Below are 57,671 nucleotides of genomic sequence, written 5' to 3'. Positions count from 1 at the left end.
TAAGATTAAATTTTGATGATATATTAAATGATGACGATATATTAACATTAATAGGTACCCTGGCAGATATTATAAAAAATGAAAGGGAAAGGTACAGCGTTGAAAAAATAATATTAAATGCATCAGGAGGTAGAAAAATAGAGACGATAATTTTATCAATATACTCATCAATATTTATGATTGATGAGGTTTATAACATAATAAATAAGAATGTTGCTAATATAAACGAAAAATTTGAAATTATAAGGGATAAGATAAATCTTTTTAATGATGATAAAAATAAAAATTCAATTATATATGAAAATAATAAAACAGAAATAGAAAAAATTTTTTATCCTGATTTAAACGACGTTTATTTTTTAAAGGTTCCAATAGTCAGAATACCTCCAGATGAAATAAATAAATTAAAAATGGCATTAAACTCAAAATTTATAGAGGATTCAACATTAGAGGATTTTAGATTAAAGGCCTATAGGGATTCAGGATTTTTAACATATGATAAAACCAGAATATATAACACAAGGCTGGGTGATATAATAAAAGAATTTTTGCAGTAAACCTTAAATAATGTAATAATTTTTTTAACAAAATATTTAAATAACGGTGTACCTTTAAATACTCCAGGCAAAAAAACGGTTGACCGGAAATTTAAAACATATACAGTAATTTATTGAATTTTAATACAATTTTTACAGTTTTTAAGTAATTTATAAAAATTGGGAGAAGAACTTTTATATATCCATCTTACATTATTTTTTTAGTAACGGGTTTAAGAATTACTAGATAGTATGGAAGCCACACCAGCAATTCCAAGACCGATAATCCCCAGAAATAAGAGGAATAGTTTAAGAATTACTAGATAGTATGGAAGTTTAAAATGTACTTGCTCATTTTTTCTCACTCCTTAAGTTTAAGAATTACTAGATAGTATGGAAGTCATTTATCATTTTTGAAATAGATTTTCTATAGTCTAATAAAGTTTAAGAATTACTAGATAGTATGGAAGCCATGATATATACTGTAACTCTATGATTACATACTGGCTACCTATTGTTTAAGAATTACTAGATAGTATGGAAGCCATCGTTATTCCCATTACATCTATTACGATATCGCCGACAAATTCTTGTTTAAGAATTACTAGATAGTATGGAAGTTTGAAAAGATATAAGATTGAAATAGGAAGTCAGTATATAAGTTTAAGAATTACTAGATAGTATGGAAGCTCTATTATTTCTAATATTTTCTCTTTTTCCATTTTACCAGTTTAAGAATTACTAGATAGTATGGAAGTTTTTTTATTTCCATTTCCATTTTTTACCACCTAACCAACTAGTTTAAGAATTACTAGATAGTATGGAAGTCATGCATCCTCCAGCCCCTGAAAACTGGTAGTATCTCAATTTTAAGTTTAAGAATTACTAGATAGTATGGAAGTAGAAACCCCTCTATACTCCTGAAAATAAGGTACAGTTTAAGAATTACTAGATAGTATGGAAGTGGGAGATCATCTTTAAGCCATTTTAAATCATTCCTTTCTTTTTCGGTTGGTTTAAGAATTACTAGATAGTATGGAAGAGGAGGATACCACTCATCATCCCACGCAACAACGTCAAGTTTAAGAATTACTAGATAGTATGGAAGCTTAAAGAAAGGGTCAGAAACGACGTCTATTTTTAAGAGTTTAAGAATTACTAGATAGTATGGAAGCTGTTCCTCAAAAATTTATTTTGCCTGCTACTGTAGTTTACTCGTTTAAGAATTACTAGATATTATGGAAGGAATATAATTTGTATATACCGGATATTTTCACTTTTTTGTTTAAGAATTACTAGATAGTATGGAGTGTTTTTCCCTCCCTGATAGCTTTAATTTTCAATTCTGTTTAAGAATTCAAATAAACGTTAGAATTGTTTTTATGCCTTGCCATAAATTGATGGATTGATTTCCTTGGATATAGTTCCATCATCACTGAATTATCAAAGGCAATGTTCTCTAATTTTATCATAAATCTGGATTGCAATGTTTATCATACCATCGAAGTTCAATTTTTGATGCTATGCATTATTTTACTGCAGCAGCCATGGCAATGATAATTAAAGAATGACCAGTATAAAGTATTATATAAAATGCTATGTTTTCTACTTATGTCCAAAATTGATAATATTGAAAATGAAATAGAGCAATGCAGAAGAACTTCAATGGATAATAAAACTGTTACATATGATCTAAGCAACATAAATTTTTCTGACATAAAGAAAACAACCAAAGCACTTGCCAGGGTTTTATTTGATAATGATATAAATAAATGGATATCAAAAAGTGGCAAAAATTTAACTGTAACACCAGGTTATAAAATAGAAATCATAATAAACGATGAAAATAAAAGGGCAATTGCAAAAATAGAGAAGGATTTTAAAAAATATCTTGGATTTGATGATATAGAATCAAAATACATTGATGATATACAGAATGCCGTTCATAAGGATGCTGACACAGCTTCTGTTCTGATTCTTGGAATATGGGCATTCGTTTTTCAGCATGAGGAGAATAAGACAGCAGACCGGGCATATATAACAAATATGATGGATACAATAATGAAAAACATAGAAATTATTTAAAAATAATAATAGAATATCTATTGTAATCCAAGAAGTTTTTCAGGATTCCATTATAAATCATTCAATGATATTAATAATTTTTATGTTATAATAAAATATCCCTGTAAATAAATATTAACAAGAGTTTGGTAGGTTAAAGTCCATATCACTGAAACCAGTTCATGTATAATTTTTTAATTATGTTATCCCGTAAATATTTCCTGTATATGCCCGGCAAAAATATAATAAGAGAATATAGTCCCAGAATGAAATTAACTGAAAAGAAAATAAAATATATAATAAGGGAAAAGAATAAAAGAAGATCATAAATAAAAATAGCCAAAGAAATTAAATAATTACAAGGTTTAATTTTACAAATAATATTCATGTAATAAAAAGTCATTGAATAATTATTTTTATTAAATTTAATATTAATTCTAATATCACTTATTAATAGAATATTCTATAAAAATATATAAATTAATTATTGCAGTTTGTTTTCAATGCCTTCATGGTCTATTATATAATTATATGAATTTAGAAGCCAGTCGTGTAATTTTATAAATCTAATTTTAATACCATCATAATATTTATCACCGCTGATATTAGAATTTATAACAATCCCAGATTTAATTTTGAACTTCTCTGAAAAATCTATTATACCCTTTACTTCCCTTTTAATATTATTTTCATTAATTATGTAACTTGACTGAACCGGAATTATGAAATTTTTTATTTTTACTATAAAATCTATTTCATAGGTATTTCCCCTGTAATAATATAATTCCAGCAATGGAATGATGTTTTTTAATCTTATAAATTCCTGTGCAATGGTATTTTCTATGAATTTGCCCTTATTTTCCATGAAATTATACCCAAAATAATATGAAAATGCATTGTCGATGGAATAAACCTTTTTTGGGCTGTTTTCCTGTTCATTTAATGAATATGAAAATTTCCTTGTGAAAAATATCAGGCCAGAGGATTCTATATACTCAGTATATCTCTGAATTGATTTTACGGGCAGTAACATTGTATTTTTTACTGATTTATATATTATTATAAGTTATTAGCGATGAAATATTTGTTAAATAATATTTAATTAAAAATTTTAATTTATCCCCTTCCCTTATTTTATATCTATCCATTATATCCTTTAAAATAATGGTATCAAAATAGCTTTTTATTAATTCCTCATGTATATCTGGATGCAGTGTTTGAGCGGGCATGCCGCCGTATTTAATATATAATTCGAGGTATTTTAAGATATTTTCCAGATTTATACCTATATCCCTAACATCATTTATTATTATATTATTGAATGCAAGATATTCCTTAAAAGATAGAGGAGTTACAGTGATAGTTCATATTCCATTTCAACCGGATTCTCAGGATAATATTTATGGTTAATTTCTATTTTTACATTTACACTGTTTTCAGATATATTGGAAAAAATATATTTCCTGTATCCTTTAATTTTAATAATTTAAGTCCATGTGATTGAACTTCATTTTTAAAATTATTTACATAATCAGGAAATCAAGAGAATATAAATAAATGTCCTCTGAAAAGCGATATCCGGAATAACATCTCCATAAAGAGGCGCCCCCGTGTATAATCATTGAATTATCCATACCGTATAATAAAATGATTAACTCATCCTGTAATTTGGCTGTTTCTATCTGAATTCTATTTTTTAACTGTTTAATTATTGGAAGTTTAACAACATAATATACAAAAGTTATATAGAAATATAACTTTAGTTATTTTCAATTTAACTTATTAACAGATATTTTTTATATAGACTTGCTTAATAGTGCATGGCATATGGATTTAGACAGAAATTTCACACACATACGAATATAAATCCCGTATACTTTAAAATGCCAAGTATGATAATATTATATCTGGCAAAATAAGGTAATTATGTAATATATCATTTAGAATTATGGAAGATTAAGAACAATTATAATTTAAGATGGAATGTGGAAATATATTTCTCCGGAATAAAGTGGTTATTTGGTGAAGTTATAAGAGCTGTGAAACCAGAAGTTATAATACAGGAAATGATGTTAAAGGTTTATTTTTATAATGAATTTAATAAATTAAAGGATGGATATTAATTATGCAACTGACTTATAATCAGTGAAAATAATAAGAAAAGATTATCAACAGAAATAATAAGGTATGTAAATTATATCTATAAAAAATATAAGGACAATGGTGAATATATTATAGGAAAAATAATAAAAATCAGGATATTAATGATAATGATTTATGTTGTATATTGATCATTAAACAGGACTAAAAGGGTATATTCACATTTTAGTATAATTATTATATAAATTAAAAGCTGCATTTTAATATTTTTATGGCATGTATACTTTTCCATATTTTTATATAAACTCTTATTTTTACCTAAATTTAGATTTAAGAGATAAAAAAATATTTAGAAGATGAATTTTGAAATTTTATATTAAATTAAATATTTAATTTAAAATAACCTTAAATAAATACTGGATTAAATACAGTAATTCCTCATATTTATATTTTATATGCATTATTTATATCGCTTTAAGTTTGTTTAACATAAAATGACCATAACTAACATTCACAATAAATTTTATTTGCAATTTGGATATCCAAAGATATGCTTGTTTTTAGATATTGTGGAAGGCACCATTTATAATTTTTGCAACCTCGTTACTGTCAGGAAGAGAACTAATTAAGAAAGAGAGTTCTGATTTCCATTTTGCTGAATTTAAGGCATTTTCTATAGTATTCAAAAAATCTGTGCTGTTAAATTTGTTTCCTCTCATGTCAAATTTTTTATTTATTAATTTTCGGTCGGGTTGTAAATTATGGAATTTAATAAGAAAATATAAATCATATATATCACGCATCTTATTACGTTCAATGATTGAGGCTACCTTTTCAGAAATAATCTCGTTTAAATTCATTACAGGTACAGGAAACATTGGAATATCAGGATAGGTTGGTACCAGATACTTTATATCCGGAGGTAATATGACGTCATTTCTCAAGCTTAAGTCTATATCTATGTTTTCCATATAATTTAATTTATTATATAACGGCCCCTTTATTCTAAGCTCAAAATTTATCCCAACAACAGTATCTCCTACTTTATGCCCTCTATGTTCTGTGTTTATTATATCATATTGCAAATTTACATGCTTAAATGCTCTGTTCATTTTAGCATAAATTGATTTTAAAGAATGCTTTTTGGATAAATATGAAAAGTCAAGGTCTTCCGAAAACCGGTTTAAATTATAAAAGTATTTAAGGGAAGTACCTCCCTTGAATATTAATTCATCATTGAATTCATTGTATATTTCATATAATAAAAGTGTTAGCAAATAATCCTTTTCAAGCTGCCTTATATCCTGGAATCTATATGAGTACTGCATTAAAGTTTTTTCATCAATCATTTCTTCCACTCCTGTAATTTTTAATCAGTAATACGACTTTATTTTTTAAAGCCGGTAAATCCATTCTTTCTGAATATTCTATTAATTTTTTAACATCAATTAATTTAGACCTCATGGCCCTATTGAAAGATTCCTCCACATAAGAAAATTCGGGGTTCTTATAATATATTGAATCTATAAAGGCTTTTTCAGGAGTTGCAATGTATATATTATTTATTTTTTTATATCCAAAAAATCTTTCCTTTTTTATAAAATTAAATTCTATTAAATTTTTTTCCAGTTCTATATTTCTGTGCCTCTTAATAGATATTACGCTATATTTTTTTATAATCTGGTCGGTAATTGAGTAATACTCAAATGCAGAAAAAAGGCTAATGTATGATGGATAAACTATGTTGGAAGCGATTTCATAAAAATCTATCTGGTTGCCAATATTAATATAATATTTCCCCCGCTCTATTCTTTTAACATATTTATTTGATGATAATAATTTTGAGACATATTTACTGGATTTGTTCATTATTTTTGCTACATCTTTTATCGTGAATATTTTTTTATGGCTCGAAAGCTCAATTAAAATATCCTGCATACTATTATATTTCATATATAATATATAGCAATATTGTATATAATAGTTATGTTACTATATATCCATAAATATGGAGATATTGTTACATATAATTTGAATAATATTGGACACCATGAAATTGCTCACCAGCTTCAGAATGGAAGCATTAAATTGCCCAAGCATTAAAGTTATAACCAAAAATTATGATGGCAATGCTGCAAAAATTGCATCACCAGATATTTATATGTGGCCCGGGTTTTTAAGAGGTCAGAAATAGTATTCTTTTTTGTATATAATTATAAATAAGCTTCTGACTATCGAAATTAGGTATACACCCTTAACATTAACTATAATTTCATATTTAAGACTTCATTATGATATAAAACAAATAATGATTATATAACAAATTATTAATTCCCGAATTGATTCCCCTGTATGAGGTTTTTAACCATATCTCCATTATAGCCATGATAATGGATAATATAAGTTCATTGTGGTTAATCCACATTATGTGTGTTTATCCTTTTCATATTCTAAATCTTTTACTTTTTTACTGATTGTTATTTTATTTTCTTATTGGTTAACTTCATTCTTGGTGTATATAGCCTTATTATATTTTTGCTGGTATACAGGAAATATTTACGTAATAATATACGATAAACCGGCTGTAATTTTAATAATATAAAAAGTGGGCATAATTCCATAAAAGGATATTGAGAATTAAAAATTAAATGAATTTTTAAATTTATTATGGTTTTATCCAATAAAATAGATATATAATTAAGTATTTAATTAGTAATGAACTGCCTTTATTATAATGATACCTTATCGTTTTTGGAGGAATATGAAAATAATGATGATTTTTCTTCCATTTTAACCAACAGCTACCGGAAACTGTATAATTCAACTCCTGATAGCCATTTAATAAATTCATGGAGGGGATCAATTGAATATATTTATGGTATAATTAAGGATCTTATTGACAAAAAGGGAATATCCCTAGAATATATAATTCCGGCCAGCGGCGAGAGAGCCGATGCAATATTAATTGGCATGGGTGATAATAAACCATCGATTGAGATCATTGAGGTGAAGGGCTGGAGAAAATTTACTTATTCCAAAAATCCGTACCTTGTTTATGCTGATAATAAAAGGGAGATAAACCCGGTCTACCAGGTTTTAAATTACGAGAGAGATAAAATTCAGTGTTAATAATATTAATAATTATAAAATAGACTCGCTTGCCCTGCTTTATAATATCAATGGTCCTGATAAACCTCAAGATAAATTATATTACAAGAATAACAGAAACTGCCTTATAAATAAGATTATATATAACATATGCCAGGGATTTAATGAAAGATATGCGCATAAATTATTAATTCAGGCTATGTGCAGAATAAAAATTTATTTAATGCGTTCAGGCTTTATTATGAAGATATTAAGAAAGGTGCAATGTCAGTACTTGCAGCCAATGGCTATAGTTTATACAGCTGGCATCTTGAACCATATATAGAAATAATTGATAACTTTGATAACAATGGCACAGGAAATTACATAATACACAGCGGATCCTGATCGGGAAAAACGCTTATGGCCATTAATCTTTTATTAAGATCGGCATCATTGAATAAAACATCTGTTCTGGCATACAGAAATAACAGAATGGTTGCATCATTAAGAAAAGTTATGGATAATATAAAGCACGGGCTTTCTGTTCTTATTAAATATTATTCCACTGGCAGGCCAGGAAATACAGAGATTGCAGAGGATAAATTCGTTAATAATCAAAATACAAAATTTGACATTGCAATTTTTGATGAGGTACAGATGATGAACATAAATAATATAAAAACACCTCATGTATAGCAAAAATAGCCGTATTTTTTTACGATGATTCCCAGATACTGGAAAAATAAAGGGCACCAGGGAGAATTTTATAAAATATCTTGACAATCCTGTTGAAATTATCACATATTAGTAACCATTGAGATATTTGATATAGCTATTATATTTAATGCAGAAAAATTCATGAAATATTTCATATTATTTATAAATTTATCAATACCCCTAGATTCTTTATAATAATTTATAAGTACACCATGGCTCTTATATACAATATCAATTCCAAACCCATTAAAACTGCTGAAGTTCATTATCCAGTCCTTTGGAACATTATTAACTGTGCCTTCCGGTGGTTTATACGGAAATCCAAGCTGGAATGCTGCTATAATGTTTATCATTACCTGGTTCAGCTCTGGAAGTGCAAGTTCTGGTCTGTATCCTACCAGTGTCTTTCTGCCGTTTATTACCTCCCATTTTCCACCAGCCTCAACCTGATATGTTTTGTCTATGAAGTCATCTGTCAATCTCTCGCTTAATGCATACACAGGGAAAATCTTTCCAAATATGGATTTATACTGTGACCATATTGCCTCCCTCTCAACAGGGGTTACATTGGGCGGATTGAAAACTATATTGTTCATTTCAAGAAGTGCATCTTCAACAAGTTTATTCAATTCGAGCTTATGCATCTCTATGTCGACATCACCCTTGTATTTGCCATCTTCCCATTTAGGTATCCTTGCTGTGTATACCTTTTCTGTGTATAACTTATTTTCAAGATATAGCTTCTTAAATTTTGGATACAAAAAATCAAACGTATTTGATGTTTTTACAATATATTCATTCACCACAGTTGCTGTCATATTTTTCACCTTACATATCCTTAAATTTTCCTATAGCCGTATTTTTGCTATCATCCTCAAAACCGCCAAAACTTTTATCTTTATCTGTATCGTTCCCTCTGCCATTTTTATAATTGTCAAAGAATTCAAGGAATGCCTTGCCAGGCTCTTTGCCAACAGAACCCTCAAAGTCGACATTATCTGTGAATCCATGTTTATCTTATTTAACTTACATTCCTCAGAGCATTGTGTCTAAACAATATTAAAATATTTAATTATAACATTTCAAACGTCTTTTCAACAATAATCATTGCAAGGAGATTAGATGCATAATCATCTGATCTATTTGCTATATTATAAAAAATATTTGTTCTGTTAAAAAATGGGCCCTGCTTTAAGACCTTACATATATCATCAGATAATTTCTCAAATTCATAGAAATAAAATAATATTTCCTTAACATTACCATGCTTCCATCTGTTTACAATGCTTATTAAAGGTATGGTTTTGGCAATTTCACTTATGTATATTCCGCATTTATATGATAATGGCTTATCACTCTCAAAAACAAATTTTGCAACATCTCCATCGAACTCTGTTCCCTTAAAACAATCATATGACATTGCCTCGCATAATGATTCCTCTATTATTCTGTTCCTGTAATTATAATAATCTAATTTCTTTGACGAATCCATATATGCGTGTGTCAGTTCATGGAAGAGTGTTATTAAAAATGCTGTGTTTGGATCTACCTTTAAATCTGTTGATGACTTAATTATTCTTTCATGGCATATGAATATGGCTTTTTTTATTTTATTAGTATCAATGCTGGAATGATTGTTATTTATTAAATCATACATATTTTTATCCAGGGAACTGTTGTATTTAAAAATTGAATTAAAAATATTGCCTATCGTTGAGTAACCTGCATAAAATCCAGAGACATTATATTTTACTTTTCTACATTTGCCCAAAATCTCTGATATGTCTGTGAATTCGTCCCTTTTCATATTTTTGTCTTTTTCATCCTCAAAAACGTTTGCTATTGCAATTGCCATGGGATGCCTTAACGCAGATATTTTATTTGCATTTGACTTAATCATTTCATCAGCACAGGATATTTCTGGCTCCTCTAATGGTGGATTTATTACGTCCATTAACTCCTCATTTACAATAAAGATATCCATATTTTTTAGTATTTTATTAAATATAAAGCCATATGATATATATTTTTTAATAAATTCAATGTCCGGTGTAACCTGTGAATTTATATTAAAAATCCTCATGATTATCTATATTGATTTTTATTTAAATTTTTTTGCACAACATTATGGTAAATAATTACAGTTTATGTGAAATTTTAATTCTTTTATTGGATATTCTCTATTGATAATGTATGATTATTCCTTATATTTATTATTAAATTCTCTGTATCTTTATAATAAATTTTATGTTTAATTCATGTTTTGTATAATGTGTTTTTCAATATTTTAAATAATTATACTATATTTTTATTGATATACCTACTAAAACATTGTAAATAAATCTTGGTTTAGTCTTTGATTCATTATTTCTTTAACCATATTTTCTATATTATGATATTATGATCCAATTCTGGATAGATAATACCCACTGATTATCATTATTTTATTATGATAAATAAAATATAACATAAAATATGTATTTAAGCATAATACTATTCTAATTTTATTCTATTAATTAAATGAACAAAATCAAAATCTGAATCATCAGATATAATATTATGTATATTTTTTGAGAGTGCACTTGATATGTGAATTGCATCCCTGGGCTTTATATTATAATCTTCTACTATTTTCTGTGCCCTTGCAATTATATTTATATCTACACTGATAAATCTTAAATTTGGATAATTTAAAAACTTTTTACCAGTGGATACCGAATCTGCTTTTCCCATTATCTTATTAACAATATAGACGACCTCATCCCATGTCAAAACCGATGTGTATGCAATAATTTCTTTATTTTCTATTTTATTTAAAATCTCGGTTGCTTTTATAGCCTTCTCGTTATCATATATAACTGGAAATATAAAAACATTTGAGTCAATGTAAAATGTTTCTGCCATATTCTTCATCCAGCATTTTATTTATATCAATGTAATCCTTTAATTTTTTGGAATACGTTGAAGTGTAATATTTAGAATAGCTTTCAGTCAGTGGTTTTGCCGGTTTAATTATTATTTTATCGTCCTTTAATGATACTATAACCTCTGTATTCTCCTTTATTCCTGTTATGTTTCGTATATCCTTTGGTATAACGACCTGGCCCTTTGGGCCGACTTTCATTTTTTTCTCCACATCAGTTATATGTATAACCATTATTTATACCTTTATATCATCAATAAACTGTAATGCTATGAATCCCATTTTTCCAGTACTTTGGTACGCCATATATCTCCTCTCCAGTGGCTTATATGGGAAGCCAGGCTTGGAAATTGTCGGAATGAAAAATAAAAAAATATCGATGACTTCAATGAAAAATATACGCTGTTAGTCCTAGGCATTAATGCCGCTGATCTTAGTATTTCAATGATATCTGCACATAAATCAGAAGACCAAAAAAGGCAGTGATTTCTGAAAAAAGGTATATTAAATAATGCCCGGGCACCGCAGTCATACGCCTACATAAATGATATGATAGATGCGTAATAATTAAAATTTTATTTTAAAAGTTTCCAGGAATTTCATTGAATGAATATATTTTTGTCTTTGGTGATACAATTGAAACAGGCATTAATTTATGGTATTTATTCGCATTATTAATTAACCTTGCATTTTTTCCTATGTATATGGAATTATTTACCAAAATTATTCCAACATTGTCTAAATTGTTTGATGTTAAAATTGAATCTATTTTGTTTTTTATATTGTTTGGATTATCACCAGAATCAACACCCACGGCTATATATAAATAATCAAGCTCATTTGAATCATAGTATGATTTTAGCTGCATTACATCCATTTTTGTATAATCAGATTTGCATTCTATTCCGGCTATTTTTCCATTAATTAAAACAGCAAAATCTATTATATATTTTCCTGTTATTGGTGATTTTCTAGTGCCATAAATTTCTTCAATTCTCTCTCTTAGTTTAGGTCCCATAGAATCTATTGCTTTTATATCTGCCTCATTGGTGTTTATCAGCATCCCATTTTTATATATTCCTTTTTGCACTGTGGAGGAATTAAGAAGCGATGCCTCAGCGGCGATTAGAAATCCCTGATCTCTATAATATTTCCATATTTTATATTTTATTTTATCCTCAGGTTTATAATTACTAAGGTCAATATTATTTTGTGGTATGTTAAAGCCGGCCTGATTCAATATATCTGAACCACCAAAAGGATTAAAAGCCATTAATCCTATATTATTAAAAAATATTTTTAAATCATTATTAAAATAATTATTTATATAGTTTTTGTAAAACTCCTCTTTTTCTTTTTGATACTCATTTTTTATTAAACTGGCTATTTTTGGTATTTTATAAGGATATTTTCCAACACCGTACCCTGTTCCATTTACTGCATTTTGATGTGCTATCCTTGCCATAATTAATCTGTTTATTGTAAATCCACGCTTTTGATGATTGGGATTCATTCTATTATTTATTAATAAATTTGCAATATCCAGTTCTGTATTGTATGTAACCATAAAACCAAGGATAAGCCTATTTAAATACAATAGATAATTATCGATCTGGTTCTTATTATATTTTGTTACACAGGTTTTGGTCTCTATGCCGTTTAATTTATCTATGTAGATATCCAGATATTTACTATTAATATTTAATTCGCCTAACGGATTATAATTGTCCAATGATTCCATGATTGCATATTTCAGGCTTGCCTCCTTTTTAAATATGGACTCAAATACCTCAGGCATGTAAAATATATTGTTTCCTGTATTATACATACCCTGAAGGTTTTTTATAATGTCTTGTGAAATCAAAGCTTTATAATTCTGTTTAATAATATTGCATATATGGTACATAATTAATAATTGTTTAATATAAAATATATTTTTTTATTATAGTATATAAAAATATTATACAATATTAAAATAGTACATCCCTTCCATTTATTTCCTTTTCGTACTCCCACATATCAAGAAGCCTTGATCCACATGATGGGCATCCAAGCTTCCTGCAGTTTCTGCAAAGATTGTAGTATTTCTTGCATTTTGGGCAGTATAAATGTGCCTCCTGCATTGTAAACATAATACCTGTATTTATGCTTTCAAAATCTATACCACATCTGTCACATTTTCCTATAGCCGGAATTAACATAATAAATATAAATTATTTAATGCATATAAAATTTTGGAAATTAAAATTATATAAATTAATTTATTTGAATTTGGTTGCTGTTGGTTAAATTGAATAACCATAATATTATTTATTTAAATAATTAACAAGTTTTCTAATTGGCATTACAGTATTATCTTTAAAATTAAATCCATATATGTCTATTTCTGGAAAATTTTGATAGTTTTTAAAAGCATTTAATGTATCTCTCAATTGATAAAAATATCTGATAATATCTATATTACGCATTAAAAAAATAAGCTTACCGCTATGGTTTATATATTTTTTTATTTTATTTGTTATCAATGCAGATATGTCTCCCCTTCCAAAGAATGTTTCAGCCTCATAATATTCTTCTGTATTATCACTTAAAACATAAACATCAGATTCGTTTTTATTTTTATCTTCAAGTTTTATTTCATCATATCCATTATTAGATTTGTAAACATAGATAAATCCCTTCATACCTGCATGGATATATGTGGCATTTTTTGCATTTTCAGAATTCGTATTAATTAATAAGTCCCAATTTCTTATTATATCATTATATAATTCTTTTGTTAAGAGCTTTTTTAAATAATTTCTATTAGAATATTTTTCTATTTGGTCATCAAAATTTGTTATAGCTTTTTCGAAATTTGTTGCAAAATCTGAAAATGTTATATTATTAGATGTATTCCAATTAAAGCCCGATACAACATTAATTAATTTATCCTCGTATGATTCAATTTTTTTAAATTTATCATCCTCTATAATTATGATACTGGAATTATACTCCCTAAATTTATTTACGTCATCGGTACCAAGGATTATGCATCCACTCTGCTGGTATGGTATGTTATTTATTATCTTCTCTAAATGATCTGATTTTTCAGTATCTTTAACAATAATTAATTTATGCTCGCCTGTCTGCTGTAATGTTTTTTCCAGTTCATCTATATTTTCTACCCTTTCAATCTCTGGAAATCCACCATTATAAATTCTGTATATATCCCTATAATTTATGGCAACAAATTCAGAATATTTATTATTAACTGCAATTATTAAAAATTTATTTGCATTATTTATTAGTGCATTAAACGGGTCATTATTTTCATCCCATGGAAGTTTAAGGTCATCATAGAAGCTATTACCATTCGGGGAGGAAACGTTTGAAATGCTAGCAGTATTGGTATTAATTGATATCTTAATTTCTAGATACACGTTAGAATTAAATGAACATCACCATATATACATATTGGCCTTATTTTAATTGTATTCAAATTTGGAATAAGAACATTAAAGGTATTAACTTTATTATTTATTATAAAATCATTGAGTGTGAATGTTTTTAATTTAATGTATGTGGGTGTAATTACTTGAAAATTGGGAATTATAATTTTATTTATTTTATTATTGCTTAATATTGCATCATTAAACTGAAAATTTTTTATATTAATGTTTATATAATTTTTAATATTTAAATATGGAATTTTTATATCCTTATAATTAGTATGTTTAATTAAATTATCACTAAAATTAACATATCTGCAATTAATTGAATCTATATTTAAAATATGTACATCAGGAACCTTAATCTGATCTTCTTTATTATATATTTTATTACTAGTATTTGTCCAAAATTTTTTATTTTCTTCATTTTTTTGATTATTATTTTGATTACCGGATTCATTATTTTTATTAATATTATTATATGCTTCACCTTTCTTATCATTCATAGGTTTATCACCCCATATAAGTTATTTCTAATATGTATGCTATTATAATCTTTATGTATAAGAATGCATCCGCTAAAGGCAAGCGGTGAAATAGACTTTAAAACTTCAGAAATATGCATGTTAGGAAAATCTAAGTTATAACTATCTATAAATCCATTGGAATCGACATTTAACCTTGTTTCACTTGTTTTTAAAACTTTTTTCGCATTATCATCAATTATTCCGTTTAATGAATTATAACTATTGCTTAAATATATCTCAAACTCAGATTTTATACCTTCAAACAAGTCACCTGAATTTTCATGCATAAAATTAGATAGTTTAAAAATATCACCAATTAATTTTAAAATATTATCTGATAATCCATCCTTCTGGGTAAATATAAATTCTATGTATTCAATATTTAAATTTATTATTGGCTTAATTTCAAGATCAAGAATTCCACTTAAACTATTTAAGTTATTTTTTAGACCTTTATATGCCTCAAAAGCATAATCTTTAGGGATGTTCGTTATTGATCTTAAAAACATTGAGTACCCATTATATGTTGGAAGAATTTTTAATGATGCATTGTAAAAATCTTTTATTAGTGCTAAAACATTATTTGGGTTATTAACAAGACCTAAATAGAAATTATCATTTAGATTTTCATCCATATAATTAAGATTAAATCCCTTTGAACTGGCCTTTGTAATTATTATGTTACAATCACTATCTATATTTTTTATTATATAAAACATGCTTATATACTTTTTATATGGATCGTCTATATCAAGGCCATTAATATCTGATGAAATTTTTATATTTTTCTGGATTTCAAAATTGCCGTTTGAATTTATATACCTGTTTATATCATTTTTTGTTAAACCAATGCCAAAATATTTTTTATAGAATTCAGATAAGCTATTTTGTAATACACCAGATTGATTAATTCCACCAAGCACCAATTTCTTAAGATTATCATTAATGGAAACAATGCTCTCACCAGATAATTCTCTTCTTAAATAATTACCATAAGAAACAAGTTTATAACTAATTTTTTTTAATGGCAATATATAATTATTAACAAAATCAATTAAATCTTCCTTACTGGCTTTACAGGTTATCATAATTATGTTATATAATTATTATATATAAAAAAATTTTGACTATTTTATATATAATAAAATTCCTGAAAAATTTAAAATTCTAATTTTTTGTGATTCATTAAATGATACAATATAATAATGATGGACATAATTTATAATACATATAAATAAGATTTGGTAAAATGAGATATATACACTTGTTAAAGTAATAAAAATGAAACTATATAATAGACTCTGGAAATAATAAAATTCTTTTAAATGACAAAACATTTTAATAGATAAAAAGATTAAATTTCAACAATGCTGAGACAGCATAAAAATATCAAATATAATACCAATAAATTATTAAAGATAAATAGGAAATTAGAAAGACTAAATTGTTATTATCACATAATATAGCATATAACTAAATATTTGTAAAATTAATAAAATTAAAATGCACAGGTTTGTTAAATAGGTAAGAAATAATAATAGGACAGAAAAATACAAATATAGAATAAAATATAAAAATAATTTAAATATAAAATAATTATACTATCATGATGCGTTTATATGAAATTCTGCTAAACAGTTAATAAAAGATATTCATAAAGCGAGATAAACGCATGGAATAATTCATTTCAGTTTGTTAAGAACAAGCTTCAGGTAAATAAATTATTTAACATATGGGTTATAATAGAATATGAACTCCCATACAGCGCAAAACGGATAGATGCAATACTTCTTGGCAGGGATCGCAATAACAAAAAAATATTGTAATATTGGAGTTAAAGCAGTGGTCAAAAGTTGAATTGTCAGCCATAGATGGAATCATGATGTAAATTGTTTGAAATCAAAGCTTACTCTTAATGATATTATTTCACGATTATATCATTTATTTCTAGTTTATGTCCTTTTCCATATTTTTCCATTAATTTTTGTGATAATCTCTTTATACTCTTACTATCAAAATTTGTTAATAAGTACCATCCGTTTAGAAGTTTTCTACACGTTAGGCCATGCCATTCATTACTTTGACTTATTAAATTATTTTTCCCTTTATTACCTACTTTAATTGGAAGATCGTTTTCATTTATATAACCATTATTGATGAGCCATTCAACGGTTTGATAAAGTACGTCAACATAATTATTAACTGATGTTAACGTTCTACCATCAATATTAATGTTTATTTTTCCATTACCTATATTTTGAGAAGTATTAATAGTAAGAGTTTCATTTTTTTGTTGGCCTATATGGATATATGAATGAACTTCACTAATTTTAGTTTCCTTATTTTTATTCTTGGAGACATAAATTAAAGGTTTTGCTAAAGCTAATGATTTCCTAACTATTTCTTCTATGGTGTCTCTTTCTATATTCCAAGATAAAATTTTTTTATGTTCCAGGTCTCCTTTAATATAAATATCATATATTTCCTATGAACTTCCATCAGATTTTATAAAATAACTCACACCTTGAGAGATGCAATAGGTAATATATTGCATCAAATTCTCAGATACGTAAAGTTTTTTAGCACCCAAGAACGCAATTTCTATTCCGTCTTTTTTTAACAAGTAATCTGGTCTTCCGGCATCGGTAGAATATTCTGGTATAACTTCATCAGGATCAGTAATATCCCAGCCCAATGCCTGCAGTAATGGATCTATCAAAGCATATCTGACTGATTCTTCGTTCCTGGAAAATAATTCCCTATATTTACTGATCTTTGTTCGCAGTTCTAAAATCAAATTGTATAATTTTTGAATATCTATATTCCCTTTTTCCATATTTTACACCTCATTAACACGATGCAATTAAATTCATATAAATTTAAATTTTAAATAGTGTATTTAATATTTTAATTTCTTAAACGTTAAATACAAAAACGTATATAAAAATATCATACAAATTAACAGCTTTAAATAAAATTTTAATTAAATATTTTATTGTTGTAATTTTCTTAATTTTTATGAAAACCCTGTAAAATTAGCAATTTTAAAATAATGCAGTATAACTAAATTCTACTTTTAAAAAATTTAATATTATTTTATTATTATAATATAATTATTAAGATTTAATTTATAATTATTTATTATATCTTATAATTATATAAATATATTTAATATTAAAATTATTTATATATAATACAGTATACTTTATTTTAATTTATTATATAATTAATAAATTATTTTATATTTATATATAATAATCATAATACACATAATATATACACTAATATAGCTATCTCATATTGTTAATTTAATGATTAATTTATCATATTAATAAAAATAAGGGCCTTAAATTGTTTATAAATTTATCATACATAATATGCATTACTGTATAAAATATATAATTTTATTCTTAATACCCTCAAATATTCCATGTATATAATCCATAAAACCATATTTTTCTAAAAAATATCCCAAATAATGCAGTATAACAAACGTTATACGGTGTTTTTGCTTAAATATTATTAAAAACCGGTTCAATGATATGAAAATTATTATAATATTAATATTTAAGGCTTAATAATTTGAAATTAAAATGTTAAGATGGCACTGTTTTACGCATTATTATCTCATTGGATACATCGTTATTTAAAGATGAAAACAAATTTGATTTAATGAACATGTATTAATTTAATAAATACTATCAATTTATTATATTTATATTATAACTATTATCTGTTTACAAATAAAATAATTAAATATCCTTAATAAATAATTAATATCTAATTATAATTTAAAATTAATTTAATTTATATATTTAAAAAGTTTAATATATTAAATATATAAATTAAATAGTTAAATTAAAATTATTAAATAATAAATATTAAATATATTTATAATTATTAATTACATAAAATAATATAAAATTTTTTGAAAGTAATTTTTACAAATTTTTGCTTAATAAGATCAGGACCAGGCCATACCTATAAAAGTTCAATTTATTAACCATTTTGCAGGACATTTTTCTCATTTTTTATGCAATCACTGGTAGAATTTATGAATATAATCTTGTTAGGACAAAAGGTAAGGTATCTGTAAGCCGTCAATTTTTTTCGGATTTCTCTCGCAGGAAGTAAATTCCCCTGATTTTTGTAACACTGCATTTATTTGGACAAAACCTAATTCACAAAGATGGATTGCTCAATTCATAATTATCAATACAAAGAGAGTATGATGAAAATAACTTATGCTTCAAGAAATCTGAAATGAAAAACATTAATCCTTTTGAAGGCCTTTTTCAACGATGAATTTTCTAACATCAGAAAAAGGATTCAGAAATATTTTTATTTAAGTACAGTATACAAATGGGAAGATGGTTAAGAGAAGAATGAAAATAATTTTAGAAGTCTTGCCAGGTGCAATTATATCGCTTCCCATTTCACTTTATTTGGCCTCGGCCGAGGTTAAGTACCACCCATATTGGCACAGCTTTATTATAGCGTTCCTCGGCTTTTGGTTCTTGATATTCGCTGGAGTCTGGTCATATTTCTACGCCTTGGCTTTTAGGGAAGCTTTGAGAAATAGAAAAACGTAGAGATGAAACAAGATGATTGATGATGTCTCCATCTTATTGTATCCATGTATTCCCACACCTTGAATTCATATGAATGCTTCAATGCAGTACGGATCTTGCGGTCCGATTTAAACAGGCTTATATTAAGATCGAAGGAGAAACCTTACGAAACCTTGGAGACAGGGATCTTTTAATACTTGCATCTCTGATAAAGAATCAGGATACAAACAAGGCGTATGCAGAGGTATCGAACAAATAATAACATTCTTCTACAGGGAATGAGCAAATCAGGATTCTTTTAAAGCGTAAACTATTTACAGAACCTTGGATTAATCACATTAATAAAGAAAAAGATTGGCAGATATTATACCATGGAGTCGCAAATATTATTATTGGATGAATCTATTGTATCTGTAGAACTAAGGAAGAGGTTATAACAATGATTAATGAGACTATTTTACGGGAAAAAATAAATGTATGCAATAATTGTAATATTAATTATATATTAGGTAGAATAGGAGATATAATAAATAATAATTTTATGAATCCCCAGGATATATTAATACATGATTACCTTATTGCAGCGCATAATTTATTTTTAACATGGGCTGGTAGATTTCCATCAGCTATAAATAATATTACACGAAACCAATTACAAAACATGCTAAGCGATTTTATTCTTGAGGCAAATAATAGTAGCTGGAATAATATGCAGAGAACAGATATGGCAGTTGCCCAAAATCCCAATCTTAGAAATGTACTTCAAGATTTGGTATATAATATCAACAATGGTTTGCCTAATATAAACGATGTTGTTAGAAGATTAAATAATATATGTAATCCATCTTTAAGAACTCATGTAAATGGTATGGGTGTTTTTTTGGCCACTGCAATTTTGTTTGCCAACGATAACAGGAACTTTATGGTGATAGACAATCCCGTGAGAATGTGTTTTGGATTAAATAATAATATTAGTCAAATAGCACAGTATAATAATATAATTATGGAATCACAAAGGCTGGGTACTAAAAATGATTAAAGGGTCAAATAAGAGAACAGAGTGGGTAGAAACAGTAAGAGATGCATTATTGAAACTTAGGTCTGATAGAAGTACTTTTTTACTTAAGCCTATTTCGCCGTTGCTTGATAATATAATAAACATTGATACCAATAAATTACTATTTCATTCAATATTGAAGAATGAAATTGAGAAGGTGAATATGCAAATAAAAGTACCGGAACAGATGAATATCTTATTCTCCAGTTTTTTTGTTTCGTATGAAAAAGCTGAACTTCTTACCATAGATCAGATTTACTATTCCCCAAATCTGATCAATAGGATTGGCAACACAAACATAATAGGTATAATAACGGCAGCTAAGATGATAGGAACAGACTTAAATAATCATAAAGTTGAGATCAAGGGCATAATTTTTAATCCAGGATGGTCAATTCCTGTGAATATCAACAATTTAAAAGGAAAGGACGTGCTTATTACATTGGGAAAATTTAACTTCATTTTATTTTATGATGCCAATAGCGAGTCGATAGTAATATCAGAATTATTATGAATTTCAATAGATATATATCATATTATTTTAGTATCAATAGTATCGATTATAGTGGCTATAGTAAATATTCTTACCTTGAGCAACTTCAAAGTTTTAGGAAATTTTACTTATATAATCCTTAGGTAAAAATAAAACTCTATGGGTTACTATGGAAAAAAACTTTATATTTCACACACGTATGTGTGTGAGTAGATGGGAAGTAAAAACATATCTATCTCTGATGAAGCGTATCTAAGGCTATCCAAACTAAAGTCTAGAAATGAAAGTTTTACAGATGTTATATATAGGCTTGCAAATAGGACAAATATTAATGAAATCTAACAAAGAGGCAATCGAAAAAGCAGAGGAAATTGAAAAGTCAGATGGACTATTGCGGTTACCTCCATTTCAATTTTTGAAGTGTTTGTTGGAATTGGCCTTAGCATAAAACAGGATCAGGAAAGGCATAAGATTTCTCGACTACTTAATGGTCTGTCAGTAATAAATTTTGATGAGGCAGTAGGCCTTGACGAATCGGTACTTGGCGAAGAGATACACCCAAAAGTTTTTGGAATCATCAGAAGGATTAAAGATAAGGATGAGAAAGTATTTGCAGAACTGGAAAGAGATATATTTGGAGGAGGTGAATTGTTTTACCAGCCGCTTAAGGATTTCTTAAAGAATAAAGGTGTTGAGGAACTAGAAAAAATGCCATACAGTGTATTTAGTGGATTGAAAAAAATAAATTATCTGGAATATTCTTTTATTACAAGTATGGAGAAGATTTCCATTTCTGGTATCTTTACGATCTGAACTCTGGCAAGATGCTTACAAGGAAGAGTGATATTTTAGATTACATAAAGTGCAATCGTAATGAGATGAGAGTAATTCCGGACTTCTTCGAACAAATTTATGATGCTAATAAACTTGTTCTTGAGAATATAGAGCAAACGTACAAGGAAATAGAGCTAAGCAACACACAGGATTCCCAACTTAAAGAGCTTAATAGATCCAGGAGCACTAAATTTATCAAAAAACTAATCGATGAAATCGAGTTGCAAATAAATGAACATCTGAACTATTATCCTAAGGACACATCCGTGGTGCAGATATGGGAACCAATCAAAGATAGACTTATATCATTACCACCAACAAAAAAGAGACTTCAAGAGCTTAGAAAGATATGGAGGGGATACAGTTAAAAGCATACTTTAAAAACTTGCCGATAAAACATTAGAACCTATGTATCTTGACTTGCACTCAAAGAGGATAAATTCAGTAAGTGTGTATATTGATATAAGTCATTTAATATATTCTAATATAAAGTATATTTATATATGTCTCTTTATATGTACATATCTATGGACATGTCTTGAATTTGTTATTTATATTTCTACTTTTTATATTTATCATGGATAGTTTAGAAAATTGGGACACAGCTAAATTGGATAAGGAGAGATATAAATGGATCCTATCTTTGGGGATGGCTGACTTTCTAGACGCTTTTTTGTTTGTTACTGCAGGTGTTGTAATAACGCTATTACTTATAGATTTTCCTCACATGTCTGTTGTTATTGAGGGCTTTATACCTTTTTCTCTTTCTTTTGGTGTTTTCTTTGGGGCTTTTTTTGGTGGAAGATGGGGTGATAAATTTGGTAGAAAAATAATTTTTATGTGGGATATGGCTTTGATGGCAGTGGCCGCATTAATAGATGGATTTAGTGTAAATCCAATTATGTTCATTCTTGTATTTTTTATTGCTGGAATAGCGTTAGGGGCTGATGTTCCAACGTCTTGGAGTATGATAGCAGAATTTTCACCAAAAAAAAGTAGAAATTTCGCTATTGCTATTCCATATACTATGTGGGTTCTGGCAATACCATTTGTATATACCGTTGATTTGGCTGTCACCGACCTCCATGCAGGCGTTTACAGTTTTAGGATTCTTATGTGGATAATAGCTGTGATAGCTTTCTTTGTATTCCTTACAAGAAGACAGGTAATTGAATCTCCACGCTGGCTCCTGATTAAGGGCCATGAAAATGAGTATACTAAACTGACAAAAACATATACTAAACAAAAAAATACAAAAGATGAAAATAAAGAAAATAATATAGAAACATTAACTTTTTCTAAGTTTTTAAAAAAAGGGAAATTTAAAAAATATTTTGTATTGATGATAATATTATATATCTCATGGGGTCTATATGCAAGTACATTTGGAACATTTACTATTTTTATTTTTCCTGGATTAGGAATAAAAACGCTTTTAGATATAACTATAGTAGAATGGGTACTGGAGATTATAGCCATATCATTTGAACTTTGGTGGTCACGCTATAATATTAAATACTCACGTAATATGGCGTTCACGCCTATATTTGCCGGAGCGGTTGTATTTGTCGTGGTTGTAGCTATTGCAAGTTTCTTGGTTAATCCAATTTTGGGATTTATAGGCCTAGTTGGATTTGGAACATTATCAACCATGGTTTCTCCAATAATACGCACATGGTCAGTTGAGATGTGGCCAACAGAAATTAGGACTACCGTACAAGGTCAAATTTGGTCTTATATGAGACTTGCAAGTGCTGTTTGGTTATTTGCTGGTCCAGCTTTATTGGCCACAGTAAAGGATACCGGATATTTATCTATAGTAATAGTTTTTGTGGTAATAGTACTTATTATTAGCACTATGCTGCCAAATACAAATGATAAGTCATTGGAAGAAGTAAGAAATATGTTAGAATTAGGCACTTGGAAGACTTAATAATATTATGTGCAAGTTCAGTGATGGCAAATATTAAACAAAAATATATTTATTTTATTAACACACAATCATAAAAAATAATAACTTAATCGATACCTTAGGATTTATATTGAATATAGCCTTTAGGTTTTTAATTAATAAATAGTATATGTCCTGCGAAGCATCGATAATATAAGTTCATAGATATAAATGCAAATATCCTAGATGAATTTAATGAATATGAAAGCAAGTTCGTAAGTGAATATAGGAGCTATTAATTTTGTTTTAATACCGTTAATAGCAGTAATTATTGCAAGGTTAAAAGTAAAAGAAAGCTATAGATTTAAAGATCTTTTATTGTCAATAGTGTAAGTGTCATTTCAAGATTAGATAGAGGGATTAAAAACACAACCCAAAAATTTATTTTCAAGTGTAATCATTTGTATGGTGATGGACTTTGATCTCTAAGAACTAAAATATTACCTCGTTATGAACCGGTCGTAACACAATAGCAGTTTTAGGGAAAAGGTTTGGAGTTATATGTCAGAACTAAAAATGAGCTCATTTATAGAAAGTGTTATATTGAATTAAAGTCTTCAATTAATATTGGGTGCAATGTAATGCAAGAGTCTACCATATGAACTGCCATGGAAAGAAACGATAGGAAGCTTGAATCATTGTTTGATCCCTTAAAAAATATATAAATCTAAGAGGGTCGTTTTGCTTAATGCGGAGGAAGAATATCAATATGCAATACATAACTTTAAGGAGAATACAGTAAAAAACATTAAATACGTTTCCGGACAAATTGTAAAGTTTAAAAAAGAGAAGGAAATAGATTCATTTAATATAGATAATGATAGTATAACGCAGGAAAAAACCAACAATCCACCAATCATAGGATATTCTAATTTCATTATTTTTGCCAAGTATATTCTTATAGAACAAAAAGGAAGAGCTTTAGGGCAAAGGCAGGTTCTTAATGTAATTGCGAAGATTTGCGAAGAGCCTATCAAAGCCGAAAAATTAGACATAGATTTTGTCTTGGATACAAAGGCGATGGATGAATTCCTTAATGCGCAGGAAAAAATTATACTAATTTGCTTTTCCAATATAATTCTTACCCTGACAATCCAGATCGAAACATTCAAAATTTTGAGGAAATTGTAAAAGATTCCAATAGCAAAAATGTGGAACTCTCTAACAGTTCTGATAGAGGCATAAATAAGGAATCAAGTATTGTAAAAGGAGGATTAAAGCTCGCTGAAATGCAGAAGCTTAAAGTGAAAATAGAAGGTGAGAGAGAAGGCGAGAAACAAGTATTTAATTCGTCTAAAGGGAGAAATAAGCAGAAAGAGAAGATTGTGGACGAAAAAGGAAACAGAGATGATACTGTTATGTCAAAATTAATTGAAAAGATTAAGGAGTTTTTATGATTATTTATTCTCTGCATCCTCCCAACTTTTCCTTAACTTATCACTCTTGCTGCCATTACAGCTATTTTCCTTAAAGCTTGCGTTATAAGAATAAAAGTGCCTAAAAAGCCATATATTATTGCAAAGAATGCCAACGCTTGAATTATTAAGTTATAAAAAATTAGCTCTATGAAGCCGAATAATGGTATCGATATAAATATCCAAAGCGAAGTTCAGGAAGTTTGGAATAATAGGTACTGATAGTTTTTAGAAGCTATTAGAGCAGAAAGATAGTTTTCATCCTGTATAGAGTAAATAATCGCATATATTGCCAAAACTAGATCTAAAAGGGCAACATCTAGACCAATAACAAATATTATCCCTGCCGAACTCATTGGCTGGAGTTTGTGGAAATAGATTATAGTTGCGATAATTACGATTGAAATATAAAAATCCCAAGATTCTTTAGAAAGGAATATTCCCTTGAAACCGCCATTTTGATGAAATAAATAAGCGAATGAATAATATCTCAAATCCTTGTTCTTGTCTTTCATGATCTCACTTATTATAATAAGTATTAGAAAATGATATTAAAAGAACCTGATTTTTTCGTTCAAAAGTTTAGAGATTATTTAATCTCAAGCTACCTCTTAAGCCCCCTAAATTCCAATCTGCAAGTGAGAATGATGTTCCATGAGCAAGCCATAAGTACTGAGAAGCAAGACGTGGTGAATTTGAGCCAAAGCACAGTAAACATATTATTAACAAGGGATTTTTATTGCGTAAAATTTCATGATTAAGAAACAAAGTCAATAGTTACCAATTTAAGTTTTGACTGGTCAAATAGTTCTATCAACATCTTCTTGAACGTCTCTTTTTCAGCAAGAAAATCTCCTAGATTGCTGATCATTGTTTTCCAGTCACCATTTTTCATATTTTCATACTAATTGAAAATTAAATTATTCTATAAATATTACTTGGTATGACTATATCTAAATATTGGAAAAATAATAAATTATTAGAATTATATAATTAGCTATTTTAATATAATAAATTTAGCTAAATCAATTTAATATAAAGTATTGATAAATATAAGAATGAAATAAAGATGATATTCAACTAAAGATATCTTTATAAATGCTCAGAATAATTTATACTATCATAATAGAATCAATAAACCTTGTGTATATTAATTCATAAAATAAAGAGGTGATTATTTCAGCAATGATTTCAATGAATAAGGAATTACATTTAGCACCAATACTTCAAAGATTATCTACGCTTAACAGCCCATTCTATAAAATCATATGGATAGAAATTTTTCATCATGCTTACATGATTCAATTCTTCTATTTCATTATTATCAAGTTCCCAGTTTAGAGAAGAAAGGTTATCTTTCAGCTGTTCCAGATTTCTTGCCCCAATTATTGGAGCAGTGATCCATTTATGTGATCTTACCCAGTTAATAGAAACCTGAGAAACAGTAACACCTCTTCTGTTTGCAATATCTTCTTCTTTTTTAATTATTTCCCATGTTCTATCATTATTATACCTTTCCCATGCCTCACCTGGGTCTATAGCACTAGACCTTTCCACTCTAGTGTTAGTACCTATTGGCTTAACATTTTGTTTGAATTTCCCTGTTAACCATCCTCCTCTGAGAGGACTCCATGAAATTACACCTAAGCCATTCTCTTCAACAACATCTTTAATTTCATATTCTATTCCTCTTTCTAAGAGGTTATATTGAGGTTGTATTGATATTATCTTTCTAAAGCCATACTTTTCAGAAATGTCTATAGCTTTTTGCAGTTGCCAACCTTTAAAATTACTAACCCCAATATAATTTACTAAACCCTTATCGACTAAATCAGATAGAGTATAAAGTGATTCTTCTAACGGAGTATACATATCCCAAGCATGGATTTGATATAAGTCTATATAATCGGTTTGCAATCTCTCAAGAGATTTCTTTAAAGAACTTCTAATATGTTTAGTGCTTATGCCAGCGTTGTTTGGTTGAGCCCCCATCGGAAACCTTACCTTAGTTGCTATAATAAAATCATCTCTATCTCTGGATTTAAGCCACTCGCCAACTATACTTTCTGAATTTCCATTGGAATAAACATTTGCTGTATCAATTGTATTTCCACCCTCGCTTTCAAATTTGTCTAATAAAGTAAAGCTAGTTTTTTTATCGCATTCATTTCCAAATGTCATAGCACCCATTACCAACTCACTAATTCTTATACCACTTTTTCCAAGAAATTTATATTTCATTTTTTTCACCTCTTAATTTTATTGTTATTTCATAATTGCCCGAACCAAATTCATATGTAATTTTATCTTGTTCATTTATAGTATTATTCAATAATTTACTATTATTTATTGATATTAGTTCTGCCACTTCTTTCTTATCTAATTCTAATCTACATTTGGAATTAACAGGCACATGGAGATGAATTTGTCTTTTTTTATTTTCTATGGTTTCTAATTTATAATGAATAGAGCCTATAGGCGAATTAAATGCAAATTTGATCATTTTAATTTCATTTATAAAATGTGGAGACAATTTAAATATTTTGAATCCTGGATTTTCTACATCAGGAACTATACCTACAAGTGTATCAAAGAACCAATTATCAACAGTGCCAAACATAATATGGTTGTGAGAATTCATACCACTCTCAGCCAAATTTTTTTCGGATTCATGTAAAGGTCCTCCAGTTAAGAACTCCCATCTTTCCCATAAAGTTGTGGCACCCTCTTTTAACATATACCCCCAGCCAGGGTAACTAGTTTGTGTAATTACTTTAAATGCAGTTTCAGAGTGACCAAAGGCCGATAAAACTTGAAGTAAATACCTAGTACCAAAAATTCCTGTGTTCAAATGATTACTACAATTAATTACAACATCATTTAATAAATAATTAAATATTTTATCTCTGATTTCTAATGGTGCCATATCAAAATATAGAGGTAAAATTTGAGAAGTTTGTGTTCCATAATCATGATTACCATAATATATAATATGTAATTTATCTGGTATACCATACCTTTGCCTATTTAGAAATGGTGGAAATGTTTCATCACGTTCTACCAAGAATTTATTATTAAAAGCATTTTTTATAGTTTTCATATCATTTTCATAATCATGGTAATCATTATTTCCCAATATTTTTGATATTTGAGACATAATACCCAAATCCTTAAAAAGGATTGACGTGGCATATAGCTCTCCCGGCGTATCTAAAGGCTTAACCATTTTAGGTGGACACCAATCACCATATTTATAAAATGTTAAAATGCCATTTTCAATTTTACTAAGAAGAAAATTAAGCCATTTCTTAACATATGGATAATACTCAGCTAATATGTTCTTGTCTCCATAGTATCTGTATACATCCCATAGTATTGAAATATACTCATCACCCCAACCTGGGTCTGCTGGATATAGGGGCCAAAAAGGAGGTACAACATCCGGTATTTCGCCACTATCCAGTTGGGAATCTTTTATATCGCTTAACCATTTTATATAGAAACCATACATATTGAAATTCATTATAGATTCCTCAGCTGTTAAGCTAGAATCGCCTAACCATCCCATCCTTTCATCTCTTTGTGGGCAATCTGTAGGAATTCCCATCAAATTGCTTACCTGTGACCATAAAACCATTTTATGTATTTGATTTAGTATATCGTTTTCCTTGTCAAATACAATACTACCAACAGGTTCTACATTACTATGTACAATTCTTCCCTCTATATTATCTAAGTTAAGTATTAAATTATCTCCAGAAATTTCTACATATCTAAAACCATGATACGTAAATCTAGGCTCATAAAATTCATTATCCCTACCTTTTGATATATAAATATCCTCATTTTTTGCAGTTCTATTTGGACCGGTATTAAGTGTATTATCGTTGTTTAGCAATTCTGCATACCTAAGTTTTACCTTGTCACCCTTGTTTAAATATCCCAATTTTATTTTAACCCATCCTGTAAAATTTTGACCAAAATCTACTATATATTTATTTTCACCTATATAGATAATAGATTTTGGCTTTATATTTCCAACTATTTCTATTGGTGGGAATAAAGCATCAGAAACAAGTTTTCCAAGTTTGGAATTAGAGTATTTGCAAAATGCCCATTTTGAATCGTCAAATCCTGGTGAATCCCAACCATATTGCTCTAACCGTGCGTCGTATATTTCTCCATTGTATATATCATCATATACTATTGGTCCTGTGGAAGTTTTCCATGATTCATCAGTACCAAAATGTACAGTCTCACCATCATTATATACTAATAGTATATCCATTATAACTTGGTGTTTACCGTCATATCCATATTCCGTCGTATACCTACTATTACCTATCATAACACCTACACAATTTAAGCCATTTCTAAGTTCACCTGCTACATCATAAGTAGAATATAGAATTTTTTTCCTATAATCTGTCCACTGAGGTGTTAACACTTTTGTTCCCACTTTTCTACCATTTACTCTTAACTCGTAATATCCAAGAGCACTTATATATATTCTGGCACTTTTAATAACTTTATTTATATTAAATTCCTTTCTGACCATTGAATCTACAAAAATCCATTTTCCTACCCACATTTCTTTTCCAACAAAAGCTGTTTCAAAAGAATATATATCGCTGAAAGAACTTTCATTTCCATGATTATCCCACCATTTCACTCTCCAATAATATTTAGTGAAACTTTTTAAAGGTGGACCGTTATAATATACAAAAGAATTTTTTTCCGATGCCACCTTTCCTGTGTCCCAAACATCTCCTACCTCTTTAATCAAATTAATTTCATTTTTAGATACAATTATTCTGTATGCAGTCTGGTAAGTATTATCTGTTTGCGAGGTAAGTACCCATGAAAAAAAAGGTTTTTCTATATCAATACCTAATGGTTCTTTCACAAAATTTGTTCTGCCCTTAATAGGTTTATTTATAATACTTTCCATAACTAGTTAATCATTAATTAAATATTAATTCTAATCCGTATATGTCCGGGAATGCTTTTATTAAAACATTTATAAACGGTTTCATTGATTATAAAGAAATATCAAATAGAAGAAAATATATGTCTCTGCAATTGTATTTCTATTTATAGTTCCATTGAATGCATTAATATCATATGCTAAATGTAAATGACTCGTCACTGTTTGATAATATCATAAAAAATATTGATAATAAAATGCTGTACTCGTCAATATTGGTATTTGATTTAGATTACTATAATTAAGGGAGATTTAAATTGCTTGCGGGGAAGAATATACCATTTGTTTCCAAAATAAAAAAAGAATACTGTATGCACTAAATCTGGAACGGCCAATGGCTATGAAATGATAAAAATGAATAATGGATTATATTTAAGGATAGTAAGGATGAATGTTGATGGAATAGAATATAAATATATTATAAATAGATCTTCTTAGTAGATATATTTACTATAACAATCTAAAGTTCTTTAAAATTGAATATACCAATACAAAGGAAACCAAAAGGCATTTTGATAAGATGTGATAAATGCGGTTATGAATGGTATTTTACAGGTTTAAAGAAAATTGCGAGATGTCCAGAGTGCAACGCCAGAGTAAAGGTAAATGAAAGCATAGTCAAAGATGAATAAACACCCTCAAATTTGCGTTTTAAGGGGCTTAAAATACAAAAAAGGTATATTACGCTCCATTTCAATGGCCTCCTGTGCAAGCCTCTCCCTGGAAACGAATTCTAATTTATATGTATGAAGTGCATTTAGTAATCCAACAAGGAATGTTGAGCTTGAATCCAGACCGATCCATTCATTAAACTATATCTCAATAACCTGAATTCCAAGCTTCTTGCATTTATTATACAGTATTTTGCCAAATGTGATTAGTGTTACCTTTCTTGAATGTTTATTCTATTATCCGGTCATTGAAATCTCTAAAACTAAGCCTGTTTTCAATCATGAACATGGTCACACTCTCAATTGTTTTCCGGAAAGCCAGGATATCGTAAAATATCCACCATGCAATAATTCATGGATCTTCCTTCTAACATTATCATTATCCATTCAGTATCTGGGAAGCACAAAACCAGGTTTAAAAATTGAAAGCGAATTTATTATTGGATCATCAGAACTGCCGATAAGCTCACCTGCCCTATTATGATGAATTCTCTATTGTATCATACACCAGAACATTTGTATATATTAAACACATCAATTGTTGTTCCCATACAGAACGTATCTCATCTGCTTCAAGCGATGAAAGATTCTCATTAATCTTGAAAGTGATTCCACTATTCTTCTTTCCTGTAGGTTTTATTTTGCTCCTGAGATGTTGATTGATGATCTTAGATATTCTTTGTGCTACTATATATATGAATTTATTATTTAATTTACATGGATATTTTAATAGTGCTTGGCTGCAGGTTGGATAAAAATTGCCATGGCGATGAAATAACAGAAAGGGCTAAGAGAGGTGCCATGCTATTGAAAGAGCATCCTGAGGCTGTTGCCATAGCCTCTGGAGGAATAACAAATATTAAATGCAGAAGTGAGGCCTCTTTTATAGCAGATGTAATAAATCATAGTATAGATAAAGATATTATCCTTGAGGAAAGGTCAACATCAACAATTGGGAATGCCTTTTACACAGGCATTCTTTTAAAGGAATATAAAATTAATGTGTCAAGGATCTACATTGTTACATCATGCTATCACGTAAAAAGGGCCTTAATGATATTTTCAAAATTCTTTAACGTTGAAATTTTAACTGAATGCATCGATTATAAAAGGGATGATGAGGATTTAAAATACGCCAGGGATTATAAAATACTTGAAGAAATTGGTGATTTAAATGATGAAAAAAGGATTTTAGAAAATTTTCTCCATTTTCTTTGATGTTTAATTATATATTTTTATTTCGTCTGCATCAATATTAAACCTGTTCAAATCAAATCTTTCAACGATGTCATTACCGGAGTATCCTTTTAAAAGCATGCTTCTTACCATTCTATTACCTGATGCACTATCAAAGTATTTGTCATAAAATTCAAAATCTTTGTAAACATCAATTATTTCTGATATCACTTCAAGGGCAAATCTAAATGGCCTGAACAGATCTCTATTATTTACATATATGTATATTCCAGAGCATTTCATACCAGAATACTTTGAAAAGGATGGTATAAATTTTACATCAATGACCTTTACGCCTGGAATCTTTAAATCATTTATTTTTTTACTTAATTTAACCCCATCAATCCATGGTGCGCCAAGGATCTGAAATGGTCTTGTTGTTCCACGCCCCTCTGATAGATTTGTGCCCTCGATTAAAACACTGCCTGGATAAACAATGGCGGTATCCAGATCAGGCATGTTTGGCGACGGCATGATCCATGGCTGGCCTGTTTCATCATGCCATAAACTCCTCCTCCAGTTTTTAACTTTAACTATGTTAAGGTTTGTTCTTTCTTTATTAATATATTTATTAAAGAACAGTGCGGCCTCGCCGATGGTTAATGAATGCCTCATGGGCAATGGCATCGCACCTATGAACGATTCAAGCCCACCATCAAGAATTGGCCCCTCCGGATTCAGGCCCGTTATCGGGTTTGGCCTGTCAAGAACTATAAATTCTGTACCATTATCATTTAATGACTCCATGGAGTATATCATCGTTGCAAGATATGTATATATCCTGCAGCCAACATCCTGAAGATCGTAAATAATAGCATCAAACTTTTCCATTATGCTTTTATCAGGATACTTTGATTTATCCCTTTTTGAATCCATTTCCCTCATGGAGCTGTCAATATCATTATTATCAACATTTCCAGGATTTTTGTAAAGGCTCTCAACGTAAACATTGAGATAATCATCAAAGTATGATTCAACAGGTATTCCGGCCTGAAGATCGCCAAAAAAACCATGCTCAGGGCTTAGCAGTGTTAAACTCCTGACATTATTTAATGATTTTATCACATCAAGTGACGAAACCAGTTCGCGATTCCTTGCCATATTATTTGTTATAATGCCCACATTTTTATCTTTTAATTTCCATGAGATGCTGTTTATCTGGTCTATGCCTGTTAATACCATGTTATATCATACCTTTTAAGGAAATAAGCTTATGCTTTTTTTAAATTATCTAAATGATACAATTAAATATATGGCATGTTATACCATATAATGATAGAGGAAATAAAGTTTAAAAGATTAAAAATTGGGATGAAAAAGCCCTTTGTAATCTCCCTTGGAAGCACAGATTACTATGATGGTTTCATTGTTGAGGTAACTGCTGATGGAATAACCGGCTACGGTGAGGCTGTGCCAACACCAATGATAACCGGGGATACCGCTGGATCAATAGAGTATGAGCTTTCGTACTTTTCAAAGAATTTGACAGGCATGGATGAAAACCCGGAGATGCTTAATGATTTTATGAAGAGAACCATGGTATCATCAAGGGCAAGCAGGAATGCAATTGACACGGCAATTTATGATATAATATCAAAAAGGGCGGGCATGCCCTTAAAGAGAATGCTTGGCGGTCATAAAAAGAGAATAATGACCTCATTCACCGTTGATCTTGTGGATTCAAAATCTGCATTAAAGGAGGCAGATGATCTTATTAATGATGGTGTTAAGGTTTTTAAGATAAAGCTTGGCTCTGGCATTGATAATGACGTTGACAGGGTTAAAACAGTCAGGGATGCCATTGGAAATGATAAAATAATATATGTTGATATGAACCAGGCATATAACTGCAAGCAGGCGCTAAGGCTTTCAAACATGATATCCAAATATGAAATAGAATTTATAGAGCAGCCTGTAAATGAATATGATTACACCGGGCTGAAATGTTTTAAGAAAGGATCATTTATTCCTGTAATGGTTGATGAATCTGTTAAAAACCCTGAGAATGCCGCATTTATTTTAAAGAATGAGCTTGCGGACATGGTGAATATAAAGCTTATGAAATCCGGTGGAATAACAGATGCAGTGAAGATCTCTGATATATGCGATGCATATAATATACCGGTCATGATAGGCTGCATGGTTGAGACAAAGGTATCAATATCCTATGGAATAGACCTTGCACTGGGCAGGAAGATAGTTAAATATGCTGATCTTGATGGCTTCAGCAGCCTAAACAATGATATAACAAAAAACTCTGTTATATTTAATGATGGATATATAACAAATCATGATATACCAGGTGCCGGATTCGAGCTTGCAGATCCAAAAGCACTTGGATTTTAATTTTTATATTAAATAAGTCCAAAGGCTCTTAGTATTGCAAGGTAAACGCTCTCGGGCTTTGTGCTGAAGCATGATATGTATCCTGTTCCCCCTGGCACATTATTAATATCGCAGTTTATCCCTGTTGATATATAAAAAGATCTTTTTTTAAATGTTAAATCTTTTAATTCATAATTTTTTATATGCAGATTCCTTCCTATGATTATAACCTGCCTGGCACTGCCATTGTAGTTTTCATAATCAAAGATATTGATCCTTTTTATTCTTTTTTTAAGCATTGAAATTACATTTTTATAATCTATCCTTCCGGTTTCAACAAGGGTTCTTGATATATTCGGCATAAATATTATGTCCGTTTCAATGTCCTTGCTTAGGTATTTTCCCCTAAATTTTTTCACGCACATATATGATATAAATGACATGCCCTTATCAGGCATTTTTATGTAATGATCCGGAACAAGATTTATTATTCTTTTATATGAATCGCGATTAATATCCTTAAACTTTATAAAATCCATGAGCTCAATTGACGTTTCAGGATCAACGCTTTCTATTATATCTGCATTTGATCTCATTGCTATTTCCCTTATTGAAAAATTCGATGACAATGCCTTCATATCAATTGAATCGGTAACGGAAACTCCCGTGAAATTTAGATCCCTTCTTAATATATCATTGATCCTTTTTGATAATGATGCGGGCACATCATCAATGGATGAATAAAGAACATGTGATAGCATTATTGATTTAACCCCGGAATTAATTGCAGATACAAATGGCATCATGGAAGTTTTTATTTCATTGATATTTCTGTTATCAACAGGCATTGTTAAATGCGAATCCTCAATAACGCCGCCGTGCCCGGGGAAATGCTTCGCGGTGGCTGCAACACCTGCAGATTGCAGTCCATTTATATACGATTTCCCGAGTTTTGATACCTTTTTTGAATTCTTACCAAATGACCTTTCAAGTATCACAGGATTTTTTGGTGATTCCAGAAGATCCAGTACAGGCGCATGGTTCCAGAGTATTCCAATGGATCTAAGCTCCGAGCCTGTAATAAGGCCTGCCATTCTTGAAATATCTGCCCTGTTTATAAATCCAAGGCAGTAATTGCTTGGAAGATAATCAATATCACTGATCCTTATGACGTTGCCGCCCTCCTGGTCTATTGAAAACACCGGCCTGTTTAACTTAAGATCGTTAATATAAAATTTATTTATCTTTGATATTAAACTGGCAAGTTCCCGTTTATTCGAGAAGTTTCCCCTCATTAATATTATGTGCATTGGTCTTAATTTTGAAAGAAATTTTTTTATGTTCTCGATATCATCTCCGGGAATTCCGGTCTCAATAAAATAACCATAATTCATTATTATGTAAATGCATTGATATATTAAACGTTACGTTAGTAAATTTTTAAACACAGTATTATGAAAAAGCCTTCTAAATCTTAGTATTGAATCATTTGACCTTGATGGATAGACCCTGTTTGTTAGCAGCACCGCAATTATTTTGTTTTTATAATCAATGCAAACTGATGTACCTGTAAAGCCAGTATGCCCTATTGTATAATAATCGGAATAATCACCCATGAAGTATGAGTACCCGAATGATTCTGAAACATGCCTTTTCCTTGGAAGCTTCACCATCCAGCCATTTGCGAATATTCCGCCAAGATATTCGTTCTGTGGTTTTACCATTAAATCAAATGTATTCCTTGAAATAATTTTATAGTTAATAAATGCATTAAAGTAGTTCAATATATCATTAACGTTGGAAAACAGGCCGGCATGACCGGCAACGCCGCCGAGGCCGTATGCCTTTTCATCATGGACTGTACCGTGGATTAAACCACGTGCGGCATCGACCTCTGTCGGTGCCGTCATTTCATGATTCGCCGGATTGAAAAACGTGTTTTTAAGTGATAACGGCCTGAAAAGTTCCTGTTCTGCTATTAAATCCAGGGGCTTTTCGTAAATGTTTTCCAGCACAAAGCCAAGGAGTATATAATTAATATCACTGTAAACCTCCTTTTTGTACATAACTGAATCCCTTGCAAGTATTGATATAATTCTTAGATAATCTGATTTTGATCTCCCATAGAGATGCAGCGGGAAATTACCAATGCCGCTGGTATGTGTAATTAGCGATCTTAGGGTAAGTCCTGAAATATTGTCAATATCCATGCCAAGTGATTTTAAATTGTCCTCGAGGGCTATCCTTCCGGCATCGAGAAGCTTCATAACAAGCATTGATGTTACCGCGACCTTGGTCACTGACGCAAGATCAAAGAGCATTTTATCGCAATTATAAATATTCAGTTCTGGTATGCCACCATGAAAACCGAGGTATTTTATTTCGCCATCTTTCATTATTCCTGCAGATATAAGCGTTGAAACCTCTGGTATTGAATTTATAATAAGATCATTTATTTGATCTGAAAAATCCTCCATTATTAAGAAAAAGTGATGATATATATAAATATAATTATCAAAGATAATATAAAATCTTTAAAATGATTAAAATTGCCATTGATCTTTTATTTATAATTTAATGGTATATTAAATATAAAAGCATTTAAAAATATTAAATAATTATTTATTCTTCCTGCCAATTATGTAAACTGCAACCATTGCAAGGAATAATGCCATGAAGACCACTGCAATTACAAGTATATATGTGTTCAGCGGATTCTCCTCAATTTTTGTATGAACAATGTTTTTTACCGTTGAATTTTCAGGTATTATAAAGAATGTGTAATTATAGACACTCTTTGATGTGCCGTTGTTTACATAAACATGTATGTAATCTATGCCTTCCCTTGAAAGATCCGGCACATTTATTGTTATCCTTAAAGAGCCCGATGAACCCGTGTTAAATGATTTTACGTTCAAGTATCCAGGGTCTGATGTGATATTTCCTGAAATGCCAGGTGCATATGGTCCTGCCATGCCATCAATTGTTGAGTTTATGTACATAGTATAGTTTTTGCCGGCCATTAATGCGTACTCTCCATTTAAATAGTATGAACCAGCGGCAAAAACATCAACAAAGTATGATATGAATGGCCCTGTGCTGTTTTTATAAAGGTACTGACCTGACATTATGTACGTTGCTGCCGTTGAATTGCTTCCTGTTGCCGAGATCTGGAACTCATCGAATGGTATATAATATCTTGACTGATAATTCATTATTGAATAGTTCTCAGGGTTGTAAATCTCAGGCGTGAAGACTGCTGTTGCATATCCTGTACTATTCGTTGTAACATTGATCTCCGGCATGCTTGATGATCCATAGATATTTGCAAACGTTGATGTGAAACCCTGCAGTACAAGAGAGTTCGGATTAAAGGCTGAGGAGTGCGCTCCAATGAATGTGCCGCGGTTTGCACCAAGGGCGTTCTGCGCTGTTAATGTTATTTTATAGTTTTTAAGCGGTTTTCCATCCATTGTTGCCATTAATGTTATGTTTAATCTTCCATTGTAATTCACGGTGTGCCTTGATATGATCTTTATTGAAACGCTGTTATTATTTGATATTAAAATAGGTATTTCAAATGGCTGGTATATTCCAAAGCCATTTCCGTTATATGATGATGTGACCTGGCCCAGGGTCATGTAGCCATACTCGCCCTGCATTGAAGAACCTGCGGCATAGTTTCCTATAAATATATATGTTTCATAGCCGGTATTTTTTGAGTCATTAAATGTTGAGTTTTCCCTGAGGCCAAAGTCTATGATGCCGTTGGCACCGGTTACACCGGATATTGACGACATGTTATAATTTTTAAGGCCATTGCTAAGTACATAATCTGATCCGAGGCCAAAGCCATCGATATCTGAAACGTATGATAATATCTGGTTTTTACCTGAAATTATATTTACCGCGCCTGCAAGGGTCTGAATTGTATATGAATATCCGGAAACCGGGCTTCCGGTCACAGGATTATATATCTCCAGGCTAATGTTTTCAATTGAATTCCTTGATAATGTACCATTATATGATAATATTTTATATGCGACCGGTACCGGTGAAACATCGATGTGCCCAAAGCCGATTGCCGGTATGTATTTATTTGATACTGCCGTGGCCGTAATATTTATTATTCCAGAGTAATCTTTTGTGTAGATAAGTGAGTTTGTCTCCGGTATCCTGAATTCAAATTTGTATATTCCTGATGAATTCGTGATTCCTGTTATTGATGATACATTTATTATGCCGCCGGATGGTATATCGCCAATATCTATTTTCACCCCTGAAACCGGAGCCCCAAAGACGTTTCTTACAGAAACAGTTGCATTTCCGTATTCACCATTGTAATAAATCCTTTTACCTGTTATGACGCTGACCTGTAATTTTGTTTCAAAACTGGTTTTTATTTTTATGGCACTTTTCTCATGCAGCGTTACAAAGTTCCAGAACCAGAATGATGAAAGGGGCAGGCTGTCCTTTGTTATTCCTGTGAATGTTCCGTTGTTTATCGGTATCGGATCAACGCCATATGTTATATCAACGTATGTTAATTCCTGCGCGCTTATGTACTGTATCATGTATGCTATCTTAAGCTGCTGCTGTATTGAAAAGACATGGTAAAGCCTTCCGGTTAAATTGTCCAGTATCTTTGTTATCTCTGTTCCATTATAATAAGCATTATCCCTTAATTCTGGACACAATGATGAATTAACCGGGCCATTATATGTTATTCCTGAAAATGGCCCTATGTAATAGCCTGCAGGTGCCTCTGAGAGATTATATGTCAGATCAAGGAAGCTTGTTGGGTTTCCGGATATTCCTGAAATACCAAGCTCAAGCGATTGATAATCGTAATCATTTGAGTTTGCTATGGCCGTTGCAAGTGCCTCCTGCTCCACGCTTGCCTGTATTCCCATGGCTCTCCAGTCCTTTGCTATGATCTCGGCACCCTCAACACCCAGTGGGTTCTGGCTGCTCACTATGGCCTGTATTACCATTTTCACAGGCTTTCCATGGTATTCAAGAACGTATTTTCCATTTGATGTTACATATTTAAGGCCCGGATGCCTGATCATTGTTTGATTTATTGTTTCCATGGCCCTTGATATGCTGAAATGATATACCGGCAAATCTGGTGCATGCCATGGAACATCGGATGATGGAACAACAGAGTTTCCAGGTGTATCAAAGCCCTCATCAACAACCGATGTTATATATGATTTCGGTATTGCATATTCAAGGGCCTCCCTGACACCTGTTATATTGAACGGCGCATTCGATGACCTTGGATTTATCTGGATAAAGCCAAAGCTTGTACCCTCCTTTGTGTAAACGTATGTGTTTGGTATGCTTTCTATCGTTGGAAGAAAGGTCTGCGGTGGTGATGGTATTATTGTATAAACGTCACCGGATCTTAATGCCGCAACCGCGGCAGAGTATGACGAGTAGCTTATACCCTCAATTGCATAGAGCCTTGGCATGTACTGGCTTAATGATTTTACAGATCCTGCAAAGTAATGCGTGTTCTGGTAAAGTTCCCAGTAGTTGTTCATGAGCAGTATGCCCCTGGGCATGCTATAGCCGCCGTTCATCATAAATGGGCCTGTGCCTATTAATCCTGGTGCATAGCCTGTTGCAGGGTTAAAGCCAAGATTCCAGAGATTGTATGATTGGGATGCCGGAAGATTTTTTGAATAATTCCATAATCCAGGTGTCGATGAATAATCATGATTAACCCATATATGGTATGGAAGCACCGGTGTGCCAAGTGTTACCTCAACGAAGGTTGATATTGGCTGTGTTAAATAATATTCAAGCGTCAGGTTATTTACCGGCACAATGTTTGCTATGTTGCAAAATGATCCTGAGAACGTTAATGATGAATCAAGTATCTTCCATGATAGTATAAAGTCTGCAGCCTGAACATAGTATGTTTTCATTGTTACAGGCTTCCATGGCTCGATACTTCCTGTTAATGTATCATAAAAGCTTTTGTACTGGTAATTGTATGTTTTCCCTGATGTTGAAACAAACGATGTGCTGTTGCTGAAAACGTATGTATCATTGCTGTTTGATTGCGTCCAGTCCGTCCACTGGACCCCTGGCCTTATATGAACGGTGTATATATATCTCACGGATTCATTTAATCCTGTTACAGGGTCAAAGGTCGTTATGTTTGAAACCGGCTCACCTGACCATGATGTTAAAAGCCATGGGCCAAGGGTTCCATTTGGGTATATCTGTATTCCGGTACTGTATATATTATTAAGAAAAAGAAAATCACATACAGTATTTGCAGAAAACTCGCTTATGTCAAGAACGCTGCCAACCTCTGCGAACTTATATGTCCCATTGCCTGCCAGATTAACTGATGAAACATATGGTTCTGCAGGATTAACATTATGTGGCTGAATGCCTGAAAAGGCCGTGGCAATCATAAAAAATACCACAAGGAATGCAAGCAAGGCCACACCTTTCTTAATCTTGCCTCTTACCATTTTTATATATAATTAGTTTTATTAATAAATTTTTGTATTAAGTTAATATTATTTTTATCAATTAAAATAATAATTTTTTATTATAAATGTATATAATAATTATTTTAATAATTTAAATATCATTTTTAATAAATTTTATTTTTATTTAAAAACTAAATAAAATTTTTAAAACATTTTTATACATTTAAATAATATTTCATGTTATTATTATCATGTAAATTATTTATAAATTAACAACAAAATTAATAAGATGATTAATTATTTATTTTTATGTATTATGCAACGATTATATCCCCGGTTGCCGATGTCAGATCTGAGCCAAGATTTGAATCTGAGCGTGAATCGCAGCTCATCTTTGGTGAATCTGTTAAAATTACTGGATATTACAATGATTATGCAGGGGTAATATGCAATGACGGTGTTCATGGCTTTATAAAAAAAACACAGCTCGGCGAATATAAAGTTAAAAGGTACAAAACCAGCAGGCATCTAATGCTAAAAAAAATCAAGATGCCATTCTCGGCATACATAGACGATGATGATATATCGAATTATAATATACCAGAGGATTCAATAGAGCCGGTTAATAAAAAAAGGGAGCCATTTGAGATGGCAATGGATTTTTTAACAGTGCCATATCTCTGGGGTGGCACATCATCCTTTGGCTTTGACTGCTCCGGATTTACACAGAGGCTGTTTAGATATAATAATATTGAAATACCCAGGAACAGTGAACAGCAGCGTGAGTTCTCAGCCATGGTCAACGGACTTGATGAGGCAAGACCAAACGATCTTGTGTTTTTTAAGGGCCATGTTGGATTATACATTGGCGATATGAAGATTGTTCATGCAAACGGCCACTATGGCGGTGTTACTGTAACAGATCTGTCTGATGGAAGCGAATACTCAAGGTATTTAATATCAATAATGCTTAAGATAGGAAGAATCAAAGCAAATGTCCGGGTATAAATGTATTGTTTATTATATCACGTATATCATCACGTTTTTTAATTAAATGAACGTTATCATCTGATATTAAAACCTCTGCAGCCCTTGAAAGGCTGTTGTAATTGCTGCTCATTGAGGATACATAGGCACCTGCATTCATTATGCCAAGGATATCACCAGGTTCAAGCCCTGGAAGTTTAACGTTTAGCCCTGTAAAATCGGTGTTTTCACAGATCTGCCCTGTTATATCATAGTTGAATAGCTTATCATCATTCTTGTTAATGCATATTATTTCATGCACTGCACCGTAGAGTGCAGGCCTTATTAATATGTTCATCCCAAGATCTGTTCCTGCAATTGATCTTCCATAATTCTTTAAATCAGTCACGGTTGCAAGCGCTATGCCTGCATCTGCAACGAGATACCTCCCGGGCTCGATTATTATTTCGGCATCAGGGTTTGAATCCATTATGCCATCAAGGGCCATGGCAATGAGCCTGGCCGTTTCATTTATGTCGAGCGCCGCCTCATTTTTATATGGAACGCCGAAACCGCCACCAATGTCTATAAAATCAAAGGATATGCCAAGCTCATTATTTATCGTTTTTATAATACCGGCAAAGATTCCTGACAGTTCATAAAAGTATCCAGGATCAAGATTATTTGAGCCTGCCATCATATGTATTCCAAACTTCTTAACACCGGCATTTAATGCAGTTCTGTAGCCATTTAATGCCTCGTTCATTGGAATTCCAAACTTTGATGATGGACCAGCAGTTTTTATACCTGTAAATTCACCGTTTCCGTATCCAGGGTTTATCCTGAATGATATTATATCCGGCAGCTCATTTTTTAAAATGTTCATCTGGTTAACATCATCAAAGTTTATTTTTATGTTCATTTCAAGTGCGCGCTTTAAATCATTATATGATAGATTATTTCCGGTCATTATTATATTATCCGGTGATATTCCGGAATACATTGCTATCTCTGCCTCGTTTGGATTTGCGGCGTCAGCACCTGCACCAAGCCTGCGGAGAATTGATATTACCGCGGGGTTTGAATTTGCCTTTAAGGCATAATGTACCTTAAAATGCCTAAAATGTTTTGAAAATGCACTTTTTATTTTAAGATAATTATTATTTATTCTCTTCTCGGAAAGCACAATCAATGGTGTTCCAAATTGATGTGCAAGGCTTTTTAATTCCACATCATCCAGAAAAAGCGAGTTGCCTTTGTACTGAAAGTTCTCTATCATATTATATTAATGGAGATTAGCTTAAAAATTTAACTGAATTATATAATATTTATTTTATTAAGAATCTCAAGAAGCGTTTCATCAACAATTCTTTCAGAATAAACATCAAATGCGTTGTTAACAATTATACTGAATGATACATCATGATCGTATATATATCCGGAAAGCGATGATACACCATCAAGTGACCCTGTTTTCGCGGTTATTTTTATATCATGGAGATTTAAAAGCCTGTTCCTAAGTGTGCCATGGCCTGGTGCCGGCATTAGGTCTGCAAGATCCCTGTTTATAAGTGATGCCAGGATATACGTTGATATAAGGTTCTTTCTTGAAAGCCCTGAACCATCGCTTACATGAAATCTCCTTCCAGGGAATTTTTCATTGAGGAATTCACTGTATATTCTGCATGATTTCTCCCATGTTCCCTGGGTTCCGGTTAATATATATGATATGTACTTTGATATATGCTCCGCTGCCAGGTTGCATGATACATAAAGCATGTGCCCAAGCAGGCTTTTTATATTATCCCTGTATAATATAAAGGATTCGCCATGCACCGGCGATATTGTATATGTAACACCAAGATCGTATGACATCTCAAGCAGCGGGTTCATTAATGGCCTTCCAAGATGTGGTTCATCACAGCCCTCATTGTAAATATAAGGAAGTATCTTTGGCTGAAAGCAGTACTCTGAATTTCCATATGTCCAGTCATTATTATAAAAGTTATAATCAATATACGCATCAGAAAATACTATTCTTTTTATTTTTCCTGATTTGCCTGCTAGTTCAAGGAATTTTTCACGGGTCATTCTTGTTGACGGGGCACCGGATATTACAAGGTTTCCATTCTCATTTTTAAAAAAGGTTTTAAAATCTTTAATATACCTCATTGCCAGAATTGCTGTTACAATCTTCATATTTGATGCCGGCATTAGCGGCAGATCCATGTTAAATGATCTTAAAACACGGCCTGATTTAATGAAGCAGTACGATAAAATATAATCCATGGATGTAATATAATATTGCTAAATTAAACTTATTGATAATATAAATTATTTTTTATTCATTGATCTTATAATATCTATAGATCTTGATATATCATAGTCTGTTCTTTCAAGAATATTAACGGCATCATCATGTTTTAGGTTGAACTGATGCATAAGTATATTTACAGCCCTGGACCTGAGCTTTTGATTGTACCATGACTCCATGCTTGACATCGTATTTTTATATGTTCTCCCAAGCTTTACTGCAATGCTTGTTGAAATAATGTTAAGCGCCATCTTCTGGGCCGTTCCGGCCTTCATCCTTGTTGATCCCTGAATTACCTCTGCACCCGTGATTAGCTCTATGCATATATTTGAAAATTTCTTTATTTCCCTGTTCTCATTGCATGTAATCCCGGCGGTAAGGCATCCAAGATTCATGGAAAATTTTAATGCAGATATTACAAATGGTGTGGTTCCAGATGCCGATATGCCTATTACAACGTCATTTTTATTTATGTTAATTGATTTTAGATCCTTTACAGCAGCATCCTGATCATCCTCAGAGTTTTCAACAGATTCTGCAAGCGCCCTTTCGCCCCCGGCAATGATATAATCAAATGACTCCCTTCCAAGGTTATACGTTGGCTTTAATTCAACAACGTCCTGTGCGGCTATTCTACCGCTTGTGCCTGCTCCAATATATATGACACGCCCGCCGTTTCTTATTGCATTGCATGAAACCTCGGCAAGTCTTGAAATGTTTTCAATCTGCCTGCCAACAGCCTCGTATGCACTTATATCGCTTAAATGTATAAATTCAGCAATTCTTTGAAAATCCCATGTGTCGATGTCAACTGTGTTTAAATTTATATCCTCAGTATCATTCATAATACATATATAATAATGTTTATATTAAAAATTTCATTTTAACGGATTTCCATTTATTATTGTATTTACAATATCAATATTTTCATTGACAATGTTTATATCTGCAATCATTCCGGGCCATATCATTCCATAATTCTCCATGCCGAGGAGCCTGGCCGCATTTCCGGAGAGCATTTCCGCCAGTTCATCTATGTTGATGCCATGTTCATAAAGATTTTTAAATGCACGTTCCATGGTTAAGACGCTGCCTGCTATTGTTTCTGTTCCTGAGATCCATGCAACGCCATCCTTTATATCTATGCCAAGGCCGCCAAGGGTTCCTGAATATTTGTCTGTACCGCCTATTGAAAGCGAGTCCGTTATTGCTATTATTCTTTTCGGGCCCCTGATTTTCAGCATTATATTTATCGATTCCCATGATACATGATGCATATCAGGAATGACCTCAAGGAACACATCGGATAAAAGGCCGGCGTCTATCATGCCAGGCGCCCTGTGGTTAAAAGCCGTCATGGCATTATAAAAATGCGTCATTAACATTGCACCTGAGTTAATTGCCATTGATGCCCTATTAAAATCAGCATTTGAATGGCCAATTGAAACAATTGTTCCTGAACTATTAAACATTGATAGTGCCTCCTGGAAATTATCCAGCTCCGGGGCGATATCAATGATCTTTAATGTATTATTCGACGCATTTAAAATACTTAAAATTTCATTTTTATCTATTTTTCTTATAAAATCAGGGTTATGTGCACCCCTCTTTTTTACATTTATATATGGACCCTCACTTCTGGCACCGATTATCCTTGCCTCGTTAACGTCCTGTGATGACATTGCATATCCAATCTTTTTAATGAATTTAATTATATCATCCACAGGAGAGGAGACGCATGCCGGTATGAATGATGTGACACCATGCATTGCAAGCATCGAGGCCCATTTATGTATATCAGAATAACTGGATTCCATGGCGTCTATACCGTAGTATCCATGTGTATGTATATCTATAAATCCGGGCATTGCAATGTATGCATTAAGCCTGTCCTTTAATAAATAATCCGGATGCCTGGTTATGCTTTTTATCATGCTGCCAGATATATTTATGTAATAATCATTATAGATGCCATCAGGCGTTGGTATAATACCTGCAAGGAGGCTGTAATTCATTCTTTGTAATTAGTTTATATATAATAAACTTTTTAATGAATTTATTATTATAGAAATAAATATATATACATAAAATATGGCCCATAATGTATAACCTTGAAGATGAGATTAAAAGTCAATACAAAACAATGCCAGAGTCATATAAAAGGACGGTTTCAAAATGCATTGATGTGAAAAATTTAATGGGTTCAGAAAAAAACATCTTTATAATTGGAAGCGGGAGCAGCCATAACTCATCAATATTTTTATCAATGCTATTGGATCTTGCAGGCATAATTACAAAACCGTTGCAGGCATCGCTTTTTAATGAAATGATTGATAAATCAAATTATAGAGATGGTTTAATTATTGCGTTCAGCCAGTCCGGTGAGAGCAGGGATGTAATAAATGCGGCTGTCTCGGCACGAAAAAAAGATTTTAAAATAATATCAATTACAAATGGAATTAATAACAGCCTGTCCCGCATCTCTGATATAAATATATCATACAGTGCCGGTGCCGAGCTGGCAGTTACGGCAACAAAGAGCTTTACAGGATCGATGATGGCCGCATTTGGCATTTATTCATGCATTATTGATGATATTATTAATATTGATGGTATTTCAGGCGATATTATAAATATAATGGAAAAAGCCTTTAAAACAAATTATGATTATGATTTTAAAAGAGCCGTGTTTCTTGGCTCCGGGCTTTTCACCGTGGACGCACTTGAGGGTGCACTCAAGCTACGTGAAACCGCGGGCATTGATTCAGAGGGTTTTCCGGCCATGGAGTATGAGCATGGCTACATGGAAACAATAGATAATGATACATTGATAGTATCCATTGGTATTAAACCACCGGAAAAAATAAAAAAGTACACGTCGAGATTCATTGTAATTGATCCTGGTTTAATGACCGGCCTAAATGACGAGATTATGCGTGCCATTACATGTATTATCCCGCTTCAGGTGCTGGCATTAAAGGCTGCACTGGCAAGGGGCATTGACCCGGATCATCCTCAAAAGCTTAGCAAGGTGGTTAAATGAGGGTAATCTCCATTGATGGCGGTGCCACAAAGACCCTTGCCGTTTTATACGATACATTAAAAGAGGAGGTTCTTGGTATTGGCGTTGCAGGTCCATCAAACTTTTTTTCCGTAAGCACTGAAACCGCAATGGATAATATTAATAAAGCCATGAAAATGGCATTATCGAATATAAATGAATATGAAATAATTATGGGCCTTGCAGGCTTCGGCGATTCAGAAAGGGCAAACAGTATCGGATTAAATATATCAAAATCCATTTCACATGGACATAAATTTTTTATTGAAAACGATGGTGTTTTTGCATACAGACTTGCAAATCTATTCAATGACGGTGCAATATTTGCGCCAGGAACCGGAAGCATAGGAATTTATCAAAAAAACGGCGGTATCAAAAGAATTGGTGGCTGGGGCTGGTTTGCAGGAGATGAGGGTTCCGCATCATGGATTGCAAGAAGGGCATTAACAATTGCCGAGGAGCAGTATGATAAATTAATAGACGGCGATTCCCTGGTAAAATTAACAGAGGAATATTATAAAAATGAATTCAGACAGGCAATAAATAATCTCGAAATTGAGCATCCTAAAAGAAGGGTTGCACTTATGGCGCCAGGAGTTTCAAAATTGGCTTACAGTGGAGACAGCATTGCTGTTAATATAATTAATGAGGCTGCAGATTACGATGCAAGAATTTTAAATGTTATGTCAAAATTCTTTGACCATGAAATTCCAGTTGCACTTGTTGGCGGGACTGTTCTGGCAGGTGATATGCTTAAAAATGGGGTTATTAAAAATACAATATTAAAAAATATTTCATTTTTCTATGGCTACCATGTTGCGGTGGGAGGTCTAATATTATACATGAATAAAAATAATATTAATTTTGATTATAAATTAAGGGATAAAATAATAAAAGATATAGATGATAAAATAAATGAAATCGATCATAGAATACTATATGAAAATCTGGGCGTTGATTTTATTTAATCTTAATATTTTTAGTTATAAATATGACTAATTATAATAAATAATGTAGAGAATATATAAATAAAATAGAATATTTATTGAATATTAAAAATATCCATTTAATAATTTATATAAAATAATTTAAGCAATGAAGTAGGATGATATAAGATATTATTAATAATATGATCTTAGAGCAACCCAATATTTGAAGATTCTTAATTTAATTATCGTAACATTAATAATAAATTATTTCGTATGCTTATATGTATAGAAAAATTTATATATTAATTTTCAATAGTGGCTATTTATTATGAGAGTTAGGATAGTATTTGAATTCAAAGGCGAGCTTAAATTACCAATATGGTACAATAATTTAATTCAGGCAATGATATATTCTAATATATCTGATCAGGAAAAAAGAGATAAACTTCATGAGTTTGGTTATCTTGTAGGACCCAAGAAAATCAAGCTTATGACATTTTCAAAATTGTTTGGCAAGTACAGAATAGAAAATAAATCAATAATTTTTAACTCTCCTGTTTATTTCATTTTTTCCTCTTATGATGATGACCTTGTTTCCGATATAGCTTATAATTTTCTATCCAATCAGAAATTATATCTAAATGGAACCAAGATTATAGTTAAAGACCTCATTCCATCATTTTTTGATTATAATATATATAAAAATAGAAAACATTACATAATAGAAATGCTTTCTCCAATAACAGTTTACACAACACTAAAAAATAAAAAGAAAATTTTTTTTGAGCCATGGTCAAATGATTTTGAAAATGCAGTAAGAAAAAATATAGCGACAAAATTAAAAGCTATAAATAAGTACAGCGATGATTTCACATTTAACATATCATATAATAATATGAAGAACCAAAAAGATGAAAAGATTATCTATTTTAAAGACACACTTATAAAAGCATATAATGGCATATACACAATAAGAACTGAGCCAGAAATAATGAAATTATTGTTCTATTCTGGTATTGGCTCAAAAAATTCTGAGGGATTTGGCTGTTTCAAAATTTTGGGTGATAAAAATTGATAAGTGCACTTGAGGGATTGGGAGGATTGTTAACTTCGGACGCACTGTCAAATAAAATACAAAAAATAGATTTAAAAAAGAATGGATCTTATCTTTGCATAATCAACTTCTTTACATCCAAGAATATAATAACTTTAAAATTTAATGAGATAACAGATGACAGCGCGGAACTGGTTGCCAAGGAATACCTATGGATTGGAAATATAAAAGGAAATAAACCACAATGGCATTTAACCACAGATAACATTTATTATGCATTTAATTCAATTCCAAATTTTTATAATTATCTAAAAAGTAAAAATTATCGTGGTTCTCTTATAAACAAGATAGAATCAATTATTAATAAATATTATAAAGATAACAGCACATACTTTGATATAATTATATATCCTGGAGAAATAAAATTTACTAGAATAAAAATAATTTATAACAAGAAGGAAAAGAATAACAGCACCCAGTATAAAAACAATGTTCTTTTAGAATTGATACCGTATCCATATATTTATTATAGTATAGATGATCTAATAAAATATACAGGAGAATTAAACGGATATCTAAAAAATATTTCACTTTTTACAATTGGAATTGATGACGAAATAATTGCAAAGAATGATGAATATAAAGATATTTTAAAATCCTCTATGACACCTGAAAATGAAAATTATGAGGATGGAACTTGTTCAGTATGTGGTCAAAGTAATAAAAAAGTTACCGCTGATACAAGCAAATTTAGATTTAAGTATTATAATACAAATAAGATATCATTTTCATCAAAACTGTTAAAAGATTTTTCAAAAAATTTTGTCATATGCTCAGACTGCTATCAAAAGATAATAAATGCTGAAAACTACCTGCTCAATAATTTAAGTACCAATCTTGGGGACTGGAGCATTTTAATAATTCCAGAGGAAACTGTATTTCATGGAAAAATAGAACCTGAAAAGGTTTTTAAGATTACAGATTCAATTATAAATTCAAAGGCAGAGTCTCTTGCAAAATTGGAAATTTTAACAGATGATGGTTATATAATAGATATTATGTTTTATGAGATGGCCAGGAGCTTTTTTAAAGTTATAGACATAATAACAGAAATACCTGAATCAAGGGTACTAAATATGATAAATAATATTAATTCAACATATCTTGAGTTCAAAAATATGTTTTCATTCTTTAATTATAATTTGAATATTAATGGTTTTTATAAAACATTAGCAAAAAATAGACAATATAAGGAAGCTTTGACATTTATAATAAGTCTATTTAAACTAAAAAACATAAAATTAAACAAATTATTATCCATATATATGGATTCAATTTCTCAGTATTATTATGAAAATGGTAGACTAGATACAAATTATATAATAGCTTTAAATGCATATTTAAAATTTTTAGCAAAAATGAATGTTATAAATGAATTTAAATTTGAAAATCTTTACAATGGAGGTAAGAGCAAAATGAAAGAGGATAATTTTATCAGGGAGATGGGATACTCAAAGGAACAGGAGTGTTTGTTCTGGATTGGTTATGCCATTAAGAAGATAGGAAGCATACAGTACGCAAATGGTATAAAAAGCAACCCAATGCTTGAAAAGATAAATTACCAGGGTATGAATCTTAACTCATTGGAAAAGTTATTAATACAAATAGATGAAAAAATAAAACAGTATGGAATATATTCAAAAGATTTTGGATATGCTCTTTTTATGGCACATTCAATATTATCAAAATATATTTCTGATAAGAATAAATGGCCAATAGACGATGTATCAAATGTATTTTTAATAATGACAGGCTACAGTGTTGCAGATAAGTTAGAAGATGAAAACAATGAAGATGAGGAGGATGATAATAATGAGTGATATAAAAGATGGAGAAATATTGTTTTTATATGAAGGAAAGCTAACAAACCCAAATGGAGACATAGATGATGAGAACAGACCCAGAATGGATTATGAAACTTCCACAAATCTTGTTTCAGATGTTCGTTTAAAAAGATATATCAGAGATTACCTACTTGAAAACGATAATAATATCTTTATAAATCATGGTAATGTTCAAACCGCCACTGAGAGGTTAAATGATGCTTTGGAGAATAAAGCAAATGAAGATACAGATTTAAAGAAATTTGTAACTGATAAGTTTATTGATATAAGATTGTTTGGAGCCATGATACCAATATCGCAAAAAAATGAAAATAAAAAAAGGTCTGATGGTGATTCAATAAGAATAGTTGGGCCCGTACAGTTTTCTTGGGGATACTCATTAAACAGGGTTGAACTTTTGAACTCATACTCAATAACAGGTGGCTTTGCCAGCTCCACTGGCAATAAAATGAATTCTATCGGAAAGGATTATAGATTATATTATTCATTAATTGGATTTTATGGTGTTATAAGTTCAAAAAGGGCAAAGAAAGCAAATCTTGGCCCAGATGATATTAAAAAGTTTGATGAGGCAATGATAAATGCAATACCATCTCAGGCTTCGAGGAGCAAGATTAACCAGATGCCTGTTCTTTACATAAGAACAGAATCTAATGGAAAATACATAGGCGATCTTAGAGATTATATAAAACTTAATATCAAAAAGGAGCCTATCAGGAATATAAATGATTATTCAATTAGTTTGAAACAACTTATAAGCGTAATTTCTGAAAATGAAATATCAATAGCACAATGCTGGATACACAAAAACCTAAACATAGAAGATATGGAAGATTTAACGAATTGTAAAAAATGATAAACATGAAAATGATGGTTTTTGATCTGCAGGCAAAATTTGCAAGCTTCAAAAAATTTTATACTAATTCTTCTTCACTGACGTATTTATTTCCACCAAGAACCGTGATTTCAGGTATTATAGGTGCCATTCTTGGATTTGATTTTGATTCTTATTATGAAGATATGAATTTTAAGAATTCATTGATATCGGTTTCTGTAAAATCAAAGATAAGAACTTACATGACTAATTTAAATTACATGAAAATAATTGATTACTCATTTTTTAATAACATTATGGAATCAAAGGGATACGATTATACTCAAATACCATTTGAATTACTTATCCCGGAGGATTTTTCAAAGAATATAGTTTATAGAATATATTTTTCATCAAAAGATGAAACGATATTAGAACTTAAGGAAAAAATAAAAAATAAAAATCCATATTATCCTGTTTCTCTTGGTTATGCCAACATGCTTGCCACGGTAAGATTTGTTGCGGAATCTGAGGTTGAGATATTTTCCATAGATGACTTTATAGAGGTTGTGTCACCTACCCCGTTGAAATACATTAATTGTGTAAAGATTGAAGAAGGCATTCATATACAAAAGGATATAATACCAATTTACTTTGATAAAGAGAGGAGACCAAGAACTGAGACCTATATTTTTGAGCACGGTGGTAAAAATTATAAAATAAAAACAGATAGAAAAATAATAAAAGTAAAATATAATAATAATGAAGAAAATATGGTTTTACCAGAGGTTGCAGAAAATGAATTTCTATTCTCATAAATGGTGTGAAGATGGAAACATAAAATTCAGATTTCTGCATGATCATCTTATAGAGGTTGGCAGGAATTCATATAAATCAATTAAGTGCATTTACCTAAATAAGAATGATGAATATTTAAAAAAATCAGCATTTATTGTTGGTTGTCTGCATGATTTTGGAAAATACACGGAATTTTTTCAGGATTATCTATTATATAATAAAAAGCAAAAATACAAATCACATGCCTTTATTTCAGCATTATATGCTGCATACTGTGCCAAACAAAATAATTTTCCTGATGAGTATGTTCTTTACATTTACCTAGCAGTTAAACACCACCACGGTAATCTTTGTAATCTTGATTCTGATATTGGGATTCCTCAATTACAGCAGAATATATCTTATGATATTGAAGTATTAAAAAAGCAGTGTGACAACATTAAAAAAAATATTCATGAAATAGAGAAGGATTTTAAATGTGTTGCAGATTTTTCATTTAAAGAAACTGGTATAAAGTTGGATTATATTGATTCATTTATATCGCATCATGAAGATATATTTAATTACCTTGTTAAAATATATAAAAATATAAAATATACATCAAATTCATATATAAATATAGAATTTACAGATTTTTTATTAATTTATTCAGCATTAATAGATAATGATAAAAGAAATGCAGCATCATTAGATGTTAATGACAGAAAGTATAATATAAAAGAGGAATTAATAGAGAATTATAAGAAATCAAGATTCACAACAAAGTATAAAATAAATAATATGAGAGATGAATTATATAAAACTGTGAAACATAATATGCAAAATGCAGATTTGTCAAATCATTTTTATACCATAACATCACCAACCGGTTCTGGTAAAACTCTTGCAGGAATAGCTGCTGCATTAATCTTAAGGGATAAACTAAAAGACAGCGTTAAAAAATTATATAGAATAATATATGCTCTCCCGTTTACAACCATTGTAGATCAGAATTATGAAGTTATGAGATCTGTTTTAAGTGGTTTGAAAGATTTTGAAGAAAACGACGAAAGATATATAATTAAACATCATCATTTAAGTTTATCAACCCAAAAGATTGCTGGAGAGGAACTTCCAGTAGATCAAAGCCTGATGTTAACTGAGGATTGGGATAGTGAAATTATATTCACAACTTTTGTGCAGTTATTTGAATCTTTGGCAGGCTTTAAAAATAGAAATCTAAAAAAATATTTTAGAATCGCTAATTCCATAATAATCCTTGATGAAATCCAGAGTATAAGCATTGAGAATTGGGAAAATATAAAATTCTTATTGAAGTTGTATGCAGAAAAATTTGATATATATTTTATTATTATGACGGCAACCCAGCCAAATATAATAGATGATGCGGTGGAATTATCTGGCGATTATAAATCAATGTTTAGACAATTAAGCAGGGTGGAAATGCATATAAATTTAGAACCTATGACTCCAGAAGAAGTTATTGATAAATACATTAATTGCAAATATTCTTCTATACTATTTATGTTTAACACAATTAAGGCATCTATTGATGCATATAATCATCTAAAAACGCTGACTAAGAAAAAAGTTTATTACATATCAACAAATATAATACCCAAACATAGGATGGATGTAATAAATAAAATAAAAGACAGCATAAAGAATAAAGAGGATATAATTGTAGTATCCACTCAAATCTTTGAGGCTGGAATAGATATAAGCTTTGACATAGTTATCCGGGATATTGCTCCAATTGACTGTTTAATACAATCTTCTGGTAGAGTTAATAGAAATGGAAACAATAATAAAAAAGGCGAGATTTACATAGTAAACTGTTCACCCAAAAATAGTTGTAATGGCTATTTTTCACGACATGTATACGGGCAGCTGCATACAGATATTTCATTAGGATTATTAAAAAATAGGGTAACAATAGATGAGAGTGATTATCTTGATATTATTAAAGAATATTATAAATGCGTCAGGCAGTTAACATTACAATCCTCAGAGAATCTAGAAAGAGCCTTAAATAACTTAAATTTTTTTAAGAAAAATAAATCTGAAATAAATGATGAATATTATGTTTCTAACTTCCATATTATAAATGATTTTGATAAATATATAAACATATTTGTTGAAATAGATGATGAGGCTGCAGATATTATAAATAAATATAAAGTTAAAAAATATAATTATTATGATGATGATATTATAAAATTTAGAAAGGAAATGTATAATTATATAATTTCAGTTAGAAAAACTGATTTGAAAAACATTGTATGTGATAAATTTTATGATGATTTTTATATAATTCGCAAAAATTATCTTGAATCTTCATATGATAATACAACAGGTCTAAAGATTAATAATGGTGAGAGTCTGGTGATATAAATGAATGATTTAAACATAACAGGCACAATGATTTGGTATTATAATATATGCAAACGCGAAGTATGGTTAATATCCCATGGAATTGAGGCGGATCAAGATGACGATAATATAATCATTGGTAGAACTATACATGAGCATAGTTATAATAGAGATAGAAAGGAAATTAATATAGAAAATTCCAGAATAGATGCAGTAGAAAATAAGGATGGTAAAACAATTATAGTAGAAATTAAAAAATCGAGTAAAACTGAAAATGCTGCAAAGATGCAGTTATTATATTACATGTACCAGCTATACAAACCAGGGACAAATATTACCGGTGAGTTAAGATTTCCTGCTGAGAAAAAAATAATAAGGGTTGAACTAACTGAAGAAAATATAGAAAAATTGGTGAAAATTATAGAAGACATAAAAAGAATTATTGAAATGGAAATTCCAAAACCGGTAAAAAATATCCATTGCAGGAATTGTGCATATTCTGAATTTTGCTGGTCGTGAGGATAATGAAGAAATCTATCTATATATTTAGCAGTGGAAATCTGAAACGTGATGAGAATACAATATTAATAGAAAATCAAGATGGTAGAAAATATATACCCATTGAGAATACATCTGAAATATATGCTTTTGGAGAGATAAATTTTAATACAAGGCTACTTAATTACCTGAGTGAGAAGGGTATATTAATACACTATTTTAATTATTATGGATATTATTCAGGATCAATATATCCAAGAGAGCATTTATCCTCAGGTGCTGTGATATTAAATCAGGTTAAATATTATATTGATTCTTCAAAAAGGCTTGAAATAGCACGTCTAATAGAAAAAGGGGCTGTAGATAATATTCTTATAAATTTAAAATATTATAACAACCGCGGTCGTGATTTAGATCAGGTAATAGAAAAAATAGAACATTTAAAAGAATCTTTTGATACACAAAATGATATAAATTCTCTCATGCTTGTTGAGGCCAAGATAAGGGAATTATACTATTATTCATTTAATGAGATAATAAGTAACAAAAATTTTTCATTTGAACGTAGAACAAAAAGGCCTCCTAAAGATAATATCAATTCCATGTTAAGTTTTGTTAACTCAATATTATATACAACCATTCTAGGAGAGATTTATAAAACACATATGGATCCTAGAATAGGATATCTACACGAAACTAATTTTAGAAGGTTCACGCTAAATTTAGATATATCAGAAATATTTAAACCAATCATAGCAGATCGTGTAATATTCAAACTAATAAACGAAAATATTATAAAAGAAAGCAATTTTAATAAAATAGAGAATATAGTTTCCATTGATAATACCGGAAAAAAATCAATAATAGAAGAGTTAGATAAAAAATTAGAAACAACCATATCCTATCCAGGAATACCACACAAGGTTTCATATAGAAGATTGATTAGACTAGAAGTATATAAATTAGAGAAACATATATTAGGAGATAAATTATATGTTCCATATAAATCTGGATGGTGAGTGGGATTTATATAATATTGGTTTATGATATTTCAGAAAAGCGTGTCTCAAAAGTTTTAAAAATAGCTAGGAAGTATATAACTTGGATACAAAATTCTGTCTTAGAGGGTGAAATATCACAGGCCTCATTCTATAAATTAAAAGAGGAAATTAAAAAGGTAATTAATGAAGATGAGGATTCAGTTTTGTTTTACATTATAAGAGATTTGAAATACACCAACAAAGAAAATTTAGGTGTAATAAAAAATTCCGATGAAAGATTTTTTTAATTTACGTCGACCATCAATAGTTCAAAAAATACAGGGCCTCGACGGAATAGATAAATTTGATTTTTAAAGCAATTTATTACAGCTTTTGTATATAAAATAACTATTTTTTATATTTTTTTTAATATTAAAAGAAATTGCTTACAGATGCATAAAGTATAATTTTAATATAATATTTAGTATAAAAAAGTAGAACTACTGATAATGCGCAATTTTTATAATATAAATACTTATATATCATAGTAATATTATTATGAGGTATCTAGTCTATCTATAAGGGTTTGAAATGAAG

The 57,671-nt window shown here is 30.3% G+C and carries 50 protein-coding genes, 2 pseudogenes and 1 CRISPR repeat array (1 of these 53 running past the window's edge); of the genes and pseudogenes, 28 read left to right on the top strand and 24 right to left on the bottom strand.

What is annotated here, in order from left to right:
• Both B8780_RS06780 and B8780_RS06775 read left to right on the top strand, forming a co-directional pair.
• A protein-coding gene (locus B8780_RS06780; RefSeq protein WP_011176857.1) for a CRISPR-associated protein Csx14 crosses the window boundary here: on the top strand, nucleotides 1–557 show its 3' portion. 196 nt of this gene lie to the left of the window's left edge; 557 of the gene's 753 nt are visible here — the last part of the coding sequence; its start codon lies off the left edge, out of view; the stop codon is at nucleotides 555–557.
• A 210-nt stretch (nucleotides 558–767) separates the two neighbouring features.
• A CRISPR array of direct repeats spans nucleotides 768–1,847; the repeat unit is 28 nt; unit sequence GTTTAAGAATTACTAGATAGTATGGAAG.
• A gap of 300 nt (nucleotides 1,848–2,147) precedes the next feature.
• On the top strand, nucleotides 2,148–2,621 hold the full coding sequence (locus tag B8780_RS06775; protein WP_084273125.1) for a hypothetical protein: 474 nt from the start codon (nucleotides 2,148–2,150) through the stop codon (nucleotides 2,619–2,621).
• Nucleotides 2,622–3,084: 463 nt separating this feature from the next.
• Here B8780_RS06775 and B8780_RS06770 read toward each other — a convergent pair whose 3' ends face one another.
• Nucleotides 3,085–3,657: a DUF4143 domain-containing protein gene (locus B8780_RS06770; RefSeq protein ID WP_394335503.1), complete on the bottom strand. Its 573-nt coding sequence runs from the start codon at nucleotides 3,655–3,657 to the stop codon at nucleotides 3,085–3,087.
• A 1,081-nt stretch (nucleotides 3,658–4,738) separates the two neighbouring features.
• On the opposite strand from B8780_RS06770, the pseudogene B8780_RS08295 reads away from it, so the two are divergent.
• Nucleotides 4,739–4,878: pseudogene (locus B8780_RS08295) on the top strand (IS481 family transposase); the annotation flags it as partial.
• Nucleotides 4,879–5,260: 382 nt separating this feature from the next.
• Here the strand turns inward: B8780_RS08295 and B8780_RS06760 are convergent.
• Both B8780_RS06760 and B8780_RS06755 read right to left on the bottom strand, forming a co-directional pair.
• Entirely contained in the window at nucleotides 5,261–6,049 is a 789-nt protein-coding gene (locus B8780_RS06760) for a nucleotidyl transferase AbiEii/AbiGii toxin family protein (protein WP_084273122.1), read from the bottom strand.
• Nucleotides 6,042–6,653 (bottom strand): type IV toxin-antitoxin system AbiEi family antitoxin domain-containing protein, encoded by a 612-nt coding sequence (locus B8780_RS06755; protein WP_011176834.1) that lies wholly within the window; start codon nucleotides 6,651–6,653, stop codon nucleotides 6,042–6,044. Before B8780_RS06755 ends, B8780_RS06760 begins: the two co-directional genes overlap by 8 nt.
• 762 nt (nucleotides 6,654–7,415) lie before the next feature.
• On the opposite strand from B8780_RS06755, the gene B8780_RS06750 reads away from it, so the two are divergent.
• The 3 genes and pseudogenes from B8780_RS06750 to B8780_RS06740 form a co-directional block, all read left to right on the top strand.
• Nucleotides 7,416–7,829 carry a hypothetical protein gene (locus tag B8780_RS06750; protein WP_084273121.1) on the top strand — a complete coding sequence of 138 codons (414 nt, stop codon included), beginning with the start codon at nucleotides 7,416–7,418 and terminating at the stop codon, nucleotides 7,827–7,829.
• Between the two features lie 243 nt (nucleotides 7,830–8,072).
• Nucleotides 8,073–8,195 carry a hypothetical protein gene (locus B8780_RS08365; RefSeq protein WP_269087914.1) on the top strand — a complete coding sequence of 41 codons (123 nt, stop codon included), beginning with the start codon at nucleotides 8,073–8,075 and terminating at the stop codon, nucleotides 8,193–8,195.
• A 12-nt stretch (nucleotides 8,196–8,207) separates the two neighbouring features.
• Nucleotides 8,208–8,486 (top strand): annotated as a pseudogene (locus tag B8780_RS06740) (hypothetical protein); the annotation flags it as partial.
• A 101-nt stretch (nucleotides 8,487–8,587) separates the two neighbouring features.
• On the opposite strand, the gene B8780_RS06735 reads toward B8780_RS06740, so the two are convergent.
• The 10 genes from B8780_RS06735 to B8780_RS06690 all read right to left on the bottom strand — a co-directional run bounded on the left by B8780_RS06735 (nucleotide 8,588) and on the right by B8780_RS06690 (nucleotide 18,224).
• Nucleotides 8,588–9,325: a hypothetical protein gene (locus B8780_RS06735; RefSeq protein WP_084273119.1), complete on the bottom strand. Its 738-nt coding sequence runs from the start codon at nucleotides 9,323–9,325 to the stop codon at nucleotides 8,588–8,590.
• Between the two features lie 254 nt (nucleotides 9,326–9,579).
• Nucleotides 9,580–10,590, bottom strand: a complete 1,011-nt coding sequence (locus B8780_RS06730; RefSeq protein ID WP_084273118.1) for a hypothetical protein — start codon at nucleotides 10,588–10,590, stop codon at nucleotides 9,580–9,582.
• Between the two features lie 410 nt (nucleotides 10,591–11,000).
• On the bottom strand, nucleotides 11,001–11,411 hold the full coding sequence (locus B8780_RS06725) for a type II toxin-antitoxin system VapC family toxin (RefSeq protein WP_161939694.1): 411 nt from the start codon (nucleotides 11,409–11,411) through the stop codon (nucleotides 11,001–11,003).
• Nucleotides 11,389–11,643, bottom strand: coding sequence for an AbrB/MazE/SpoVT family DNA-binding domain-containing protein (locus B8780_RS06720; RefSeq protein ID WP_161939693.1), 255 nt, complete (start codon nucleotides 11,641–11,643; stop codon nucleotides 11,389–11,391). Before B8780_RS06720 ends, B8780_RS06725 begins: the two co-directional genes overlap by 23 nt.
• A 367-nt stretch (nucleotides 11,644–12,010) precedes the next feature.
• The gene (locus tag B8780_RS06715; RefSeq protein WP_153274230.1) at nucleotides 12,011–13,336 is read right to left on the bottom strand and encodes a hypothetical protein; all 1,326 of its coding nucleotides are present in this window, start codon (nucleotides 13,334–13,336) and stop codon (nucleotides 12,011–12,013) included.
• Between the two features lie 64 nt (nucleotides 13,337–13,400).
• Nucleotides 13,401–13,631, bottom strand: coding sequence for a hypothetical protein (locus B8780_RS06710; protein ID WP_084273114.1), 231 nt, complete (start codon nucleotides 13,629–13,631; stop codon nucleotides 13,401–13,403).
• Nucleotides 13,632–13,736: 105 nt separating this feature from the next.
• The gene (locus tag B8780_RS06705; RefSeq protein ID WP_084273113.1) at nucleotides 13,737–14,852 is read right to left on the bottom strand and encodes a hypothetical protein; all 1,116 of its coding nucleotides are present in this window, start codon (nucleotides 14,850–14,852) and stop codon (nucleotides 13,737–13,739) included.
• Nucleotides 14,843–15,367: a hypothetical protein gene (locus tag B8780_RS06700; RefSeq protein WP_084273112.1), complete on the bottom strand. Its 525-nt coding sequence runs from the start codon at nucleotides 15,365–15,367 to the stop codon at nucleotides 14,843–14,845. The genes B8780_RS06705 and B8780_RS06700 overlap by 10 nt, the downstream gene beginning before the upstream one ends.
• A complete protein-coding gene (locus B8780_RS06695) occupies nucleotides 15,364–16,476 on the bottom strand; it encodes a hypothetical protein (RefSeq protein WP_084273111.1) in 1,113 nt (370 codons plus the stop codon). Before B8780_RS06695 ends, B8780_RS06700 begins: the two co-directional genes overlap by 4 nt.
• 1,397 nt (nucleotides 16,477–17,873) lie before the next feature.
• A complete protein-coding gene (locus tag B8780_RS06690; protein ID WP_084273110.1) occupies nucleotides 17,874–18,224 on the bottom strand; it encodes a hypothetical protein in 351 nt (116 codons plus the stop codon).
• Between the two features lie 1,534 nt (nucleotides 18,225–19,758).
• Here B8780_RS06690 and B8780_RS06685 point away from each other — a divergent pair.
• The 9 genes from B8780_RS06685 to B8780_RS06645 all read left to right on the top strand — a co-directional run bounded on the left by B8780_RS06685 (nucleotide 19,759) and on the right by B8780_RS06645 (nucleotide 25,691).
• Nucleotides 19,759–19,980 carry a hypothetical protein gene (locus B8780_RS06685; protein ID WP_084273109.1) on the top strand — a complete coding sequence of 74 codons (222 nt, stop codon included), beginning with the start codon at nucleotides 19,759–19,761 and terminating at the stop codon, nucleotides 19,978–19,980.
• Nucleotides 19,981–20,398: 418 nt separating this feature from the next.
• Nucleotides 20,399–20,998, top strand: coding sequence for a hypothetical protein (locus B8780_RS06680; protein WP_084273108.1), 600 nt, complete (start codon nucleotides 20,399–20,401; stop codon nucleotides 20,996–20,998).
• Nucleotides 20,991–21,530: a hypothetical protein gene (locus tag B8780_RS06675; protein WP_084273107.1), complete on the top strand. Its 540-nt coding sequence runs from the start codon at nucleotides 20,991–20,993 to the stop codon at nucleotides 21,528–21,530. The genes B8780_RS06680 and B8780_RS06675 overlap by 8 nt, the downstream gene beginning before the upstream one ends.
• 192 nt (nucleotides 21,531–21,722) lie before the next feature.
• Complete coding sequence (locus B8780_RS08405; protein ID WP_084273106.1) at nucleotides 21,723–21,851, top strand: antitoxin VapB family protein; 129 nt, start codon at nucleotides 21,723–21,725, stop codon at nucleotides 21,849–21,851.
• 78 nt (nucleotides 21,852–21,929) lie between these two features.
• Nucleotides 21,930–22,322, top strand: a complete 393-nt coding sequence (locus tag B8780_RS06665; RefSeq protein WP_084273105.1) for a PIN domain-containing protein — start codon at nucleotides 21,930–21,932, stop codon at nucleotides 22,320–22,322.
• Nucleotides 22,323–22,333: 11 nt separating this feature from the next.
• Nucleotides 22,334–22,711, top strand: a complete 378-nt coding sequence (locus tag B8780_RS06660; protein ID WP_153274229.1) for a hypothetical protein — start codon at nucleotides 22,334–22,336, stop codon at nucleotides 22,709–22,711.
• Between the two features lie 209 nt (nucleotides 22,712–22,920).
• The gene (locus B8780_RS06655) at nucleotides 22,921–24,276 is read left to right on the top strand and encodes an MFS transporter (RefSeq protein ID WP_084273103.1); all 1,356 of its coding nucleotides are present in this window, start codon (nucleotides 22,921–22,923) and stop codon (nucleotides 24,274–24,276) included.
• 699 nt (nucleotides 24,277–24,975) lie between these two features.
• Nucleotides 24,976–25,425: a hypothetical protein gene (locus tag B8780_RS06650; RefSeq protein WP_084273102.1), complete on the top strand. Its 450-nt coding sequence runs from the start codon at nucleotides 24,976–24,978 to the stop codon at nucleotides 25,423–25,425.
• Between the two features lie 20 nt (nucleotides 25,426–25,445).
• Nucleotides 25,446–25,691 (top strand): hypothetical protein, encoded by a 246-nt coding sequence (locus B8780_RS06645; protein ID WP_084273101.1) that lies wholly within the window; start codon nucleotides 25,446–25,448, stop codon nucleotides 25,689–25,691.
• 212 nt (nucleotides 25,692–25,903) lie between these two features.
• Here the strand turns inward: B8780_RS06645 and B8780_RS06640 are convergent, their stop codons facing one another.
• From B8780_RS06640 to B8780_RS06625, 3 genes are all read right to left on the bottom strand, one after another.
• Complete coding sequence (locus tag B8780_RS06640) at nucleotides 25,904–26,224, bottom strand: hypothetical protein (RefSeq protein ID WP_084273100.1); 321 nt, start codon at nucleotides 26,222–26,224, stop codon at nucleotides 25,904–25,906.
• A 718-nt stretch (nucleotides 26,225–26,942) separates the two neighbouring features.
• Nucleotides 26,943–27,950, bottom strand: coding sequence for an aldo/keto reductase (locus B8780_RS06630; protein ID WP_084273098.1), 1,008 nt, complete (start codon nucleotides 27,948–27,950; stop codon nucleotides 26,943–26,945).
• A complete protein-coding gene (locus tag B8780_RS06625) occupies nucleotides 27,940–30,660 on the bottom strand; it encodes an alpha-L-rhamnosidase (protein WP_084273097.1) in 2,721 nt (906 codons plus the stop codon). The genes B8780_RS06630 and B8780_RS06625 overlap by 11 nt, the downstream gene beginning before the upstream one ends.
• Before the next feature lie 1,424 nt (nucleotides 30,661–32,084).
• Between B8780_RS06625 and B8780_RS06620 the strand changes: the two genes are divergently transcribed.
• Complete coding sequence (locus B8780_RS06620) at nucleotides 32,085–32,585, top strand: YdcF family protein (protein ID WP_084273096.1); 501 nt, start codon at nucleotides 32,085–32,087, stop codon at nucleotides 32,583–32,585.
• A 3-nt stretch (nucleotides 32,586–32,588) separates the two neighbouring features.
• On the opposite strand, the gene B8780_RS06615 is transcribed toward B8780_RS06620, so the two are convergent.
• Nucleotides 32,589–33,785, bottom strand: a complete 1,197-nt coding sequence (locus B8780_RS06615; RefSeq protein ID WP_084273095.1) for an exo-beta-N-acetylmuramidase NamZ family protein — start codon at nucleotides 33,783–33,785, stop codon at nucleotides 32,589–32,591.
• A gap of 90 nt (nucleotides 33,786–33,875) precedes the next feature.
• On the opposite strand from B8780_RS06615, the gene B8780_RS06610 reads away from it, so the two are divergent.
• Nucleotides 33,876–34,949: a dipeptide epimerase gene (locus B8780_RS06610; RefSeq protein ID WP_161939692.1), complete on the top strand. Its 1,074-nt coding sequence runs from the start codon at nucleotides 33,876–33,878 to the stop codon at nucleotides 34,947–34,949.
• An 8-nt stretch (nucleotides 34,950–34,957) separates the two neighbouring features.
• Here B8780_RS06610 and B8780_RS06605 read toward each other — a convergent pair whose 3' ends face one another.
• From B8780_RS06605 to B8780_RS06595, 3 genes are all read right to left on the bottom strand, one after another.
• Entirely contained in the window at nucleotides 34,958–36,322 is a 1,365-nt protein-coding gene (locus B8780_RS06605; protein WP_084273093.1) for a glycoside hydrolase family 3 N-terminal domain-containing protein, read from the bottom strand.
• A gap of 30 nt (nucleotides 36,323–36,352) precedes the next feature.
• Nucleotides 36,353–37,405 (bottom strand): serine hydrolase domain-containing protein, encoded by a 1,053-nt coding sequence (locus B8780_RS06600; protein WP_084273092.1) that lies wholly within the window; start codon nucleotides 37,403–37,405, stop codon nucleotides 36,353–36,355.
• A 141-nt stretch (nucleotides 37,406–37,546) separates the two neighbouring features.
• The gene (locus tag B8780_RS06595) at nucleotides 37,547–41,422 is read right to left on the bottom strand and encodes an ABC transporter substrate-binding protein (protein WP_084273091.1); all 3,876 of its coding nucleotides are present in this window, start codon (nucleotides 41,420–41,422) and stop codon (nucleotides 37,547–37,549) included.
• Between the two features lie 270 nt (nucleotides 41,423–41,692).
• Here B8780_RS06595 and B8780_RS06590 point away from each other — a divergent pair, with 270 nt between their 5' ends.
• Nucleotides 41,693–42,391, top strand: a complete 699-nt coding sequence (locus B8780_RS06590) for a C40 family peptidase (RefSeq protein WP_084273090.1) — start codon at nucleotides 41,693–41,695, stop codon at nucleotides 42,389–42,391.
• Here the strand turns inward: B8780_RS06590 and lysA are convergent.
• The 4 genes from lysA to nagA are packed head-to-tail and all read right to left on the bottom strand — an operon-like array spanning nucleotide 42,369 to nucleotide 46,678.
• Nucleotides 42,369–43,628, bottom strand: coding sequence for a diaminopimelate decarboxylase (lysA, locus tag B8780_RS06585; protein ID WP_084273089.1), 1,260 nt, complete (start codon nucleotides 43,626–43,628; stop codon nucleotides 42,369–42,371). The two genes, B8780_RS06590 and lysA, sit on opposite strands and share 23 nt — an antisense overlap.
• A gap of 38 nt (nucleotides 43,629–43,666) precedes the next feature.
• Entirely contained in the window at nucleotides 43,667–44,638 is a 972-nt protein-coding gene (locus B8780_RS06580) for a D-alanyl-D-alanine carboxypeptidase (RefSeq protein WP_011176816.1), read from the bottom strand.
• Nucleotides 44,639–44,683: 45 nt separating this feature from the next.
• On the bottom strand, nucleotides 44,684–45,508 hold the full coding sequence (locus B8780_RS06575; RefSeq protein ID WP_011176815.1) for an N-acetylmuramic acid 6-phosphate etherase: 825 nt from the start codon (nucleotides 45,506–45,508) through the stop codon (nucleotides 44,684–44,686).
• Nucleotides 45,509–45,541: 33 nt separating this feature from the next.
• The gene (nagA, locus tag B8780_RS06570) at nucleotides 45,542–46,678 is read right to left on the bottom strand and encodes an N-acetylglucosamine-6-phosphate deacetylase (RefSeq protein ID WP_084273088.1); all 1,137 of its coding nucleotides are present in this window, start codon (nucleotides 46,676–46,678) and stop codon (nucleotides 45,542–45,544) included.
• Between the two features lie 86 nt (nucleotides 46,679–46,764).
• Between nagA and B8780_RS06565 the strand changes: the two genes are divergently transcribed.
• From B8780_RS06565 to cas2, 10 genes are all read left to right on the top strand, one after another.
• A complete protein-coding gene (locus B8780_RS06565; protein WP_084273087.1) occupies nucleotides 46,765–47,706 on the top strand; it encodes an SIS domain-containing protein in 942 nt (313 codons plus the stop codon).
• On the top strand, nucleotides 47,703–48,692 hold the full coding sequence (locus B8780_RS06560) for a BadF/BadG/BcrA/BcrD ATPase family protein (RefSeq protein ID WP_084273086.1): 990 nt from the start codon (nucleotides 47,703–47,705) through the stop codon (nucleotides 48,690–48,692). The genes B8780_RS06565 and B8780_RS06560 overlap by 4 nt, the downstream gene beginning before the upstream one ends.
• Before the next feature lie 289 nt (nucleotides 48,693–48,981).
• On the top strand, nucleotides 48,982–49,728 hold the full coding sequence (gene cas6 / locus B8780_RS06555) for a CRISPR-associated endoribonuclease Cas6 (RefSeq protein WP_084273085.1): 747 nt from the start codon (nucleotides 48,982–48,984) through the stop codon (nucleotides 49,726–49,728).
• On the top strand, nucleotides 49,725–51,587 hold the full coding sequence (locus B8780_RS06550; protein ID WP_084273084.1) for a TM1802 family CRISPR-associated protein: 1,863 nt from the start codon (nucleotides 49,725–49,727) through the stop codon (nucleotides 51,585–51,587). Before cas6 ends, B8780_RS06550 begins: the two co-directional genes overlap by 4 nt.
• Nucleotides 51,556–52,467: a type I-B CRISPR-associated protein Cas7/Csh2 gene (gene cas7b, locus B8780_RS06545; RefSeq protein WP_161939691.1), complete on the top strand. Its 912-nt coding sequence runs from the start codon at nucleotides 51,556–51,558 to the stop codon at nucleotides 52,465–52,467. The genes B8780_RS06550 and cas7b overlap by 32 nt, the downstream gene beginning before the upstream one ends.
• A 5-nt stretch (nucleotides 52,468–52,472) precedes the next feature.
• Entirely contained in the window at nucleotides 52,473–53,243 is a 771-nt protein-coding gene (cas5b, locus tag B8780_RS06540) for a type I-B CRISPR-associated protein Cas5b (protein ID WP_161939690.1), read from the top strand.
• Complete coding sequence (gene cas3, locus B8780_RS08245) at nucleotides 53,224–55,617, top strand: CRISPR-associated helicase Cas3' (RefSeq protein ID WP_201788791.1); 2,394 nt, start codon at nucleotides 53,224–53,226, stop codon at nucleotides 55,615–55,617. Before cas5b ends, cas3 begins: the two co-directional genes overlap by 20 nt.
• A complete protein-coding gene (gene cas4, locus B8780_RS06530; RefSeq protein WP_084273080.1) occupies nucleotides 55,618–56,115 on the top strand; it encodes a CRISPR-associated protein Cas4 in 498 nt (165 codons plus the stop codon).
• A 5-nt stretch (nucleotides 56,116–56,120) separates the two neighbouring features.
• On the top strand, nucleotides 56,121–57,113 hold the full coding sequence (gene cas1b / locus B8780_RS06525) for a type I-B CRISPR-associated endonuclease Cas1b (RefSeq protein ID WP_084273226.1): 993 nt from the start codon (nucleotides 56,121–56,123) through the stop codon (nucleotides 57,111–57,113).
• A gap of 5 nt (nucleotides 57,114–57,118) precedes the next feature.
• Nucleotides 57,119–57,382 (top strand): CRISPR-associated endonuclease Cas2, encoded by a 264-nt coding sequence (cas2, locus tag B8780_RS06520; protein WP_084273225.1) that lies wholly within the window; start codon nucleotides 57,119–57,121, stop codon nucleotides 57,380–57,382.
• The last annotated feature ends 289 nt before the right edge of the window (nucleotides 57,383–57,671 follow it).

It is taken from the genome of Picrophilus oshimae DSM 9789 (genome assembly GCF_900176435.1).
GTDB classification, from domain to species: Archaea; Thermoplasmatota; Thermoplasmata; order Thermoplasmatales; family Thermoplasmataceae; genus Picrophilus; species Picrophilus oshimae.
This window is presented reverse-complemented; position numbering and strand designations above follow the sequence as displayed.

Coding starts and splice junctions, on each gene's coding strand:
- B8780_RS06590 (WP_084273090.1), top strand. CDS start 41,693: ATGTATTATGCAACGATTATATCCCCGGTTGCCGATGTCAGATCTGAG.
- B8780_RS08405 (WP_084273106.1), top strand. CDS start 21,723: ATGGGAAGTAAAAACATATCTATCTCTGATGAAGCGTATCTAAGGCTA.
- B8780_RS06605 (WP_084273093.1), bottom strand. CDS start 36,322: ATGAATTATGGTTATTTTATTGAGACCGGAATTCCCGGAGATGATATC.
- cas1b (WP_084273226.1), top strand. CDS start 56,121: ATGAAGAAATCTATCTATATATTTAGCAGTGGAAATCTGAAACGTGAT.
- B8780_RS06725 (WP_161939694.1), bottom strand. CDS start 11,411: ATGGCAGAAACATTTTACATTGACTCAAATGTTTTTATATTTCCAGTT.
- cas3 (WP_201788791.1), top strand. CDS start 53,224: ATGAATTTCTATTCTCATAAATGGTGTGAAGATGGAAACATAAAATTC.
- B8780_RS06575 (WP_011176815.1), bottom strand. CDS start 45,508: ATGAATGATACTGAGGATATAAATTTAAACACAGTTGACATCGACACA.
- B8780_RS06595 (WP_084273091.1), bottom strand. CDS start 41,422: ATGGTAAGAGGCAAGATTAAGAAAGGTGTGGCCTTGCTTGCATTCCTT.
- cas5b (WP_161939690.1), top strand. CDS start 52,473: ATGAAAATGATGGTTTTTGATCTGCAGGCAAAATTTGCAAGCTTCAAA.
- B8780_RS06615 (WP_084273095.1), bottom strand. CDS start 33,785: ATGGTATTAACAGGCATAGACCAGATAAACAGCATCTCATGGAAATTA.
- B8780_RS06775 (WP_084273125.1), top strand. CDS start 2,148: ATGTCCAAAATTGATAATATTGAAAATGAAATAGAGCAATGCAGAAGA.
- B8780_RS06730 (WP_084273118.1), bottom strand. CDS start 10,590: ATGAGGATTTTTAATATAAATTCACAGGTTACACCGGACATTGAATTT.
- B8780_RS06640 (WP_084273100.1), bottom strand. CDS start 26,224: ATGAAAGACAAGAACAAGGATTTGAGATATTATTCATTCGCTTATTTA.
- B8780_RS06695 (WP_084273111.1), bottom strand. CDS start 16,476: ATGATAACCTGTAAAGCCAGTAAGGAAGATTTAATTGATTTTGTTAAT.
- B8780_RS06655 (WP_084273103.1), top strand. CDS start 22,921: ATGGATAGTTTAGAAAATTGGGACACAGCTAAATTGGATAAGGAGAGA.
- B8780_RS08365 (WP_269087914.1), top strand. CDS start 8,073: ATGTCAGTACTTGCAGCCAATGGCTATAGTTTATACAGCTGGCATCTT.
- nagA (WP_084273088.1), bottom strand. CDS start 46,678: ATGAATTACAGCCTCCTTGCAGGTATTATACCAACGCCTGATGGCATC.
- B8780_RS06625 (WP_084273097.1), bottom strand. CDS start 30,660: ATGGAAAGTATTATAAATAAACCTATTAAGGGCAGAACAAATTTTGTG.
- cas4 (WP_084273080.1), top strand. CDS start 55,618: ATGAATGATTTAAACATAACAGGCACAATGATTTGGTATTATAATATA.
- B8780_RS06710 (WP_084273114.1), bottom strand. CDS start 13,631: ATGTTAATTCCGGCTATAGGAAAATGTGACAGATGTGGTATAGATTTT.
- B8780_RS06565 (WP_084273087.1), top strand. CDS start 46,765: ATGTATAACCTTGAAGATGAGATTAAAAGTCAATACAAAACAATGCCA.
- B8780_RS06680 (WP_084273108.1), top strand. CDS start 20,399: ATGATTAATGAGACTATTTTACGGGAAAAAATAAATGTATGCAATAAT.
- B8780_RS06560 (WP_084273086.1), top strand. CDS start 47,703: ATGAGGGTAATCTCCATTGATGGCGGTGCCACAAAGACCCTTGCCGTT.
- B8780_RS06620 (WP_084273096.1), top strand. CDS start 32,085: ATGGATATTTTAATAGTGCTTGGCTGCAGGTTGGATAAAAATTGCCAT.
- B8780_RS06580 (WP_011176816.1), bottom strand. CDS start 44,638: ATGGATTATATTTTATCGTACTGCTTCATTAAATCAGGCCGTGTTTTA.
- cas6 (WP_084273085.1), top strand. CDS start 48,982: ATGAGAGTTAGGATAGTATTTGAATTCAAAGGCGAGCTTAAATTACCA.
- B8780_RS06700 (WP_084273112.1), bottom strand. CDS start 15,367: ATGAATGATAAGAAAGGTGAAGCATATAATAATATTAATAAAAATAAT.
- B8780_RS06735 (WP_084273119.1), bottom strand. CDS start 9,325: ATGACAGCAACTGTGGTGAATGAATATATTGTAAAAACATCAAATACG.
- B8780_RS06690 (WP_084273110.1), bottom strand. CDS start 18,224: ATGGAAAAAGGGAATATAGATATTCAAAAATTATACAATTTGATTTTA.
- B8780_RS06715 (WP_153274230.1), bottom strand. CDS start 13,336: ATGTACCATATATGCAATATTATTAAACAGAATTATAAAGCTTTGATT.
- B8780_RS06600 (WP_084273092.1), bottom strand. CDS start 37,405: ATGGAGGATTTTTCAGATCAAATAAATGATCTTATTATAAATTCAATA.
- B8780_RS06675 (WP_084273107.1), top strand. CDS start 20,991: ATGATTAAAGGGTCAAATAAGAGAACAGAGTGGGTAGAAACAGTAAGA.
- B8780_RS06750 (WP_084273121.1), top strand. CDS start 7,416: ATGAACTGCCTTTATTATAATGATACCTTATCGTTTTTGGAGGAATAT.
- B8780_RS06610 (WP_161939692.1), top strand. CDS start 33,876: ATGATAGAGGAAATAAAGTTTAAAAGATTAAAAATTGGGATGAAAAAG.
- B8780_RS06660 (WP_153274229.1), top strand. CDS start 22,334: ATGCTTACAAGGAAGAGTGATATTTTAGATTACATAAAGTGCAATCGT.
- B8780_RS06685 (WP_084273109.1), top strand. CDS start 19,759: ATGGTTAAGAGAAGAATGAAAATAATTTTAGAAGTCTTGCCAGGTGCA.
- B8780_RS06630 (WP_084273098.1), bottom strand. CDS start 27,950: ATGAAATATAAATTTCTTGGAAAAAGTGGTATAAGAATTAGTGAGTTG.
- B8780_RS06760 (WP_084273122.1), bottom strand. CDS start 6,049: ATGATTGATGAAAAAACTTTAATGCAGTACTCATATAGATTCCAGGAT.
- lysA (WP_084273089.1), bottom strand. CDS start 43,628: ATGATAGAGAACTTTCAGTACAAAGGCAACTCGCTTTTTCTGGATGAT.
- cas7b (WP_161939691.1), top strand. CDS start 51,556: ATGAAGATGAGGAGGATGATAATAATGAGTGATATAAAAGATGGAGAA.
- B8780_RS06755 (WP_011176834.1), bottom strand. CDS start 6,653: ATGAAATATAATAGTATGCAGGATATTTTAATTGAGCTTTCGAGCCAT.